The sequence below is a fragment of the Pseudomonas sp. H11T01 genome, assembly GCF_048515765.1.
GTDB lineage: Bacteria > Pseudomonadota > Gammaproteobacteria > Pseudomonadales > Pseudomonadaceae > Aquipseudomonas.
This window is the reverse complement of record NZ_JBLYED010000014.1, coordinates 1-57,320: the sequence shown is the minus strand read 5'-3', so window position 1 is coordinate 57,320 and position 57,320 is coordinate 1. Positions and strand designations below refer to the sequence as shown.

The 57,320-nt window shown below is 57.9% G+C and carries 50 protein-coding genes and 1 pseudogene (1 of these 51 running past the window's edge); 24 read left to right on the top strand and 27 right to left on the bottom strand.

Annotated features, from left to right (window positions below; genetic code table 11):
- Together ACN1C3_RS19395 and ACN1C3_RS19390 are read right to left on the bottom strand one after the other, a co-directional pair.
- Positions 1-2,133, bottom strand: the start of a protein-coding gene (locus ACN1C3_RS19395; RefSeq protein ID WP_419117376.1) for a dermonecrotic toxin domain-containing protein. The gene continues 3,222 nt to the left of window position 1, outside the view; the window shows 2,133 of its 5,355 coding nt (coding positions 1-2,133); it begins with the start codon at positions 2,131-2,133; the stop codon falls past the left edge of the window.
- Between the two features lie 123 nt (positions 2,134-2,256).
- Positions 2,257-2,577, bottom strand: coding sequence for a DUF883 family protein (locus tag ACN1C3_RS19390; protein WP_419117375.1), 321 nt, complete (start codon positions 2,575-2,577; stop codon positions 2,257-2,259).
- Positions 2,578-2,742: 165 nt separating this feature from the next.
- Here ACN1C3_RS19390 and ACN1C3_RS19385 point away from each other — a divergent pair, with 165 nt between their 5' ends.
- A complete protein-coding gene (locus tag ACN1C3_RS19385) occupies positions 2,743-2,994 on the top strand; it encodes a hypothetical protein (protein ID WP_419117374.1) in 252 nt (83 codons plus the stop codon).
- A 51-nt stretch (positions 2,995-3,045) separates the two neighbouring features.
- Here the strand turns inward: ACN1C3_RS19385 and ACN1C3_RS19380 are convergent, their stop codons facing one another.
- A complete protein-coding gene (locus ACN1C3_RS19380) occupies positions 3,046-3,954 on the bottom strand; it encodes a LysR substrate-binding domain-containing protein (RefSeq protein ID WP_419117373.1) in 909 nt (302 codons plus the stop codon).
- Between the two features lie 85 nt (positions 3,955-4,039).
- On the opposite strand from ACN1C3_RS19380, the gene ACN1C3_RS19375 reads away from it, so the two are divergent.
- Positions 4,040-4,960: a carbon-nitrogen hydrolase family protein gene (locus ACN1C3_RS19375; protein ID WP_419117372.1), complete on the top strand. Its 921-nt coding sequence runs from the start codon at positions 4,040-4,042 to the stop codon at positions 4,958-4,960.
- Here the strand turns inward: ACN1C3_RS19375 and ACN1C3_RS19370 are convergent.
- Both ACN1C3_RS19370 and ACN1C3_RS19365 read right to left on the bottom strand, forming a co-directional pair.
- The gene (locus tag ACN1C3_RS19370) at positions 4,953-5,498 is read right to left on the bottom strand and encodes a GNAT family N-acetyltransferase (protein ID WP_419117371.1); all 546 of its coding nucleotides are present in this window, start codon (positions 5,496-5,498) and stop codon (positions 4,953-4,955) included. The two genes, ACN1C3_RS19375 and ACN1C3_RS19370, sit on opposite strands and share 8 nt — an antisense overlap.
- Positions 5,499-5,551: 53 nt before the next feature.
- Entirely contained in the window at positions 5,552-6,448 is an 897-nt protein-coding gene (locus tag ACN1C3_RS19365) for a LysR family transcriptional regulator (protein WP_419117370.1), read from the bottom strand.
- 130 nt (positions 6,449-6,578) lie between these two features.
- Here ACN1C3_RS19365 and ACN1C3_RS19360 point away from each other — a divergent pair, with 130 nt between their 5' ends.
- Positions 6,579-8,102 carry an MFS transporter gene (locus ACN1C3_RS19360; RefSeq protein WP_419117369.1) on the top strand — a complete coding sequence of 508 codons (1,524 nt, stop codon included), beginning with the start codon at positions 6,579-6,581 and terminating at the stop codon, positions 8,100-8,102.
- A 6-nt stretch (positions 8,103-8,108) separates the two neighbouring features.
- On the opposite strand, the gene ACN1C3_RS19355 is transcribed toward ACN1C3_RS19360, so the two are convergent.
- Both ACN1C3_RS19355 and ACN1C3_RS19350 read right to left on the bottom strand, forming a co-directional pair.
- Positions 8,109-8,579 (bottom strand): LEA type 2 family protein, encoded by a 471-nt coding sequence (locus ACN1C3_RS19355; RefSeq protein WP_419117368.1) that lies wholly within the window; start codon positions 8,577-8,579, stop codon positions 8,109-8,111.
- 131 nt (positions 8,580-8,710) lie between these two features.
- Positions 8,711-9,610: a LysR family transcriptional regulator gene (locus tag ACN1C3_RS19350; protein ID WP_419117367.1), complete on the bottom strand. Its 900-nt coding sequence runs from the start codon at positions 9,608-9,610 to the stop codon at positions 8,711-8,713.
- 102 nt (positions 9,611-9,712) lie between these two features.
- Here ACN1C3_RS19350 and ACN1C3_RS19345 point away from each other — a divergent pair, with 102 nt between their 5' ends.
- Both ACN1C3_RS19345 and speB (ACN1C3_RS19340) read left to right on the top strand, forming a co-directional pair.
- On the top strand, positions 9,713-10,804 hold the full coding sequence (locus ACN1C3_RS19345) for a polyamine ABC transporter substrate-binding protein (RefSeq protein ID WP_419117366.1): 1,092 nt from the start codon (positions 9,713-9,715) through the stop codon (positions 10,802-10,804).
- A gap of 13 nt (positions 10,805-10,817) precedes the next feature.
- Entirely contained in the window at positions 10,818-11,777 is a 960-nt protein-coding gene (gene speB, locus ACN1C3_RS19340) for an agmatinase (protein ID WP_419117365.1), read from the top strand.
- 51 nt (positions 11,778-11,828) lie between these two features.
- Here the strand turns inward: speB (ACN1C3_RS19340) and ACN1C3_RS19335 are convergent, their stop codons facing one another.
- The gene (locus ACN1C3_RS19335; RefSeq protein WP_419117364.1) at positions 11,829-12,881 is read right to left on the bottom strand and encodes an aldo/keto reductase; all 1,053 of its coding nucleotides are present in this window, start codon (positions 12,879-12,881) and stop codon (positions 11,829-11,831) included.
- 208 nt (positions 12,882-13,089) lie between these two features.
- Here ACN1C3_RS19335 and ACN1C3_RS19330 point away from each other — a divergent pair, with 208 nt between their 5' ends.
- From ACN1C3_RS19330 to ACN1C3_RS19305, 6 genes are all read left to right on the top strand, one after another.
- Positions 13,090-13,806: a helix-turn-helix transcriptional regulator gene (locus tag ACN1C3_RS19330; protein ID WP_419117363.1), complete on the top strand. Its 717-nt coding sequence runs from the start codon at positions 13,090-13,092 to the stop codon at positions 13,804-13,806.
- A 54-nt stretch (positions 13,807-13,860) separates the two neighbouring features.
- A complete protein-coding gene (locus tag ACN1C3_RS19325) occupies positions 13,861-14,202 on the top strand; it encodes a nuclear transport factor 2 family protein (RefSeq protein ID WP_419117362.1) in 342 nt (113 codons plus the stop codon).
- Between the two features lie 87 nt (positions 14,203-14,289).
- The gene (zapE, locus tag ACN1C3_RS19320) at positions 14,290-15,411 is read left to right on the top strand and encodes a cell division protein ZapE (protein WP_419117361.1); all 1,122 of its coding nucleotides are present in this window, start codon (positions 14,290-14,292) and stop codon (positions 15,409-15,411) included.
- 20 nt (positions 15,412-15,431) lie between these two features.
- Positions 15,432-16,013 carry a DinB family protein gene (locus tag ACN1C3_RS19315; protein WP_419117360.1) on the top strand — a complete coding sequence of 194 codons (582 nt, stop codon included), beginning with the start codon at positions 15,432-15,434 and terminating at the stop codon, positions 16,011-16,013.
- Positions 16,014-16,150: 137 nt separating this feature from the next.
- Entirely contained in the window at positions 16,151-16,642 is a 492-nt protein-coding gene (locus tag ACN1C3_RS19310; RefSeq protein WP_419117359.1) for a GNAT family N-acetyltransferase, read from the top strand.
- 246 nt (positions 16,643-16,888) lie between these two features.
- Positions 16,889-21,706 (top strand): dermonecrotic toxin domain-containing protein, encoded by a 4,818-nt coding sequence (locus tag ACN1C3_RS19305; protein ID WP_419117358.1) that lies wholly within the window; start codon positions 16,889-16,891, stop codon positions 21,704-21,706.
- Positions 21,707-21,754: 48 nt separating this feature from the next.
- Here the strand turns inward: ACN1C3_RS19305 and ACN1C3_RS19300 are convergent, their stop codons facing one another.
- Positions 21,755-21,946 (bottom strand): DUF6026 family protein, encoded by a 192-nt coding sequence (locus tag ACN1C3_RS19300; RefSeq protein WP_419117357.1) that lies wholly within the window; start codon positions 21,944-21,946, stop codon positions 21,755-21,757.
- A gap of 275 nt (positions 21,947-22,221) precedes the next feature.
- Here ACN1C3_RS19300 and gnd point away from each other — a divergent pair, with 275 nt between their 5' ends.
- From gnd to ACN1C3_RS19285, 3 genes are read left to right on the top strand one after another with little or no spacing between them, the layout of a single operon-like run.
- Positions 22,222-23,202: a phosphogluconate dehydrogenase (NAD(+)-dependent, decarboxylating) gene (gene gnd / locus ACN1C3_RS19295; RefSeq protein ID WP_419117356.1), complete on the top strand. Its 981-nt coding sequence runs from the start codon at positions 22,222-22,224 to the stop codon at positions 23,200-23,202.
- A complete protein-coding gene (gene zwf / locus ACN1C3_RS19290; RefSeq protein ID WP_419117355.1) occupies positions 23,199-24,719 on the top strand; it encodes a glucose-6-phosphate dehydrogenase in 1,521 nt (506 codons plus the stop codon). Before gnd ends, zwf begins: the two co-directional genes overlap by 4 nt.
- Positions 24,716-25,540 (top strand): HAD family hydrolase, encoded by an 825-nt coding sequence (locus ACN1C3_RS19285; RefSeq protein WP_419117354.1) that lies wholly within the window; start codon positions 24,716-24,718, stop codon positions 25,538-25,540. Before zwf ends, ACN1C3_RS19285 begins: the two co-directional genes overlap by 4 nt.
- Positions 25,541-25,674: 134 nt before the next feature.
- Here the strand turns inward: ACN1C3_RS19285 and nhaB are convergent, their stop codons facing one another.
- The gene (gene nhaB / locus ACN1C3_RS19280) at positions 25,675-27,177 is read right to left on the bottom strand and encodes a sodium/proton antiporter NhaB (protein ID WP_419117353.1); all 1,503 of its coding nucleotides are present in this window, start codon (positions 27,175-27,177) and stop codon (positions 25,675-25,677) included.
- A gap of 263 nt (positions 27,178-27,440) precedes the next feature.
- Complete coding sequence (locus ACN1C3_RS19275) at positions 27,441-27,707, bottom strand: hypothetical protein (RefSeq protein WP_419117352.1); 267 nt, start codon at positions 27,705-27,707, stop codon at positions 27,441-27,443.
- Between the two features lie 345 nt (positions 27,708-28,052).
- On the opposite strand from ACN1C3_RS19275, the gene ACN1C3_RS19270 reads away from it, so the two are divergent.
- Positions 28,053-29,378 carry a sigma 54-interacting transcriptional regulator gene (locus ACN1C3_RS19270; protein ID WP_419117351.1) on the top strand — a complete coding sequence of 442 codons (1,326 nt, stop codon included), beginning with the start codon at positions 28,053-28,055 and terminating at the stop codon, positions 29,376-29,378.
- Between the two features lie 77 nt (positions 29,379-29,455).
- Here ACN1C3_RS19270 and ACN1C3_RS19265 read toward each other — a convergent pair whose 3' ends face one another.
- The 5 genes from ACN1C3_RS19265 to ACN1C3_RS19245 form a co-directional block, all read right to left on the bottom strand.
- Positions 29,456-30,730: a hypothetical protein gene (locus ACN1C3_RS19265; RefSeq protein WP_419117350.1), complete on the bottom strand. Its 1,275-nt coding sequence runs from the start codon at positions 30,728-30,730 to the stop codon at positions 29,456-29,458.
- A 47-nt stretch (positions 30,731-30,777) separates the two neighbouring features.
- Complete coding sequence (locus ACN1C3_RS19260) at positions 30,778-31,518, bottom strand: hypothetical protein (RefSeq protein WP_419117349.1); 741 nt, start codon at positions 31,516-31,518, stop codon at positions 30,778-30,780.
- A gap of 33 nt (positions 31,519-31,551) precedes the next feature.
- Positions 31,552-32,232 (bottom strand): C39 family peptidase, encoded by a 681-nt coding sequence (locus tag ACN1C3_RS19255; RefSeq protein WP_419117348.1) that lies wholly within the window; start codon positions 32,230-32,232, stop codon positions 31,552-31,554.
- Between the two features lie 71 nt (positions 32,233-32,303).
- Positions 32,304-33,587 carry a heme utilization protein gene (locus ACN1C3_RS19250; protein ID WP_419117347.1) on the bottom strand — a complete coding sequence of 428 codons (1,284 nt, stop codon included), beginning with the start codon at positions 33,585-33,587 and terminating at the stop codon, positions 32,304-32,306.
- Between the two features lie 53 nt (positions 33,588-33,640).
- Positions 33,641-34,213 carry an adhesin gene (locus ACN1C3_RS19245; RefSeq protein ID WP_419117346.1) on the bottom strand — a complete coding sequence of 191 codons (573 nt, stop codon included), beginning with the start codon at positions 34,211-34,213 and terminating at the stop codon, positions 33,641-33,643.
- A gap of 160 nt (positions 34,214-34,373) precedes the next feature.
- On the opposite strand from ACN1C3_RS19245, the gene ACN1C3_RS19240 reads away from it, so the two are divergent.
- Positions 34,374-34,448 carry a hypothetical protein gene (locus ACN1C3_RS19240; protein ID WP_419117492.1) on the top strand — a complete coding sequence of 25 codons (75 nt, stop codon included), beginning with the start codon at positions 34,374-34,376 and terminating at the stop codon, positions 34,446-34,448.
- Between the two features lie 533 nt (positions 34,449-34,981).
- On the opposite strand, the gene ACN1C3_RS19235 is transcribed toward ACN1C3_RS19240, so the two are convergent.
- From ACN1C3_RS19235 to ACN1C3_RS19215, 5 genes are all read right to left on the bottom strand, one after another.
- Positions 34,982-35,506, bottom strand: coding sequence for an AAA family ATPase (locus tag ACN1C3_RS19235; protein WP_419117345.1), 525 nt, complete (start codon positions 35,504-35,506; stop codon positions 34,982-34,984).
- Positions 35,503-36,066: a nicotinamide riboside transporter PnuC gene (gene pnuC / locus ACN1C3_RS19230; protein WP_419117344.1), complete on the bottom strand. Its 564-nt coding sequence runs from the start codon at positions 36,064-36,066 to the stop codon at positions 35,503-35,505. Before pnuC ends, ACN1C3_RS19235 begins: the two co-directional genes overlap by 4 nt.
- 54 nt (positions 36,067-36,120) lie before the next feature.
- Complete coding sequence (gene glyA / locus ACN1C3_RS19225; protein ID WP_419117343.1) at positions 36,121-37,377, bottom strand: serine hydroxymethyltransferase; 1,257 nt, start codon at positions 37,375-37,377, stop codon at positions 36,121-36,123.
- Between the two features lie 317 nt (positions 37,378-37,694).
- Positions 37,695-39,230, bottom strand: a complete 1,536-nt coding sequence (locus ACN1C3_RS19220; protein ID WP_419117342.1) for a sigma-54-dependent transcriptional regulator — start codon at positions 39,228-39,230, stop codon at positions 37,695-37,697.
- Between the two features lie 122 nt (positions 39,231-39,352).
- Positions 39,353-40,267, bottom strand: a complete 915-nt coding sequence (locus tag ACN1C3_RS19215; protein ID WP_419117341.1) for a LysR family transcriptional regulator — start codon at positions 40,265-40,267, stop codon at positions 39,353-39,355.
- Positions 40,268-40,421: 154 nt separating this feature from the next.
- Here ACN1C3_RS19215 and speB (ACN1C3_RS19210) point away from each other — a divergent pair, with 154 nt between their 5' ends.
- From speB (ACN1C3_RS19210) to betA, 4 genes are all read left to right on the top strand, one after another.
- Complete coding sequence (gene speB / locus ACN1C3_RS19210; RefSeq protein ID WP_419117340.1) at positions 40,422-41,399, top strand: agmatinase; 978 nt, start codon at positions 40,422-40,424, stop codon at positions 41,397-41,399.
- 96 nt (positions 41,400-41,495) lie between these two features.
- A complete protein-coding gene (locus ACN1C3_RS19205; RefSeq protein ID WP_419117339.1) occupies positions 41,496-43,004 on the top strand; it encodes an aldehyde dehydrogenase family protein in 1,509 nt (502 codons plus the stop codon).
- A gap of 122 nt (positions 43,005-43,126) precedes the next feature.
- On the top strand, positions 43,127-44,695 hold the full coding sequence (locus tag ACN1C3_RS19200) for a purine-cytosine permease family protein (RefSeq protein ID WP_419117338.1): 1,569 nt from the start codon (positions 43,127-43,129) through the stop codon (positions 44,693-44,695).
- 2 nt (positions 44,696-44,697) lie between these two features.
- Positions 44,698-46,386 (top strand): choline dehydrogenase, encoded by a 1,689-nt coding sequence (betA, locus tag ACN1C3_RS19195; RefSeq protein ID WP_419117337.1) that lies wholly within the window; start codon positions 44,698-44,700, stop codon positions 46,384-46,386.
- A gap of 80 nt (positions 46,387-46,466) precedes the next feature.
- Here betA and ACN1C3_RS19190 read toward each other — a convergent pair whose 3' ends face one another.
- Complete coding sequence (locus ACN1C3_RS19190; protein ID WP_419117336.1) at positions 46,467-48,101, bottom strand: methyl-accepting chemotaxis protein; 1,635 nt, start codon at positions 48,099-48,101, stop codon at positions 46,467-46,469.
- A 292-nt stretch (positions 48,102-48,393) separates the two neighbouring features.
- On the opposite strand from ACN1C3_RS19190, the gene ACN1C3_RS19185 reads away from it, so the two are divergent.
- Entirely contained in the window at positions 48,394-49,224 is an 831-nt protein-coding gene (locus ACN1C3_RS19185; RefSeq protein ID WP_419117335.1) for an undecaprenyl-diphosphate phosphatase, read from the top strand.
- Positions 49,221-49,649 (top strand): DUF1294 domain-containing protein, encoded by a 429-nt coding sequence (locus ACN1C3_RS19180; RefSeq protein ID WP_419117491.1) that lies wholly within the window; start codon positions 49,221-49,223, stop codon positions 49,647-49,649. The genes ACN1C3_RS19185 and ACN1C3_RS19180 overlap by 4 nt, the downstream gene beginning before the upstream one ends.
- Here the strand turns inward: ACN1C3_RS19180 and ACN1C3_RS19175 are convergent.
- Both ACN1C3_RS19175 and ACN1C3_RS19170 read right to left on the bottom strand, forming a co-directional pair.
- Positions 49,646-49,990, bottom strand: coding sequence for an MmcQ/YjbR family DNA-binding protein (locus ACN1C3_RS19175; protein WP_419117490.1), 345 nt, complete (start codon positions 49,988-49,990; stop codon positions 49,646-49,648). The two genes, ACN1C3_RS19180 and ACN1C3_RS19175, sit on opposite strands and share 4 nt — an antisense overlap.
- 11 nt (positions 49,991-50,001) lie before the next feature.
- Positions 50,002-50,910, bottom strand: coding sequence for a LysR substrate-binding domain-containing protein (locus tag ACN1C3_RS19170; protein WP_419117334.1), 909 nt, complete (start codon positions 50,908-50,910; stop codon positions 50,002-50,004).
- A 130-nt stretch (positions 50,911-51,040) separates the two neighbouring features.
- Between ACN1C3_RS19170 and ACN1C3_RS19165 the strand changes: the two genes are divergently transcribed.
- Entirely contained in the window at positions 51,041-51,652 is a 612-nt protein-coding gene (locus ACN1C3_RS19165) for an FMN-dependent NADH-azoreductase (protein WP_419117333.1), read from the top strand.
- A gap of 253 nt (positions 51,653-51,905) precedes the next feature.
- Positions 51,906-52,970 carry an alpha/beta hydrolase family protein gene (locus tag ACN1C3_RS19160; RefSeq protein ID WP_419117332.1) on the top strand — a complete coding sequence of 355 codons (1,065 nt, stop codon included), beginning with the start codon at positions 51,906-51,908 and terminating at the stop codon, positions 52,968-52,970.
- Here the strand turns inward: ACN1C3_RS19160 and ACN1C3_RS19155 are convergent.
- The 3 genes and pseudogenes from ACN1C3_RS19155 to ACN1C3_RS19145 form a co-directional block, all read right to left on the bottom strand.
- Complete coding sequence (locus ACN1C3_RS19155) at positions 52,947-54,131, bottom strand: MFS transporter (RefSeq protein ID WP_419117331.1); 1,185 nt, start codon at positions 54,129-54,131, stop codon at positions 52,947-52,949. The two genes, ACN1C3_RS19160 and ACN1C3_RS19155, sit on opposite strands and share 24 nt — an antisense overlap.
- 310 nt (positions 54,132-54,441) lie before the next feature.
- Positions 54,442-56,031 (bottom strand): ABC-F family ATPase, encoded by a 1,590-nt coding sequence (locus ACN1C3_RS19150; RefSeq protein WP_419117330.1) that lies wholly within the window; start codon positions 56,029-56,031, stop codon positions 54,442-54,444.
- 20 nt (positions 56,032-56,051) lie between these two features.
- Positions 56,052-56,402: pseudogene (locus tag ACN1C3_RS19145) on the bottom strand (site-specific integrase); the annotation flags it as partial.
- Positions 56,403-57,320: the final 918 nt, after the last annotated feature.

The window sequence follows — 57,320 nt, the reverse complement described above, 5'->3', positions numbered from 1 at the left end:
GATCTTGATCAATGTGTCCTTGATTGAATGCCCTTGGGTATCAGTGTGTGCGTAAAAACGCTTCAGTGCGTCGAGGTAATGTTTGAGGAAATCTGTCTTCGCCAGGTCGAGCATTTTCTGCAGGGCGGGCTGGTCAGGTTGGTTACTTGTCAACGCTTGTTGCACTCCATTGACCACTCTGAAGGCGTGGCCCGTACCGGTATAGCCTTTGGATTGTGCATAGCCGGTCAGTTGTTCTATCAGGAGGTCGGTCAGATTATTGGAGTAACTGACCAGTGAGGGTTCGGTCGCACTGATAGCGTTGGACTCAGCCTCTATATGGGTTTGAGCAGATAAAAGATCACTGTCGACGTAGGTCAGGTAACTCTGCATCCGCACTTGTGAAAACGAACGGATGGTCGGACGCCGTTCCCGTAGTTCGTTGATCCAGGTATTGAGTGCCGTGAGACTTCGAAGCGTCGCTTCAGTTGGGTTATTGTGCGGTACGGTCGATGGTTGAAAGGCCGGTGGTGCTTCGATTGGAGTGAGTATGTTCGCCTCGCTGGATACCTTGAGTTTGTCCCAGCGGGGCTGTTCTTCAAGCGTCGGTAATCGGCTGTCGAGCATGTCCCGGATGTCCAGCGCGTAGTCGATAGCATCATTGATATCGAGCTTTGGATGCTGCTTTTTGAGCAGGTTCAACAGGTAGCGGACATTGGCCAACTGTTTGCCGATGATCGAGTCCATGCGCTCGGGGAAAACTGCTTTGGTCAGCAACTGGCCCTGGAAACCGAAGCCAGCGGGACCTTGGGGGGCGAGATATTCATTCAACGAGAGGTAAGACAACAGGTTGTTGAGTGAGCCTGGACGTTCTTGTCGTGCATCCAGTTTTTCTTTCAAGAGGTGGCGGTTTTCGAATGATTCAAGCCCCTCATTCGGCACATAGAGAAAGACCCTGGAGGAGGCCGGCGGGGTATGGCTAACCAGAAAAGCCCCGGCAAAAAAAAATTCGTTTTTCTCGGGGGCGGTATAGGAAAGATGATCTATCCGCAGCGGGTCCTCTGTCGAGGAGGAAGTGTTCGAGGGTAGTTGGCAGACTTTGGCAAGCCAGGTTTTCTCTGTAGGAGAAATGTCGCCTGTATATTCGTGTGACCTTAATTCTTCGGCGAACCGCTGCGCCAGGACGTCGGCGAAATAGTCGCGGCGAGTGTGGCTGCCGATGTATGGACTTGACCAGAACTGCTCGAGTGCCTTTTCGAAAAGAGGCTGGAGTTCGGTACTGGCTCGAATGATCAGGGCTTCAAACCAGGTGACGTTATTTATAGGCGGGAAGCCTCTACGCACGAACGCCCCCTCAAGACCAACCCAGCTGCGGAACTCCCTTGTTTGTGCTGTTGGCCATGAACCCTCGCGGTAATACGTCAACACAGTTTCTGTGAGGCTGTATGAGGACATCTCGCTTTGGATGGAGTGGTTTACTCCGTGGTCGTCTTCTTCAGTCACGGTGATGAAACTGTTGACGTGAATATCGTCCGGTTCGAGTTCCCCCTCAGGGTAAATTTCATCCAGCCGGGTTTGCAGGTAATCGTTCAGTACGGAGTCGATGGAAGGCAGGCGCAGAAGCTCGCCCCCCATTCCCTGAAGATTGCTCATGACATCGTCCAACAGCCCCTGGCGCAGATCATTGAAAGCATCAACGATAACAAGATAGGGCTCGAGTTCTACCGGGAGCGTGGCGCAGATTGCATAGCGCTGATCGACCGGAACATAGCGCAGCAGTTCGTTGGTTTTAAGGGGATCCTTGAGTCGCTCGGCGAGGGCACTGAGCAGAGCGTTTTCATCGTCGTGTTTCTCCAGACCACAGGCCAGGGAATAGAGGAATACAGGAGCGTCTTTCACCGTGGGGGCGCTCAGTTTGAACGAGCCGAGCAGATCAGAAGGTGGCTTGCCCGGCAACACGAACTGGACCCTGTCGATGCGCATCGGCACGGCCTGGGCGGCGCGCGCGTTATTGTCTGGTAAAAGGGCGGTTTCCAGCCATTGTTTGTCTGTGTCGGTAATACCTCGATCGAGTACGGCGGTTGTCAGCACCGCTTGATAGCGAGCCTTTAACTTATCGATGTCGTAGTACGGAGAAAGCGGAATGTTTGCCATGCAGAGTGTGCGCTCGTCATTGACCTGCCCGGATGTAGACAGATCGTCATGGCAAGACGTTAGAGAGAGCGCGGGAGGGAGTGGCGGTACATAAATAGGCCACCCTCTCTTGGTCGTCAGTGTTTAGCTACGACGTCCTAGCAGTAGACCAATCACCAGCCCAAAGCCGGCGGAGATCGCCACCGTCTGCCAGGGATGCCCGCCGATATAGATTTCGGTGGCATCGACCACCGGCTTAGTGCGCTCGCGTACGTTCGATATGGAGTCCCGTGCCTGCTTGAGTTTCAGTGCGATTTGTTCGCGCAGACCTTCAGCGTCCTCACCGACCAGCGCGGCACTGCTGTTGAGTAATTTTTCCGACTCTTCGATCAACGCCTGCAGCTCGCTGAAGGCTTGATCCTTGATTTGTTCGTCGGCCATTTGTGCAGTATTTTTCCGGGCCATTGAGGTACTCCTTGCAGGTAAATGGGCAGTGAACAATGGAGTCGACTTCAAGTGAAAAAGTTGCAGCTATTTTGTGCCTGAGCCGTAAGCCGACCAAAAATTCAGGCTAAGACAGTTCGTCCTACGGTGTAAGATGTCGCCTATTTTATGCAGCAGGTAACTCCCATGAGCTTCAATCTGGCTAACCAGCCCCTTGCCGAGCGCGCTGCGCTTGAAGATGAAAAGTCCCGTCTGTTCGACCTTTGGCAGAGCAATCTTGGCAAGGCCAAAGGCGAGGGCGCACGTTTGTTCGGTGAACGCGCCAAGCGCAAGGGCAAATGGGCGGAATGGGTGCGCTCGGAGCTCGATACCCTGTCCCCGCCGGAATTCGCGAACATGGTGCGCAGTGAAGTCAATCGGTTGATGGCGGCGAAGTAGAAGATCAAGATCAAAAGATCGTCCGAACGCGGCCCGAACCTGCGGCAGCTCCTACGCAAAGCACGCCACTATCGCTTCACGCACTTTCAGCACCACCGGATCGAGCTGAGTGCTGGTGCGCCAGCCCAGTTCGATCGGGTAGCGTGGTAGCGTCAGAGGGCAGGGCAGCAGCGTCAGCCCGGTGAGCGCCGCAATGCTCTGCGCCGCATGGGCCGGGATAGTTGCTACGGCCTGGCTCCCCTTGAGCAGATAAGGCAACGCCGCGAAGTGGGTGGTCGAGGCGCAGACCTGTCGACTCAATCCCACGCTGGCCAGGCCCTCGTCGGTGATCCCGATAAACCCTCCCGACGACACCAATATATGTTCGCGCTGGACGAATTCGTCGAGATCAATTTCATGCTGGCCGTCAGCCAGGCTGCTTGGGTCCACAAGACACAGATAACCCCCTTCGCCAAGCACCTGGCGGCTGAGTGTGCGCTCGGCAAAACCACCGGCGGTGATTGCCAGGTCGATACTGCGCTCCATCAATGCGTGGGCAACAATCTGACTGTGGGTTTGACGAAAGATCAGCCGCAGTTTTGGCGCGCGCAGTGCAATTTCCTCGATCAGTCGGCGACCGTAGGCAATTTCGAAGTCATCCGATAAACCGACGGTGACCGAACGACCTTCGTAGTGGCTGGCATTAGGATCGACCATCGCCAGGCTTTGCCGACACTTGTTCAGCGCTTCACTGACCACCGGTTTCAGTTGGTTGGCCCGCAGCGTGGGTGCCAATCCGCGCCCCGTGCGCACAAAGAGTTGATCGCCATATAAATCCCGCAACCGCCGCAATGCCGCACTCATGGCCGATTGCGTCACCCCCAGGCGCAACGCCGCGCGACTGGCACTGGACTCGTCATGCAGCGCTTCGAAGGCTTTGAGCAAGTTGAGGTCGACGTTGGCGATATTCATTTGGTTCATATCATTCAGCAGTGAAGTGGTCTTTATTCATGATCTGTCGCGGCCGGAGAATGAGCAACACCTCATTGCTCATGGAGTTACCGCGATGCCCAAGTCCATTGTTGCTGCACTGCAAATCGGTTCATTGCCCGGCGGCAAGGGCGAGACCCTGGAACAGATCCTCTCTTATGAAGGCGCCATCCTTGAGTCCGGCGCGAGCCTGGTGGTGATGCCGGAAGCCTTGCTCGGCGGCTACCCCAAAGGCGAAGGCTTTGGTACGCAATTGGGTTATCGATTGCCGGAAGGTCGCGAAGCCTTTGCCCGGTATTTCGCCAATGCCATCGATGTCCCCGGTGTTGAAACCGAAGCCTTGGCGGGGTTGTCAGCGCGTACCGATGCCAGTCTGGTGCTGGGCGTGATCGAGCGCTCCGGCAGCACGCTGTATTGCACCGCGCTGTATTTCGAACCACAAGGCGGCCTGGTGGCCAAGCACCGCAAGCTGATGCCCACCGGTACTGAACGGTTGATCTGGGGTAAAGGCGACGGCTCGACCTTGCCGGTGATTGACGCCAAGGTCGGGCGAATCGGCGCTGCGGTGTGCTGGGAAAACATGATGCCGCTACTGCGCACCGCGATGTACGCCAAAGGGGTGGAAGTCTGGTGCGCGCCGACGGTGGATGAGCGGGAAATGTGGCAGGTCAGCATGCGTCATATCGCTCACGAAGGGCGTTGTTTTGTGGTCAGCTCCTGTCAGGTTCAGGACTCGCCGCACGCCTTGGGCCTGGACATTGCCAACTGGCCGGCCGAGCGCCCGCTGATTGCCGGCGGCAGTGTGATCGTCGGTCCCATGGGCGATATTCTCGCAGGCCCACTGTTGGGCGGCGCCGGACTGCTGACCGCTGAAATCGATACGGATCAATTGGTCCGCGCCCGCTATGACTTCGACGTCACCGGACACTACGCGCGACCGGATGTATTCGAGTTGACCGTGGACGAGCGAGCCAAACCGGGGGTTCGGTTTATCTGAGACGCCGCCACTCCTCACGGGTAATTTCCCAGATATTGCAGGGTAAGCACCCGCTGACAAAGTCGCGCTCTTCGGTGCTGATCAGGCGCATGCCGGTGCGTTCCGAGAGACGTCGTGACGCCAGGTTCGGTGAGGCCTTGGGCACTCGCATCAGCGGTCGGCCCAGGGTTTCGAACCAATAGTCGGTCACCGCCGCACTGGCTTCGCCCATCAGCCCCTGACCCTGCCATTGCGGTGCAAGCCAAAAGCCGCGGTTGTTGTCTTGCTCCGCCATCAGGCTGACGTTACCGATCAGTTGTTCAGGCGCCGATTTCAAGCGGATCGACCAATGCCACTCTTCACCCCGGGCAATCGCCGGCAGGGCCATCTCTTGCAAATAGCTGAGTGCACCGTCCGCCGGGTAAGGCCAGGGGATCATGGCATTGAGATAACGCACCACTTCCCAGAGGGGGAATTGCTGCTGAATGGCCTCGGCGTCGGCCAGTTCCAACGGGCGCAGAATCAGGCGTTCGGTGTACAGGGTGGGCGTGGTTTCCATGAGCGATGTTTCCTCCTTGGGGTGTGCAATAAACGGCTTCCAGGGCTCAGAACTCAGGGTTTTCCCAACACCAGTCGTTCGGCCAGAAAATCGACAAACACTCGCAGTTTTGGCAACAGGTGTCGACTGCTCGGCCACAGCACTGAAAATTTTCCGCTGTCGGTCTGGTAGTCATCCAGCACCGAGACCAAGGTGCCGTCAGCCAATGCATCGCGGACCACAAAGTCCGGGATAAAGGCGATCCCCAGCCCTTGCGTCGCGGCGAAGATCAGCGCCTCCAGGTTGTTGCTGGTCAGCGCGCTTCTCAGCAGCAACGGCGGCTCATCGGCTTTGCTGCGCAGTTTCCATTCCTGTAACTGGGCGGTGCCCGGAAACTTGTAGCGCAAGCAAGCGTGCTGCTCCAGTTCCCTCGGCGTCGTGGGTGTGCCATGGCGAGCAAAGTAGTGGGGAGCGCTGATCAGCACGAAGCGGAATGGTCCCAGCGTGCGTGACTTGAGCTGCGAATCCATCAACTCGCCGCTGCGAATCACTGCATCGACACCTTCAGCGATGACGTCGATCAGCCGGTCATTGAAGTCCAGATCCAACTCGATGTCCGGGTAGCGCTCGGAGAATTCGGGGAGGATCGGCAGCAGCATGCGATAGCCGATGGCGGGCAGGCTGACACGCAACTTGCCCCTGGGCTTGTCAGTGATTCGCGCGAGTTCTGCTTCGGCATCCTCGACTTCGCTGACGATGCGTTGGCAGCGCTCGAAAAACAACGTGCCCTCGTCGGTCAGGCTAATACGTCGGGTGCTGCGGTTGAGCAGTCGAACGCCGAGTTTTTCTTCAAGCCGAGCCACGCTTTTTCCGACCGCCGAAGCGGAAATCCCCAATCGTTCTCCAGCGGCGACAAAGCTGCGCATTTGCGCGGCGCGGACGAAGGCCAGCAAGCCATTCAAGTTGTCCATGATTAACCCCGATTCGAGCGTTTGAGTCCTTTAAGTCAGGACTTTTGCCCTGTTTCTCGCGGATTGAAGCGAATCTACCATCGAATCGACTTGAGTGCCGCGCTGGCGGCCATAGACACCTGAGGTACACATGAGCCGCGAAGTCGATATGTCCAACACGGTAGATTTCCCGTCCAGCACCCGCGATCCCTACGGGGTGTTGGCGGCGGTGTGTCTGGCGGCGTTGATATTGCCGCTGACGTTTGTCGGGGTCGCCGTCGCCACGCCGGCAATTGGTCGTGAACTGGGCGGCAGTGCCATGGCCCTGAGTTGGATGACCAATGCCTTCATGCTGAGTTTCGGCAGCGCGCTGATGGCCGCCGGGACGCTGGCTGATGAATACGGTCGCAAGCGTGTGTTTGGTATCGGCATCGCGTTGTTCGCCGTGACCTCCCTGGCGCTGGCGTTTGCACCCTCGGTGCTTTGGCTCGATGTCCTGAGGGCCGTCCAGGGACTTGCCGGAGCGGCCGCGCTGGCGGGTGGTTCGGCAGCGCTGGCCCAAGAGTTCGACGGTGTGGCGCGGACCCGGGCCTTCAGTCTGCTGGGCACGACGTTTGGCGTCGGCCTGGCCTTCGGCCCGATTTTGGCGGGGGTGTTGATCGAGCACTTCGGTTGGCGCGCTATCTTTTTGTCCGCGATGCTCATCGGCGCGGTGTCCTTGTTGTTTGGCGTGCCGCGGATGCACGAGTCTCGCGACCCTGACGCCACCGGCGTCGATTGGCCGGGCACCTTAAGTTTTACTGCGGCGCTGGTGCTGTTTACCTGGGGGATTTTGCAGGCGGCGCAAAGTGGTTGGGGCAGTGGATGGGTGTGGAGTCTGCTGCTGGGCGCGTTGGTGTCGTTGCTGGGTTTCATTGCCGTGGAGTTGCGAGTCTCACGGCCGATGCTCGATTTGTCGTTGTTTCGCTATCCGCGTTTTGTCGGCGTTCAGGTACTCCCGATTGCCACCTGCTACTGCTTTGTGGTGCTGTTGATTCTGCTGCCGATTCGCTTTATCGGTGTCGAAGGCTACAGCGAAGTCGACGCTGGTTTGATGATGATCGCTTTGTCTGCGCCTATGGTCGTGGTGCCGTTTCTTGCGGCGCTGCTCACCCGTTGGATCAGCGCTGGGGTAGTTTCAGGGGTCGGGTTGCTGATCGCTGCGGCCGGGTTGTATGGGCTCAGTCGCATCGCGCCAGGCCAGCTACCGGCGGACTATGTGCTGCCAATGATGTTGATCGGTCTGGGGGCGGGCATGCCTTGGGGTCTGATGGACGGATTGTCGGTGAGCGTGGTGCCCAAGGAACGCGCTGGCATGGCCACCGGGATTTTCAGTACCACCCGGGTCGCCGGGGAGGGCATTGCGCTGGCGCTGGTGATCGCCGTATTGGCCGGGTTGCTCCAGGTCTCGATCAGCGACGCCGCTGCGGGTTCAGCGCAGATCCCCCAAGCCGCGCAACAACTGGCCAACGGCAACCTGCAAGCCAGTGCAGCACTGTTGCCGCACCTCAGTCGTGAGACGTTGTTGCTGTTATATGCCGAGGCCTTCAGCCAACTGCTGCATCTGCTGATCGGGATTACTGTCGTCTCGGCGTTGGTGGTGTTTGTCGTTTTACATGAGCCGCGCAAAGTGTGATGCGACTTACCAGGTGGCAGCCGAGCCTGGCAGGCTGAGATTGCCCTGGTCAACGAAACGCATGGTGCCGAACACACCGCCCGCGAGTTTTCCGTGCAGCACGTAAGGCAGGTTGTTGAGGCTTTGGGTCTGGCTGAGGCCAAGGGTCTGACGCAACACTGAGAATGCCGAGATGCTCACCGGCACCGTCAGGATCGCTTCGGAGAAACGCGGGATTGACCCCTGTTGATCGCTCACGCCACTGGCCAGTGGCCGCCCGTTGACCTCAAGATTCAGGGCCACACCGTTGTAGTCGATCGGCGTTTCGTTGGGGTTTTGCAGACGAAGTTTCACCGCGAACCGCACTTCCAGACCCTGACTCTGCAGCGGTTCGATGCCCACCACGTTGATGTTCAGCGGGTCACGGTTGGGGAACAGTGCGCAGGCGCTCAAGGTGAGCAAGAGCAGGGAGAGGGATAAACCGAGGAATCTGCGCATGGACATGCTCTCGAAAAGAAAAGGGCCGAACCGCAAGCGACTCGGCCCTCGAGTATCTCTAACGGTTCAACTGTGCGACCACATCCAGCGTGCGTGGTTCGCATTGTGGTGTGAGTTCCGGGTTCTGCATGCTAGGTCAAGGAAAACGCCCTCAGCAAATCTTCCTCGAATGCCCTTTGCGCATCCCCCGGCACTTGCGCCCGATGCCGGGCCAGATGAAAGGCTACTTCAAAGCTCAAGTCTGGCCGAGGCACGGCTCTGAGCAGGCCTTTTTCCTCCCAGGAGCGTGCAAAGTGGCTGGGCAAATAGCCGACATGTTTACCGGAGAGGATGAAGGCGAGGGTGCCTTCGACCTGTTCCGAGCGCGCCGAACAGAGCTTGCCCTGGAAGGGCTCGTCGCTGCGCAGAAAGCGATAGGGGTGGTCGACCCGGTCGGTGCTGTGCAGCGCCTCATCGTCAGGTGCGTCGTTGGTAAACAGCGGATGACCCTTCGCGCAATACAGGTGCTGGTTTTCCGTGAACAGTTGGCGGTAATCGAAGGCGCTTTGTACCTGTGAGAAATAGCCGATCGCCAGGTCCAGCCGCTGTTGCAGCAACAGTCTTTCCATTTCGCCGGGCATGGCGCTGATCAGCTCGATGCGCACCGATTCGTCCCGTTCGCGAAAGCGCCGAATCGCTTCGGCGACCCGTACCAGCACGGACTGATCGAGGGCTTCGGACAAACCCAGGCGCACCTCACCGAGCAATCGACCGGCCACACCGTTGGACTGGTGACGGAACGCCTCAATGTATTGGAACAGCTCGCGAGTCGAACTGAGCAGTTGCTCGCCCTTGGGCGTTAGTTTGAAACCGCCTTTACCGCGACTGCACACCCGGTAGCCGAGACGGGTTTCGAGCTTGGCCATCTGCTGGCTGATGCTCGACTGGCTCAGGCCCAGTTCACCTTGGGCGGCACTGAAGCCGCCGCACTCCACGACGCTGACAAACAGGCGCAGCAGGTGCAGGTCCAGATCGTGAATTTGTCCGAGCATCAAACATTACTCCGGGCGAAAGTCAGGATAATAAACTTAATATTTTTACAATGTATCCCCTGGCGCATGCTGCAGGCACTCAATCCCTGCAGGTATTTCGTCATGGGTTCGCTTCTCAGGTTCTGTTGTCCCGCTCTGGTTTTTGTCATGGCCCTACCGGCGGTGGCCGAAGACAACGTGATCAATCTCTACAGTTGGGCCGATTACGTGGCGCCCGAGGCGTTGCAGCGTTTTGAACAGGAAACCGGCATCCATGTGCGTTATGACACGTTCGATACCTCGGAAGTCCTGGAAACCAAACTGCTCACGGGCGGCAGCGGTTACGACGTGGTGGTGCCATCATCCAGCGTATTGGCACGTGGTCTGGCCGCCGGCGCCTTGAAGGAAATTCCCCACGACAGCCTTAAAGGTTACGCCAACCTTGATCCGGATTTGCTGAAAAAGCTTGCCACTGTCGATCCGGGTAACCGTTACGGCGTGCCCTACACCTGGGGCACGCTGGGCCTGGGCATCAACGTCGAAGCGGTGCAGAAGCGCTTACCCGGCATCCCTCTGAATAGCCTGGACCTGCTGTTCAAACCTGAATACGCCAGCAAGTTGAAGGACTGTGGCATCGCCATTCTCGATTCGCCTCAGGAAGTGATCGGTCTGGCGCTGCATTACCTCGGTAAAGATCCCTACAGCACCGACAAGAATGATCTGGCGGCCGCCGAAGCCTTATTGCATCAGTTGCAGCCTTCGGTGCTGTACGTGGCCACCGGGCGACAGATCAGTGATTTGGCCAATGGCAGTGTGTGCCTGGCGCTGACCTACAACGGTGACGCCAGCGTGGCTGCCGATCAGGCACGCAAAGCTAACAAGCCGTTTGAAGTGGCCTACCGAATTCCCAAGGAAGGCACGTTGGTGTGGCAGGACAACCTGGCGATCCCCAAGGACGCACCACACCCGGAAGCCGCACGGGTCTTTATCGAGTTCATGCTGCGCCCGGAATCGGTGGCAGGGTTGACCAACACGCTGTTTTTCGCCACCGCCAACCAGGCCGCGACACCCTTGGTGGATGCCGCCGTGCGTGATGACGCCGACATTTTTCCGCCCGCCGATGTACGGGATCGCCTGTACGCCGACCGCAGCATGAGCCTCAAGGACATGCGTCAGCGCACTCGCGTGTGGACCACTTTCCGTAGCCGCCAATAATAAGGACCTCTTCATGGATATCGCCGATTTGAACGACCAGGCCATGACCCGCGACAGCCTCTACGGGACTGCCGCTGAAAGCACCTACGCGGGCATCACCAGTTTTATGCGCCGCCGCTATAGCCGCGACTTGCGCGGTGTGGACGTGGTAGTCAGCGGGGTGCCGTTCGACACCGCTACCAGTAATCGCCCGGGGGCACGTTTCGGGCCGCGGGGGATTCGCAATGCTTCGACCGGAATCGCCTGGGAACGGCATTGGCCGTGGACCTTCGACCCGTTCGACCATTTGGCGGTGATCGATTACGGCGATTGCAACTTCGATTACGGCACGCCGCAATCGATACCGGAAAGCATCGAGGCCCATGCCGAGAAAATCCTTGCGGCCGGTTGTGCGATGTTGACCTTCGGAGGCGACCACTTCATCAGCTATCCGCTGCTCAAGGCCCATGCCAAAAAGCATGGACCGTTGTCGCTGATTCATTTCGACGCCCACAGCGACACCTGGCCCGATGAAGAGGGTAAACGCGTCGACCACGGCACGATGTTCTGGCATGCGGCGAAGGAAGGTCTGGTGGATCCATCCCGCTCAGTGCAGATCGGTTTGCGCACCACCAATAATGATCATCAGGGGTTTCAGGTGCTGGACGCGCGGCAGGTGCATCGGCGTGGCTGCGACGCGATCATCGAATCGATCCGCGAGCGGGTTGGCGATAATCCGGTGTACCTGACGTTTGATATCGATTGCCTCGACCCGGCATTTGCACCGGGGACCGGTACGCCAGTGTGTGGCGGCTTGAGCACCGTGCAGGCGCTGGAGATCATCGGCGGCTTGCGCGGGATCAACCTGGTGGGCATGGATGTGGTGGAAGTCGCCCCAGCCTATGACAGCGCGGACATTACCTCATTGGCGGCAGCGACTCTGGCGATGGAGATGCTGTGTTTGTATGCGGCCAAACATAAGGTGGATCGATAGGGTGGATTGAACCCTGTGGCGAGGGAGCAAGCTCCCTCGCCACAAAGATACTCAAACCACTGGAATCACTGGCAGATCAAGCGCCTCAGTGCCTCTGAAACGGGGCACCGATCCTGCAATCATTTCATGAGGCACCCCCAGCGTCACAGCACTGACTTCATCAAGACGGGTCAGTTGTTCGGCGCTGAGTTGCACATTCAATGCCCCTAGCGTTGCATCCAGTTGTTCACGAGTCCGTGAACCAAGAATCGGAATCAGTGCGGTGGTTGAACGCTTGGCCTTTTCCCGCAGCCAGGCGATGGCGACGTGTGTCGGGGTAGCGTCCAGTTCGATGGCGACCGCCAGCAAGGTGTCGAGAAGGGTGGTTTCACGGGCGCCTTTTTCGGCATGAATCAGCATGCCGAGTTTGGTCGCGCGGGTGTCGTCGCTGCTGTTGCGGTATTTACCGGTAAGAAAGCCCCCACCTAATGGCGACCACAGCGTCGCGGCCAGCCCCAACGCTTCGGCCATCGGCAGCAACTCACGATCGGCCGTCCGTTCGGCCAGGCTGTACTCGACCTGGATTGCCGTAATCGGTGCAAAACCGCGCACTTCGGCCAGCAATTCACCACGGGCGATGCGCCACGCCGGAAAGTTGGACAGTCCGGCGTAGAGAATCTTGCCGGAGCGCACCAGATCATCGAAGCCGCGCAGGATCTCTTCCATCGGCGTCAGGCCGTCGCTGATATGCGCCCAGTACAGGTCAATGCGATCGGTGTTGAGCCGTTTCAGGCTTTCCTCGACCGAGCGGATCATGTTCTTGCGGTTGTTGCCGGTGTGGGAAATGCCAGCAGCAGGTGTGGTACCCATGGTGTATTTGGTGGCGATAACCAGCCGATCACGCTCAGCGGCAATGAACTCACCGAGCATCGTTTCCGATTGCCCGGCCTGATAGCCGTTGGCCGTGTCGATAAAGTTGCCGCCGGCTTCCAGGTAGCCGTCGAAAATCCGCTTCGCCTCATCCCGCTCGGCGCCATGACCCCAGCCGGTGCCAAAGTTACCGCCCCCCAAGGCCAGTTCCGAAACGCGTAAGCCGGTGCGACGACCAAAGACTTTGTAGTGCATGGGATAACTCCTGAGGAAGATGGGGCAGGGCGCTGACAATTTAGATTTCGCTCAACATGTATTTAATATGATTTGCGTAATATTTCGCGTCAAGCAACTTTTTGAACGCATTGCTGAGTGGTCGCTTAAGCCGGATTTCGCTGCTGACAGTTTCTGACAGGACGCTCTGCTAAGCTCCGTCAACCTTTCGAACAAGAGCGTGATCAGCGTGTCGCGTACCACCCGTTTATTAACCTTGCTGCAAGTGCTGCGCGGTAAAAGCCGCCCGGTGACAGCGGCGGCGCTGGCCAGCGAGCTGGAGATTTCCGAACGCACGCTGTACCGCGACGTCGCCGAACTGACCGCCCTCGGCGCGCCGATATATGGCGAGGCGGGCATTGGTTATGTGCTGCGCAGCGGTCTGTTTCTGCCGCCACTGATGCTTAACGCCGACGAAACTGAAGCCATCGTGCTGGGTTTGCGTTATGTCGATCAGCGCGGTGATGAGGTGCTGAGCAAAGCCGCGGCCGATGCCTTGGCGAAGATCGCTGCGGTGTTGGCGCCCGCCGCACAAGATGCATTGCGCAATCCGACGGTGCTGCCCGGACCGCCGGGTTACGGTTATCCGCAGAATGCCGTGGAGTTGAATGTCTTTCGCCAGGCCATTCGCGCTCAGGCCAAGTTGCACATCGATTACGCAGACGTGAATAAAGTCCCGAGTCAGCGATTGATCTGGCCATTGGCGTTGGGATTTTTCAATGAGGTGCGGGTGATCGTCGCCTGGTGTGAACTGCGTGAGGCTTATCGGACGTTTCGCACCGACCGGATTGCCGCTGCCAGTGAGCAGGGCGAGCGCTATCCAGGGCGTCGCAGCGACCTGCTGAGGGCCTGGCGCAAGCTGATGCAACTGGATGAAGCCGGGCGTTTCACTCCTGACAAGAATTGACACACGGCTGTTTTAGAATGGCTCCAGAATCAACAAACAAGGAGCCGTATCAACATGTCGAATCCAGCCTCTTCACTCGCGCCCGCCATCGCCGCGTACATTGCAGCCGCCAATGCCCGTGATAGCTCGGCGGTCGCCAGTTTCTTCGCCGAGGATGCCAACGTTTTCGATGAGGGCGAACATCGGGTCGGCACCATCGCCATCGCCCAATGGATGGAAGATGCCGCTCAACGTTACCAGCCGCGGGTCGAAGTCCTTGATGTGCAACAACGCACTGGCAAGGTGTTGGTCAACAACCTGATCTCCGGCAGCTTCCCCGGCAGCCCGCTGGAGTTGCGCTATGTGTTCCGGCTCGATGAGCAAGGCAAGATCGTTCGGCTGGATATTTCGTTGTAGCCCTAAGGGTGACGCGGTCCGTGTGTAGCAGCTGGCGAAGCCTGCTGCTACATTGCGTAGCTTCAGCCCTGGACCCCATTTGCCTGTATGACTTTCGATTCCCCCCTCAGCGCCTATCAACATGCCGTCGAGCAAAAAGGCTTCGTCCAGGATGATGCGCAATGCAAGGCGGTGCAGGCACTTGAACAGTGTCACCACGCCTTGCATCAGGGCCGCACGCACGTCACCGGCGTCTACCTCTGGGGCCCCGTCGGGCGCGGCAAGACCTGGTTGATGGATCAGTTCCACCAAAGCTTGCGTATCCCGGCCCGGCGTCAGCACTTTCACCATTTCATGGGCTGGGTGCATCAACGCTCCTTTCAGTTGACCGGCACCGCCGACCCGCTAAAGGCCTTGGCCCGGGAGCTGAGCGCCCAGGTGCGGGTGCTGTGTTTCGACGAGCTGTTCGTCAACGACATTGGCGACGCGATCATTCTCGGGCGATTGTTTCAAGTGATGTTCGAGGAGGGCGTGGTCATCGTTTCCACCTCCAATCAGCCGCCGGAGCAGCTCTATGCCGATGGCTTCAATCGTGACCGGTTTCTCCCGGCGATTGCCGCGATCAAAAGCCATATGCAGAGGGTGGCGGTGGATGGCGGTGAAGACCATCGCTTGCATCCAGGCCGCGGGATTCAGCGTTATTGGGTCATTGCGCCCGACCAGCCAAAAGCCATGAGTGAGGCGTTCAAGGGATTGACTGTCGGGCAAACGGTTTCCCACGAACCGGTCAGCGTCGGTTACCGCTCCATTACTGCCGTGCAGTCCAGCGATACCGTGCTCTGGTGCCGTTATGCGGACCTGTGCGAGCAACCCTTTGCGGCGATGGACTTCATGGCGTTGTGCGACAGGTTCAGCGCTATTCTATTGAGCGAAGTACCGAACCTCAGCGCACACCAGCGCCCCGGACGCATTGCCCGCGGTACCGAAGACGGGGTCGAACGAGTCGACGCCGGAGACCGGGAGTTGCCGCAGTTATCGGTGCATGACGACAGCGTGCGGCGCTTCATCGCGTTGGTCGATGAGTGTTACGACCGCAAGGTCCCGCTGTACATCGAGGCCCAGGTGTCGATGGAGTCGTTGTACACCGAGGGTTACCTGGAATTTGCGTTTCGCCGCACGCTCAGTCGCTTGCGGGAAATGCAATTGCAGCGGTTTTGCCAGGGGCTTTGAACTTCATAGGAGGTGCAACCATGAACCAGCCTCTGTCCCACCATTTGTTGACCATGGCTTACCAGAACGGCTGGGCCAATCACCGTTTGGCCAAGGCTTGCGGGCAGTTGAGTCAGGCTGAATTTGTTTTGCTGCGTGTCAGCTTCTTTCCGAGCATCAAGGCCACCCTCAATCACATCCTGACCTGCGACTGGTTTTATGTGGATGCGCTGGAGCGAGAGCTGCGCGGTGAGGCCCCTCATCCCGATTGTTATGTGTTCTTCCAGGAAGACGAACCGTTCGACACCTGCGCAGAACTCAAGCGCGAACAAGCCTTGGTGGACCGTCGCCTGATCGCTTACTGCGAGCAACTGCAGGACGTGGACCTGGGCCGTATCGTGACCATCGCCCGTGATCGTGCACAGCATGACAGCCGGTTACGCATGCTCTCTCATCTGTTCGAACACCAACTCCATCACCGTGGCCAGGTCCACGCCATGCTCAGCGGCACTTCGGTCAAACCTCCGCAGCTGGATGAATTCTTCTGTGCCGGTGAAGCCGCGTTGCGCGCCGAAGACTTTGCCGAGCTGGGTTGGACCGAAGAGCAGATTTGGGGGACGTAAGGCACGATCACCAATACTGAAGGAAAAATGCAAAGGTATTGTAGGAATGGGGCTGGCCGCGATAATGTCCGTTGACCTTTTCAGCCGTCTGGAGACGTACTGGGGAAGGGAAAACCACTATGCGATCGAGGATGGAAATGGAATCCGCAGAAATTCTGGTACTACAAGCCAGCTACACCAACCCGGTGCATGCCGAAGCTATCAGTTTTGTCTTGAACAACTACGCTGAAGATCCCATGGGCGGTGGTCAGCCGCTGTCGGCCGATGTGTTGCAGAATCTGCCCCGCGAACTGGCCAAACGTCCTCATGCCTTCAGTGTTTTGGCGTTCGTCGGTGGTGAGCCGGCCGGGTTGGTGAACTGTTTCGAAGGGTTTTCAACGTTTGCCTGTCGTCCATTGGTCAATGTGCATGACGTCTCGGTGGTGAAGAAATTCCGTGGGCTTGGCCTGAGTCAGAAAATGCTGCAAAAGGTCGAGGATATCGCTCGCCGCCGTGGTTGCTGCAAAATCACCCTGGAAGTCCTCGAAGGCAATGACGTGGCTCAGGCGTCCTACGGTAAATTCGGTTTCAACCCTGGGATGTTCGATCCGGCCCACGGTCGCATGTTGTTTTGGACTAAAGCCTTGTAAGTGCGGCAGGCGACTCTTGTGCTCAGGGTCGCCGCCACCATTCAGTTCGCTGTACCGCCGACGGTCAGGGCGCGCCAGTTGCCAGGCAGACGATAGGCCGTCGACACGCGCAACATGTTCAGGGGATATATCCCGATACCGCACAGTGGGTTTTGCAATGGCATTAGATCGTGTTGATGCAGCCGTCAGGTCTGCGTGTTTCAGCGGCAAGTCCGCTGTTCATTCCCCAATCAACAGGATGTTGAAATGCCAAATAATCCAGGACTGGAAGCCCAGGTCCCCTTCGATACGCTAGCGCAAGCGGTTTCAACGCAGTTTCAATACAGACCCACCGTTTTAGTGGTGGCTCTGGAGCAGTTCAGCAAAGCGCTGCAAGGTAAATACCCCGGTATTCATATCGATGTGCCCGGCATTACCCTCAACTCACCGAACTGGGTGATAGAAAATTCAGTCCCGCGCCTTGACGGCTATCGGCGTACGCCGTTGCTGGAGGTAGTGATCGAGAGCATTACCGGCAACGCCGTTTTGGACTACACCGACGAACACTTTCTAAGCATTCGCATTGCTCATCGTCTAAACGTGGATATGCGAGAGGTCGAAGATCTGCTGCGAGGGTTGCCTGGAGCAATGATCCCGGCATTGCAGCAGGCATTGGTGAGTGACTGGAATGAGTCAGTTTCCGGGGGCGGCAGCCGATGGCAATGGCTCAGTGATGCCTTCAGGACCGCGTTGCTCACTCGCCTGGGATCGCCTGAGGGTGCGGCCTCTCTGGATGTCGAGGAACATGACACGTTGCTCCAGGTCATCAGTTGTCCGCAGAAGGCGCCGCGCCTCAAAGCCTATGGTCCAGATTGTGCGCAAGCCTTTCTCGTGGACTACAAGGCGAGATTCGCAGGGATGACATTCTCGTCCCTGGGCACCAGCGTTTTGGTCAAGCGCAAGGTTCTCGATCGTGAGGTTGTCCTGCTGTATTCGCTATCGGGTGTGATCGAAACATTTACCTCGTTACGCGAGTATTCGGATTCACAAGGGCGCCGATTGGGCCGTGAGCTGCAAATCGACGAGCTTGAACTGCAGCCTTACGAGTCATTGGGAAACGTCTTCGTCACCCAGACCCAGGCGCTTCTCAATGAACAGCTTGAGGGGCTGAAGCTGATCGGTCCTTTCATTGGGCAGACTCTGGAAGCGCTTGAGCTGCGTAATGCACAACTGACCGATGTGGCGGCGAGTCTTTTGCGCCCGGCCTCTAGTGCCGCCGAACAGGCTCGTTTCATTGAAGTCAGGAAGCTACTGCCGAATTGGCTGCAGCAGGCGCACGTGAATGATGTGTGGGAATACAGCCGTTATATGTCCGGCCTCGCAACGTTGCAGATGGCAGCAGCTGGCAAATCCTACAAAGATGGGATTCCCACACTTGAAGTGTTCACCAGGCAGACCCTTGAGGCGCAGATGCGCACGCGTTATCCGGACGCCACCACCCTCAATCCGGACATGATTGAAATCACCCAATACCTGTATTCCGGTGGATCGCTGGGTGGCACGGCCATAGGCGGAGCAGAGGTCGTAAAAGAGTCCCTGACTCATCGGGCCCTGAACAATCTGGTCGCCGGGCTGCCGCATGCCAACACCACGATCAAGTATCAGGACGGATCATCGATTCCCTACTGGATGACCGCTGATTATTTGAGGCAGTTGATCAGGCAGGTTGATATTGGTCGGACCTACCCTGAGTTGATCCGTACCACGTTGCTGGGCAACGAGCGCATTGCTCGAGAGACACTCTTCATTGACCAGTTGCGGACCCAACTGCCGATGCTCGCACTTGAGAACAAGAGCAAGAGCACTTCGGGCATTACAGAAGAAGGTTACCGCTACGTCGCCGCATTGATGCTGATCGATAGCGAAGCGCGGCGCGTGGACGGCAAGGAGATAAGGATCAGGCCCCTGGCGTTCGAGTACGAGCGTTCGAAGCAGCCCGACGTGGTCATCAACATGTTTGTGATCGACAACGACAGTGAATTCGGTCCGAGCATTCTCTATCGGCCCATGCACCTGCAAGAGCCCTTGCGCCAGTTCGAATCGCGTAGCGACTTGATGAAGGCCATTCTGGAGGACACAGCACTGCAAGAAAGCATTTTGTCCTGGTTCAGCCGCTCAGCCTGGGCGATCTATGCAAACGGTGGATTCCTCGACACACCTCAATATCAAAACCCGACGGATGATTTTCCCGTCCCGATCAGACCCAAAGCGGCGAGGCTTGCCGGGCAGACGTTCAACGGTGACCCCTTGCCCTGGTTGTATGAAGCGAATGCCAATGCCATGGCGCACCTGGCGAATGACCAGACGGTGTCGAATGCGGAAAACGATCAAGGGGTACGCACGGCTTTGGGTTGGGCAGTTTTCAACTCATTGCTTGACCTTACATTGCCACTGCTCAATGGCTCTGCGGCAGTCGTCGGCTGGCTGGGACAAATGGCGGTCAGTTTCAAACAAGCCATCGATGCAGAGCAGGGTGGTGACCGCGAACCCGAGAAGGAGTTGATGACCAGCCTCCTGGTCAATCTGGCTTTAGTGTTGCTCGTTCATAAATTCACGACCAGGTCGACCCTACCGATCAGGCCAAAAAATGAACCCTCGCTGCCAGGTCTTTTGCCAAGAACCGGGACCGGTACGCAGGCGCCTTCCGAGATCTCTGTTCAGCTCAAAGAGCTGGCTGGCCCGGCCGGCTTTTTGGCCAAGCCTGAAACGGTATTGAATTTTTCTTCACCCGTTTCCGCCAATTCCCGTGCGCTGTTGGAGCGGTTCATCATCAACAACCCGGACGGGCTCGGGCCTGTGATCCGGGATGAGCCGCTAAAAGGCATGCAGGTGCGCGATGGTCGCTGGTACGCGCGCGTGCCTGGCCGGATTCGCGGGAGCGGGTGGGCCAGAGTGACTCCTGCCGGTGACGACGCGGTCTGCGTGCTCGACAACCATGGAAAACCGATTCAATGGTTGCAACTGAAAAATAACGGCCAGGACCTTTGGGAGATAGCCCCCGAATTCCGCGTACAGGGCGGTGGAGTGGATTGGTCTGCCTTGGGCAGGCATCCGTTGATCAATGCAGAGCGGGCCGCAAGATCCGCACGGATTGGCGCCTGCCAGGTGCGATTAAAAGAGTTGGAGAAAAGTGCAGGAATCACTTACCAACGCTCAAAGGGTGAATACGAAAAGTTTGCCGTGGCGGCCGGCAAATTCAGGGCTCGCAAAGCGCAGCTCGAGGGGCTGGACGAGGAGACTCTGGCCAGGGACCCGAGCTTGATCGAGCTTAAAAAGCAGATGTTCGCTGCTGAAGACAAATCCATGAAGGCTAGCCAGGGTTACGCACAGTCGCAGCAAAACTATGTGGCTGAACTCGATACCGTTCGAACCATCCTTTTGGAAGATAAAGAGTATGAGCGCAACGCTTTATTCAAAAACCTGCATGAAAGGCTGCATCGATATCTGGATATTGAAAGTGCGCTGGCAATCCTGACCGGGATTTGGCAGGAAACCGGTCTGACCTTGCAGGACGTCTTTCCATTGGCCTATGACCGGGTAACTTCTTCCGGACGGATTCCCTACAGCGTGCTGTTAAAGGTGCGTAAAAGAGTGCTGAGTCACTTGCCTGAGCGTATCGAGATGAACCAAAAGATCGAGTCGATGGCAGCCGAATTGTTCGAATGGGACGAGCGCCTCTCCAAGGGAGCGCAAACCACTGAAGTCAAAGGCCGGGTGGCGGCTCGGCGTGGGACTGCCGATCAGTTGATCGTTCAAGAGCTGGTCTTGATGAGAGGCGCGCTTGCCGGCGACCCGGAATATGCGCGGACCGATATCGAGTTGGCAGCCTTGCAAGGGCTCAGCCGGGCACGGGTGGCGACAGTTACCGAATACGTGCTGGAAATTCGCGGGAGTGAGGGATATACGCCCAACGAGCGGATTCTCGTGCTTAAAGATGCGATCGCTCGCTATGTGAATGCCGAGACGCTGGGGCACTATCTGGAAGCTCCCTGGCATAAAGAGGGCGCCGTCCCTCAGGACCACCTGAAGAGTTTTCTCGACAAGTTGGCCGGTCTACGCATCAGCGCAGAAGAAGAGCTGGCCACGCTGACTCGAGAGACCGTATTGGGGGAGCCCGGACCGCAAACGCCTGAGCAGACGACAAACACACCGAATAAAAAACGAATCAGAAAAAAATCCAAGCGGGTGATTGAGACGATTGATGGCGTCCAAATGGGTGATGTTCGTGTGCCAGGAACCAGCGAGCCGGACGAAACGTTGGTTGTACATGATCCGGATACCGAGCTGGACACTACTTTTTACAAGCACGGGGACGACACTGATTGGCAACAACGGGTCGTTCAGCCAGTGCCCGTACCCCGAGTCGCTCGAGGGTTGAACAACCTCAGCGCAGATGGCACTCGCCTATTGGCGCAAGTGGAGGGGTTCATTGCCAGGGTCAGGAGTTATTCAAATCGATCGCAGGAGCCTAAAAGCCTGGAAGATATCCTGCACATTCAGGCTGCAAAGCTCGATGATCTGGCCAGCGAGATCAGCCGAGGTATGGCAGGCTTTGGTGAACGCGATACTGAAACAGCCACTCAGATGAGCAACAACTTGCGCACCAATAGCGCGAGTTTGAAAGCAGAGGGGCGTCGTTTGCGTATTGAGGGTGTCAGGCAGCTGCCACCGAGTGCCGGAAATTTCGAATATCTACTGGGGCAGGGAGAAATCAGCAACGGAAATGCGGTTTGGACGGATAAAACCACCGCCAAAGGTCCGGATTTTTTGCTGGAGTACCCAATACTCGATGAAAAAAACCTTGATAAGAGCGGTCGCAAAAAGGTTTTTTGGTACGCCCATTTTCACTGCGCTACCCAAAAAACGGAGTCCATGCGCAAGGGGCACTTGAAGCTCGCGACGCTCAGGTTCAAGACCTATGAAGATCAGCTCAGAGAGGCGAACAACAGCCAGATCGGCGTGATTGAAAGTGGTGATATCAGTGTGCGGTTGGCCAGGAAACTGTTTTTCAAGACTGGCAGCTGACAATACGCCCTGTTTCCCTTGATTTGGGGAGGCAGGGCGTTAAAAAAATCAGTGACTTAATGCTCGCGGCATGGGGGAGGTGCTGGCAATTTCCTGGTTTTGCGCCTGCTGCAACAGCTGGCGCAGTTGCGCAACCTGATTGAGCAGCTGCTCGCGCTCGTCTTTGAGCTGGCGCAATTCATCACGACGAATAGTGACGTAAAGGGTTTGTGCAGGACGTGCGGAAAGTACGGTACCCATTGCTCACCTCGCAAATGGCATGTCACAACTGCGGCCCCGCCGCTCGAGTCTGAGGGTCGGGCCACCATCGGAGCCGATTCTGATTTCTTTTTCAGGTAAAGGGAACTTTTTTCTTTTTTATTGTCCTTGTGTCTTGGTCGTGATTTCTGACGTGATCCGGCGCATTGGTCTGCTTGACGGGAAACTATGTCCAGCTGGTCTGGACTAACCCTCATTAGCCTCATTGCGCTATAACCTTTTGACACGTCTTTATTTGTAGTAAGGAGCATCAGCACATGCAACTCGGGATTATTGGACTGGGCCGTATGGGCGGCAATATTGCACGACGCTTGATGCTCAATGGGCATACCACCGTGGTCTACGACCGCAATGCCGCGTTTGTCACTGCCTTGAACGAAGAGGGTGCAACTGGCGTTTCCGACTTGCCGGCGCTGGTCGCGGGTCTGGAAAAACCACGCGCGGTCTGGGTGATGCTGCCGGCCGGCGCACCGACCGAAGACACTATCGAAACCTTGAGCCAACTGCTCGAAGCCGGCGATGTGATCATCGACGGCGGCAACACCTTCTATAAGGACGACATCCGCCGCGCCAAGGCGCTGTCGGAAAAAGGCCTGCACTACATTGACGTCGGCACCTCCGGCGGCGTGTGGGGGCTGGAGCGCGGTTACTGCATGATGATCGGCGGCGATAGCGAAGTGGTTAACCGTCTCGACCCGCTGTTCGACAGCCTGGCGCCGGGCCTGGGCAGCATCCCGCGCACCAAGGACCGTGTCGCCGAGGATGATCGGGCCGAACGCGGTTACATTCACGCCGGGCCAGCGGGTTCCGGGCACTTCGTGAAGATGATCCACAACGGCATCGAATACGGAATGATGCAGGCCTTTGCCGAAGGTTTCGATATTCTCAAAACCAAAGCCTCCGAGAACCTGCCGGAAGATCAGCGCTTTGACCTGAACGTGGCAGACATTGCTGAAGTCTGGCGTCGTGGCAGCGTGGTTTCGTCCTGGCTGCTGGACCTGACGGCTGACGCCCTGGCCAGCGATCCGAAACTCGACGGGTATTCCGGTGCGGTGGCGGACAGCGGCGAAGGGCGCTGGACCATCGAGGCGGCCATGGAGCAATCGGTGCCTGTGCCGGTGTTGTCCAACTCGTTGTTTGCCCGCTTCCGCTCCCGCCAGCAAAGCACCTATGGCGACAAACTCCTGTCAGCCATGCGCTTCGGCTTTGGCGGCCATGTCGAGACCCCAAAAAAATGACCTCGCGCCGGAAAAAATCCAAGGCAGAACCCGCACCGCCGACCACGCTGTTCCTGTTCGGCGCCCATGGTGATCTGGTCAAGCGTCTGCTGATGCCGGCGCTGTACAACCTCAGCCGTGACGGATTACTGAGCGATGGCCTGCGTATCGTTGGCGTTGATCACAACGCCATCAGCGACGTGGACTTCGCGAAAAAGCTCGAAGACTTTATTCGTACCGAGGCGGCCAGCAAGGTCGGCAAAGGCGAGGATGCCCTGGAGCCGGCGTCGTGGTCCAAGCTGGCCAGCGGTATCAGCTATGTTCAGGGTGACTTCCTGGACGACAGCACTTATGAAGCACTGGCGGCGAAAATCACCGCCAGTGGCACCGGTAACGTGGTGTTTTATCTGGCGACCGCGCCGCGCTTTTTCAGCGAAGTGGTGCGTCGCCTTGGAGCATCCGGTCTGCTCGTAGAAACCCCGGAAGCCTTTCGCCGGGTGGTGATCGAAAAACCTTTCGGCTCCGACCTGCAAACCGCCGAAGCACTGAACGCTTGCTTGCTCAAGGTCATGACGGAGAAGCAGATCTACCGGATCGACCATTACCTGGGCAAGGAAACGGTCCAGAACATCCTCGTCAGCCGGTTTTCCAACAGCCTGTTCGAGGCTTTCTGGAGCAACCATTACATCGACCATGTGCAGATAACCGCGGCGGAAACCGTCGGGGTCGAAACGCGGGGTAGCTTCTACGAAAATACCGGCGCGCTGCGGGACATGGTGCCCAATCACCTGTTTCAGCTACTGGCGATGGTCGCGATGGAGCCGCCGGCAGCTTTTGGCGCTGATGCGGTACGTGGGGAGAAAGCCAAGGTGATCGGTGCTATCCGCCCTTGGTCCACCGAGGAAGCGCGGGCTAATTCGGTGCGCGGCCAGTACGCGGCGGGCGAGCAGGGTGGCAAACCATTAGCCGGTTACCGCGAAGAGCCGAATGTGGCACCTGACAGCAGCGTTGAAACCTATGTCGCGCTAAAAGTCATGATCGACAACTGGCGCTGGGTTGGCGTGCCGTTCTACCTGCGCACCGGCAAGCGCATGAGCGTGCGCGACACGGAAATCGCCATCTGTTTCAAACCCGCGCCGTACGCGCAGTTCCGCGATACCGAAGTCGATGAGCTGCAACCGACCTATCTGCGGATCCAGATCCAGCCCAACGAAGGCATGTGGTTCGACTTGCTGGCCAAGCGTCCTGGGCCGGCGCTGGCCATGGCCAACATCGAGCTGGGATTCGCTTACAAGGATTTCTTCGAAATGCAGCCGTCCACTGGCTACGAAACCCTGATCTACGATTGCCTGACCGGTGACCAGACGCTGTTCCAGCGTGCTGACAATATCGAGAATGGCTGGCGCGCCGTGCAGCCTTTCCTGGATGCCTGGAAGGAGGACTCTACGATTCAGACCTATGCGGCAGGCGAAAACGGCCCGGCGTCAGCAGAAGAACTGCTGGCCCGTGACGGACGCGTCTGGCACAGCCTCGGATGAGTGGCGTAAAGGCTCATCCTATCCAGTTTGTGCTGAGTGATATGGACGGCACCTTATTGCGTCCTGACCACAGCCTCAGTCAGCGTACGATCGAGGCCGTGCGGGCGCTGCGTGAGGCCGGGGTTTTCTTCAGTCTGGCGACCGGCAGGCCGCCCAAGGCCATGTTGCAGCAGATCGAGGCCTTGGGTGTCGATCTGCCGACGGCGGCATTCAATGGCGGAACCATCGTTCATCCGGACGGCAGCTTTCTGGTCGCCCATTACCTGCCACGGGAGGCAGCCATCGCGACGCTTGCGTTGTTCGGCGGGCAAGCGGAGGTGGAAGTCTGGGTGTTTTCCGGTGGTGACTGGCTGCTGCACGATCCTCATGGGCCCATGGTGCCCCGAGAGCAGCACGGCCTGGGCTATCCGCCGGTGGTGGTCGAAAGCTTCGAACCGTATCTGGATTGCATCGACAAGATCGTCGCCGCCAGTAACAACGCACCGTTGCTGGTTGAGCTGGAGGCGCAGCTGCAACTCAAAGTCGACGGCCAGGCGCAGGTCTCGCGTTCACAGCCGGTTTATCTGGACGTGACCGCGATGCAGGCGAACAAGGGCGAGGCTTTGGCGACATTGGCCGAATTCCTGGGCGTGCCGCTTGAACACACAGCAGCCATCGGCGACGGCGGCAACGACCCGGCGATGTTTCATCGTGCCGGGCTGTCGATTGCCATGGGACAAGCGCAAGAGGAGGTGAAGCGTCAGGCTGACGTGGTCACCGGCAGCAATGTCGAAGAGGGGGCGGCGGAGGCCATTGAACGGTTTATTCTGGGCGCGGGCTAGCCTGAGGCACCGAGTTGCCTGAATCGCAGACAAGCCAGCTCCCACACTGGACCGAGCATGGGCATCAATTTTCGGCCCGCTGCAGATCCAATGTGGGAGCGTGACTTGCCCGCGAAGAGGCCGGTGCATTCACCTCAAAGCCAATAACTCACCGCATACCACCCCAACACACCCATCACCACGGTGTATGGCAGCGCCATCCACACCATCCTTCCGTACGACAAGCGAATCAATGGCGCAATTGCCGAGGTCAGCAAAAACAGAAACGCTGCTTGCCCATTTGGGGTCGCCACACTCGGCAGGTTGGTGCCGGTATTGATGGCGATGGCCAGGGTCTCGAAGTGCTCGCGGCTCATATGACCGGAAATGAATGCCTGCTTCACTTCAGTGATGTAAATCGTCGCCACGAACACGTTATCGCTGATCGCCGATAACAGGCCGTTGGCGATAAAGAGCATGCCCGGCTGTTGCTCCGGCGGCAGGGCCAGCACCCACTGAATCAATGGCGTGAACAGCTGTTGGTCATGAATCACCGCCACCACGGCGAAAAACACTACCAACAATGCAGTAAACGGCATGGCGTCCTTGAAAGCGTTGCCGATGCGGTGTTCTTCGGTGATACCGGTGAATGAGGTGATCAGCACGATCACCATCAAACCGATCAGGCCGACTTCGGCAATATGAAACGCCAGCCCGCCAATTAGAATCAGCGCCGCCAAACCCTGGACCAGCAGCGCCGCGCGCTGGCGGGAGGTGCGCTCGGCGTTGTCTTCAGCGGCGTAGTTGGCCAGTACGGCGCGCACGTTGTCCGGCAGCAAGGTGCCGTAGCCGAACCAGCACAGCTTCTCCAGCAGCACACAGGTCACCAGGCCTGCCACCAACACTGGCAGCGATACCGGGGCGATTTTCAGGAAGAACTCGGAGAAGTGCCAGCCCATCTCATGGCCGATCAGCAGGTTCTGCGGTTCACCCACCAGTGTACAGACACCACCCAACGCGGTGCCCACCGCGCCGTGCATCAGCAGGCTGCGCAGGAAAGAGCGGAATTGTTCGAGGTCTTCGTGGTGCAGCTTGGGCAGGAGTTGGTCGTCGCTGAATTCACTGTCCTGACGCGGGTCATTGCCAGAGGCTACACGGTGATAAACCGAGTAAAAACCCACCGCAGCGCTGATGATCACCGCCGTCACCGTCAAGGCATCGAGAAACGCCGACAGAAACGCTGAAAGGAAACAGAACATCAGCCCCAGCAACGCCTTGGAGCGAACCCCCAACAGCAAGCGCGAGAACAGGAACAGCAACAGGTCCTTCATGAAATAGATGCCCGCCACCATGAACATCAGCAGCAGGATCACCGGGAAGTTATGCAGTAGCTCGTCATACAGCGCTTCAGGCGTGGTCATGCGCAGCAGCAAGGCTTCGACCAGCAACAACCCGCCGGGCAGCAACGGATAGCACCTGAGCGCCATGGCCAGGGCGAAAATGAACTCCGCCACCAGCAGCCATCCGGCAGCCATCGGGCCGATGGTCCAGAGCACCAAGGGGTTGAGGATCAGGAACGCGACAATGCTCGCCTTATACCAGCGTGGCGAATGCCCGAGAAAATTGTGCGCGAACGCCTGGGCCATTGAACCGGACATCGGCAACTCCTTGTATTAAGAAGCGCGCAAGTTGCCGTAAGCGGAAGGGAAGATCAAGTGTGGAGCAGCATTGCCCAGTCCGCAGGTGAAGCAGGACACTTCAGTTAGTGAAGAAGAACGCAACAGGGAGGAAACAGGGGGGCAAGAAGCTGATACACCGCCACGTCGCTTTCAAACGTTAAAAAACGAACGTGACGAAGGCGGTATATCCGGATTTGGATTGGAGTATTACGCGGACCACCGGTTGCGATCCGCGAGAATGCTTACTCTGGCATTGTCCAGGATTGCAGCTTGTAGCCTTCCTGGCTCAACTCGGCGCGCACTTCTTCCAGCAGGCTTTCCAGCTGAGCGGGATCGGAATAGGTACTGCTTGGAATCTGTTTGCGGCCAATACGAGTGCTGGTCCGGTCGACGACGGTCAGGCTCAGTTCGCCATTACCATCTTGTGGAGCCCAAGCGACGCATTGAAAAGGCTCGAATGCGTGGCCGGCAATCAAAAGTGCTTCATTAATGCGTAGCGGGGCGTCCATGGGGATTCTTCTCTCGTTGTGCCAATCAAGTGATGTGCCGTCGGTTTGGCTTACCGTTCGGCTGGTTACTAGTACTGATGCGCAAAGGGGTGGGGCAGGTCACACGTAATAATAAGTTTTTTTAAACTTTCTTTCATTGACACAAATTAACCCGTGATTGTGAAAGCTGAATGAAAGGTACTCATTCATTAGGCAACTAACAAAGTCCGTTCTTATAACTAACTTTGAATGGTCCTATAATCAAACGATACAAGGCGCTGTCAAGTTCTTGCTAATGTTACAACCAGGGTCTGCCAAATGACTGTTTCTAATAACATTTCTTTATTTTGGCGCCAAGGAACAGTCATGATTGAAGCGCCTGCCTTACGACGATTACTGGTGGTCGACCCTTGTGACGATTGTCACCGCCTGCTACCCGGTTTACGCACGGTTGGTTGGGACGTCGACAGCTGTACGTTGGAGTCCGCCGCCGACCGCTCTTGCGATGTCGGCCTGCTGCGGTTGCAGCCATTTCACCTGGAGCGACCGGAGGCGGTCAAGGAACTGATCAGCCACAGCGGGACTGAATGGATCGCCGTGCTTAGCCCGGACGTTCTGCGTTTGCAGAATGTCGGTGATTTTGTCTGCGAATGGTTTTTTGATTTCCATACCTTGCCGTTCGATGTGTCGCGGGTTCAGGTGACCTTGGGGCGGGCATTCGGCATGGCGCGGTTGCGCGGTCGAGGTTCGATTCATGTCGATCAACCGGAGCATGAGTTGCTCGGGGATAGCCGGCCTATTCGCGAATTGCGCAAACTCTTGAGCAAACTGGCGCCTACCGAGTCGCCGGTATTGATTCGCGGCGAGAGCGGCACCGGCAAGGAGTTGGTGGCAAGAACCCTGCATCGGCAGTCTCAGCGCCACAGCAAGCCGTTCGTGGCAATCAATTGCGGTGCTATCCCCGAACACCTGATTCAGTCCGAACTCTTTGGGCATGAAAAGGGCGCTTTTACCGGCGCTCATCAGCGCAAGGTGGGACGTATCGAAGCCGCCCACGGCGGTACATTGTTTCTCGATGAAATCGGCGACTTGCCGCTGGAGTTGCAAGCCAATTTGCTGCGATTTTTACAGGAAAAGCACATTGAGCGAGTAGGTGGCAGTCAGCCGATTCCGGTAGACGTGCGAGTACTGGCAGCCACCCACGTCGACCTTGAAGCCGCCATCGAGAAAAAGCGTTTCCGGGAAGACCTGTATTACCGATTGAACGTTTTACAAGTCGCCACCGCGCCCTTACGTGAGCGCCATGGTGACCTGTCGATGCTGGCCAACCATTTCTCCCATTTTTATAGCCAGGAAACTGGCCGGCGTCCGCGCAGCTTCAGTGAAGATGCGCTGATTGCCATGGGCAAGCATGACTGGCCGGGTAATGTGCGTGAGCTGGCCAATCGTGTTCGCCGTGGGTTGGTACTGGCCGAGGGGCGACAAATCGAAGCGCGGGACCTGGGGCTGCTCAGTCACCAATCCATCGCCGCGCCGATGGGAACCCTCGAGGACTACAAGCACCGGGCCGAGCGCCAGGCGCTGTGCGATGTGTTGAATCGGCACAGCGATAATCTGAGTATCGCGGCAAGAGTGCTCGGTATTTCGCGGCCTACCTTCTACCGCTTGTTGCACAAGCACCAGATACGCTGACGTTCAAGCTTCAAGCTTCAAGCTTCAAGCCTCAAACGACAAAGCCCGCCGAAGCGGGCTTTGTTGTTTGAGTGGCGTTAGAAGTAGTACGGGAATTTCAGGCTGAAGGAGAAGGCCGGTGCGTCCTGGGTTAAGCCGATGGCGAGGTTGGGGACTATCGTCAGTTTATCGGTTGCCGCCAGGGTCAGGCCGACGTTGAAGTTGGCAGCGTTGTAGTCGCTGTCCGGGATTGTTGACCAGCCCTGGCCGTCCGGTCTGACTTTGCTTTTGTGGGCGAATTGGTCGGAAAACGAAAACGACATACTCATCTTCTCGTTCAAGGCAAACGCAATGCCGGCGCCGATCTGCCAGGAATCGCCCAGTTTCACGTCTCCCGGGACCTTGGTATTTATAGTGGGGCTGATATCGCTGAATGAATCCTGCTTGTTGTAGGTATAGGCCAGGCTGCCGAAGAGCACGGCAGGGTCATAGGTCTTGACCAGCGAGATACCCGGGGTAATCGACCAGATACCGTTGCCGGTTGGGAGTGACTGAGGTACCGACAAATTGTCGTTGTTCGGGTCATTGACCAACTTGATTCCGTACGGATCATTACCCGTCGGCGCCTTGACTCGCAGAGTGACGACCGCGTCGGGCAGGTTGACCGATTCATCCAGGAACTTGTAGGCAATACCAAAGTTGACATCGCCTATGGTCGGATCGCGGGTAACGCTGGCCTCGGATGAGATCGGGGCTGCGCCTCCTGCACCACCAGAGGAGTACGTCGATTCTCGATAGACGACCGGGACGTTGATGTCGAATTGCCAGCGTTGCGCCAGGTTGTAGCGGCCTGTCAGGTCCAGGGTCCAGTTGTCGGCCTTGATGCGGTCAATGTTGATGTTGCCGAGAAAAATCGAGTCAAGAGCCAGAAAGCCATTGAGCACCAATGCGCGGGTATCATAGTGGGTATAGGTCAGGCCCGTTTCGAGACTGAACTTGCCGCCACCGAAGAAGCCGCTGGCTTCGTCATACAGGTTGGACACGCTTTGCGCCGGTTCCGAGTCCCCCTTGAGCGACTGCCCATACGAACTGGTCCCGGGGGCACCCGTGGCCACGACCTTGCCGTCTTTGGTCGGTTCGGCGGGGGAGCGGCTCAGGCGCTTGGGAACAGGCGTTGCAGGTGTTTCTTCGACTTGTTTAACGCGCTGTTCAAGTACCATCAGCGCGTTCTGTTGAGCTTCGTAGCGTTGTTTCAACTCCGTGAGTTCTTGTTTTAGGGCTTCTACCTGGGGGTCCGGTGCTGCTTGCAGCAATGTGGCCGGGACCAGAGTACTCAAGCAAACGACTGCTTTTAACGTAAACGATCGGTACATGGGTTAGCCGTCCCTTTTGACTACATTTTCATGAGACTGAGCGTAGATCAGTATCCGAGAGTGCGTAGGCCTTTTAGTTGGTCCAGACTGCAGTCCAGCGCCCCGACGGTCGGCTGGTTGTTGCGCAGGACGACATTGAGGGAAGTCAGGTTGTTCACCTGGTTTTTTCCGCCGAGCAAGGTCGCGTTCTGCATCAGGCCGCCCTGGGCAAGGCGTTGCACGGTATTGCCCTGATTGTTGTTGGCCTGGATGCTCAACTGCACGCCAGCGCTACTCGACGACATACTGAAGGTCCCGGCACCGTTGGAGGCGGACAGGGTCGTGCCGGCGGTCAATGGCTGGCCCTGAGTATCCATTTGTGGTGCCTGGTTGGCTTCTTTGACGTTGATGTCGACATTGTTGTACGCGCTGTTGTAATCGCCGGCGGCGCGCACGACCTGGGTTACACCCTGGGTGCTGCTGAGGCCGCCGCCGCCGCTGACATTGCCGGAACCCTGGGAGACCGGCGAACCATCACCTTTCTTGTCGATTATCGACACATAGAACTGTGGCTTGATGGTCGATTCTTGAATCTGCATCGAGGAGGTTGCCCCGATCACGTCACCGCTGGCATTTTGCCAGGTACTGGTCATGACAATCCCGAAGCTGATGATCCGGCCCGGCATGACATACCGGCCGCGCAGGGTCGCCAGCTCCTGATCCTTGAGTTCAATCGGTTTGAACGTTAATGCCTGTGTTGGCAGGCTGGCGGCCAGGCAAACGACGGCCAGCCAGTATGGAGTCTTCATTGGATGCTCCCGGAGCTTCATGCTCCCTTGTCATTAGAAGAAGTCGCTTTGGATGAATCCGAAATCCATCAACTCTGCGTCTTGCACCGGGCTGAAAGTGTTGATGCGATTCTTGGCGGTCAGTGGCATAGGTGGGTCGAGCAAGGCATTGGTCTTGTCGTAGCCCTGGCCTATGACGGCGAAGATGATGCCGTTCCAGCCTTTGACAAATTCGTCGAACTTGAAGCGCTTGTGACCGAGTACCGGATCCCCGATATACACCCAGTCTTTTTGCGCCTTTTGCATGACCACGAAGTGCTTGTAGCCACGGATGTCCATCAGCACGATGACCGGAATGGACACACTGGTCAGCCCTTCCGGCGATACCCGGTAACCACGGGCCCGCATGCCGATACTTTCCACGTAACGCTTCATGTCGAGCATGGAGAAGCCCTGGACGCGGACCAGGTCCTGATCGGAATGAGCCAGCATGCCTTCGATGATTTGTGCTTCGGTTACGTCCAGCCAATAGGCCTGGCGCAATACGGTCGCCAGGGACGCTGCACCGCAACTGAAGTCGGTTTTCTGTTGGACCAGGTCGGCAAATTTGCGCTCACGCACGCTCTGTATCGGTTTGAAAACGACCGCGCCACCTGGCAAGACGGAGAGCGGCATTTGTCCTGCTTCGCTCAGGCTAGCCAGACAAAGCATCAATACTAGGGCGAAAATGCGCATGGGTCGGACGCCTTTGTGTACGAGTGAAAAAAAGCCCCCCGAAGGGGGCCCTCCAGACCCTGGAGCTTAGCTTACAGGCAGGTTTTGCAACCGGCTGCAATGGCCAGCGAGTTGCTTTGTTGGTTGCCAACACCGGCAGCCACGTTGACGCCCAGATTGCCACTGCCGCCATTAACCGAACCGCTCAGGTTAGCAGTGTTGGTCACAGGGTTTGCCCAGCCAGTCGGGGTCAGCACTTGCCAAGTCACTGTGTTGCTCAAATCAAAAGAACTGGACTCGCTGAAACTACGCGATTTGTCGCGCGATTTGCTGCCAGATGCGTCGAACGATGCGCTGGCCGATTTGTCGGCAGATGCGCTGCTAGATGCGCTGCTCGATGCGCTGTTCGATGCACTGTTCGATGCGCTGTGCGATTTGTCGATCGATGCGCTGAGCGATGCGTCGATATCTGCGTCGAAATTCGCACTGCTGCGGCTGTGGTGATAGCCATTATTCCTGGAAGCGCTAAGGTCCACGTCCACGTTCACATCCAAATTAGCTTTCACAGCAGCGTGCGAAGCAGCGGCGCTGGCAGATTGCGAAGCTGAGGCGCTGGCAGATTGCGAAGCAGATTTCATAGCAGAGTGTGAAGCAAAGGCCGCAGCGGCGTGCTTAGTAAAGTCCGAAGCAGAGTGCGATGCGGATGCCTTACTGAAAGATTCATGACCGCTGATTGTTTTGGTAGACGACAGCGTATCCAGGCGGTACGTCCGATCGGCGTTGTTATAGACATTCAGGCCTGGGCCTGTTTGATCGGCGCTTGCGGATGCGGTAGCGTGCTTGCCGCCAGACACAGCGATCGCCATGGTGTTTTTCTGTTGGTTAAGGTCGCCTGCAGCCATGTTGATGCCCATGTTGCCGCTGCCGCCGTTGGCCGAACCGCTCATACTGGCGCTGTTTGTGGTGGACCAGTTGTCGACCGAGTTACCGCCGCTGGTTTGCGTGACCGAAGCGGTTGCCGATGCAGAACCAAAGACAAACGAACCATCACCGGTGGCAATAGCGGCAGCGTTGTCTTGTTGGTTGCCGTCGCCTGCTGCAACGTTGACACCCACGTTGCCGGACGCGCCTGTGGCCGAGTTGGTCATGTTGGCGTTGTTTTTAGTCCCTTGATTGAGGACGTAGTTGCCAGTGCTGGATTGAGTATCTGTGGCGTTGGCAGTGGCGCCAGCATCGGTGGTGTCTTTTGGATTGACTACTGGTTTTGGGTGGTGGTGATGGTGATGGTCGTTATCACTCTGGCCAGCTTGCACAGCAACAGCCATTATCGCAGCGATTGCGAAAACCAGAGGCTTGATTGTCATTGACGCTTTCATGCTGATTCTCCGTACTTTATTTTTAGGTTAAGTGTTGTTTTTTACCTTTTGGGTCAATCCGCGACCCGTACGCTCAGGGTGTTGGCCGTTCGGTTTCCCACCCCGGCGCTCTGATTCAACTGGATCACCCCACGGCTACCGGTGAAGGCCTGGTCGCTGGTAGCGACCTGGCGATGGCCAGGAGTAAGATCCGTTGAATCGGAGTTGTTGAGCAGCGCCACGTTCTGTTGCATGAGGACGCTGTCGTCGATACTTTGCGGCGTAGCACTGATGCTTATCCGCAGGGCGTTGGCTTGCTGGTTGCTCGCGCCCGAGCTCTGGTTGACCCCCAGTACGCCATTGCCGTTACTGAAGGAGTTGCCTTTAATGGTTGACTGGGCATCGATCCTGGGATCGACATGAGTACGCAACCGTTGGCGAATCTGCGTGGTGGCGCTGGCGTCGGTGTTAATGGCGATGGCTCGGGCGTTGGCCTGTTGTTGCTGATCGCCGGCAGCCTGGTTGACCGAGAAGTTGCCCTGGTACTGCCTGCCGGAGTTGTCGATGGTGGCAGTGTCGATGACAGGAGGTTGGGCAAAGGTCGGCGCGCTGCAAAACATGGCGAGAATCAGCAGAGTGCGATTCATTTCAACGGTCTCCCGATATCATTTTCAGACCGCCCAGGCCTTGCTGGATGGATCCGTTGATCCTATTGGCAATACCGTTGCCGGAGACTGCGGAATGTCCAGCGGAACCGCCGGGCAGCTGTGACTGATCGTTGATGTTGCCGCGCAGCGTGCCGGTGCCTTGAGCGATCATTCCGGTGATGCTTGCACCGCTGCTGATGCTGGCAAAGTCGCCGTCCGTCAATTCGTTCGTTGAACTGATGACTTGCCTGGACGGGTTGGCATTGACGGTCAGAGGGTTAGGGTCGGGAACCAGGGGGGGGCGAGTCGCGGAACGCGGTTGGACCTCCCGCATCAGGACGATGACCCCATCGCCGGCCTGGACAGGCAGACTGATACTCGAACCCAATGCACATCCGATCAGCAGGAGACGAAAAATGCCTTTGTCAATTTTCCCCACGACGGCAACTCCTTCTTAAAGTGCGCGGGCCCTTATCAGCGTTGCGAGGAAGAGAGCAGAAGGTGTGCCGATTTTGATTTTTATAGTTAAAACAGTGGGTTGTGATTTTTTGTGGCAGGAGTCAAAAATTTGTTGTAACGACGCTGAGACAGATGGCCGGGCATTGCGCCGTTTATCTGTCCGCCATTGCTCATCATGGACTGTGTGGATCGACTGTTTCAGTTGATTAACACTTTTCTCAGGCGAGGCTTGAGTCGCTTCATTTGGCGGGTTTGTGGGGAGGAGGGTGTTTCAGGAATGGACATTTTGCCGGGCGGGGCGTGCTGAAGTCAGGCGCCCAGCAGCCGATTAACCGCCTCGAATGCATCGCGCCTGCGCTGTGCCCAGTCGCCACGCAGCACCTGGTAAGTCTGCTGGTGCCGGTCAAGCCAATCGCGACTGGCCTGGAAAAATGCCTGGCGATCGGCAAGATCTGGCTGACAACGTTGCCCGTCGTCAGTCCAGACGACCGCCTCCGGGCTGAGCAGCAGGTGCAGATGGTAGTGCCGCGCCAGCAGGGCTTCTTCGATCCAGGCCGGGCAGTCACCGAACAAAGCATGGCTCCAGAGCATGTTGCTCAGCAGGTGCGTGTCGAGGATCAACAGTGACGGTTGTCTGACGCGAGCCCTGTCCTCCCACCGTAGCTGGCCAAGTGCAATCACCGAAATATCCTCGTAGCAGGTTTCGCGGGCCTCCTTTTCGATAAAGCGCCGTACATATTCACCCACCAGCAGCCCACCGAAACGGGCTTGCAACTCAGTCGCCAGCCAACTCTTGCCGCTGGACTCCGGGCCGCTCAAGACCAGCACTTTCATGTGCGCAACGCCGGATCAACGCGCCATTCCCGCCAGCCTTGCACAGCCAGCAGGGTAAACAGGCCATAGAGGGCGGCGGTCAGGTACAAGCCCTTGTAGACAAACAGACCGACGAAAATCACATCGAGCGCAATCCACAGCGGCCAGCACTGCACGCGCTTGTGTGCCATCCACCACTGCGCGACCAGGCTGAAGCCGGTCAGCGCGGCGTCCAGCCATGGCTGAGCGGCATCCGTCCAGTGGGCCATCGCGGCCCCCAGCAGCAGACTGACGACGGCCCCCACGGCAAGACCCAGCAGCATGGGTTGAGTGCCCAGTTGACTGACTGGCCGTCCACGCTGCGTCTCGCCCGCGCGAGTCCATTGCCACCAACCATAGAGTTGCAGCGCGGCATAGATCACCTGCAACAGCATGTCGGAATACAACTTCACCTCAAAGAAGATCCAGCTGTAGAGCAACACCATGACCAGACCGATTGGCCAGCACCAGGGGTTTTGTTTGACTGTCAGCCAGACGGCGATCACACCGAGTGCGGCGGCAAACAGTTCAAGCCCGGACATGCGGATTCCTTGGGGTAGTCGAAGAGGGGGCGATTGTAACCATAGCCCGCCGTTTTAGTCGCGGTAGACCGGGAAGTCCGCGCACAACGCCGCCGCTTGCCCGGCGACCCGAGCCTCGACAGCGGCGTCACCGAGGTGATCAAGGATGTCGCAGATCCAGCCCGTGAGCTCGATGCACTGGGCTTCCTTGAAACCGCGAGTGGTGACCGCCGGGGTGCCGATACGCAGGCCCGAGGTCACGAACGGCGACTGTGGATCATTCGGCACGGCGTTCTTGTTCACGGTGATACCGGCGCGACCCAAGGCGGCATCGGCGTCTTTACCGGTGAGGCCCTGACGAATCAGGCTGACCAGAAACAGGTGGTTGTCGGTGCCCCCGGAGACGACGTCGTAACCTCGCTCGATAAAGACCTTGGCCATCGCCTGGGCGTTTCGGATCACTTGGGCCTGATACACCTTGAAGCCGGGCTCCAGGGCTTCTTTGAAGCACACGGCCTTGGCGGCGATGACGTGCATCAGCGGGCCGCCCTGACCACCTGGGAATACTGCGGACTGGAGCTTTTTCTCAAGGTCCGGGTTGGCCTTGGCCAGGATCAGACCACCACGCGGACCGCGCAGGGTTTTGTGCGTCGTGGTGGTGACCACGTCAGCGTACGGCAGCGGGTTCGGGTACAGGCCAGCAGCGACCAGACCGGCGACGTGGGCCATGTCGACAAACAGGTAGGCGCCGACTTTGTCCGCGATCTGACGGAAGCGTGGGAAATCCAGAGTCTTGGAGTAGGCCGAGAAACCGGCGATGATCATTTTCGGCGTGTGCTCGACCGCCAGGCGCTCGACTTCGTCGTAATCGATCAGCCCGGTGGCGGTGTCGATGCCGTACTGCACCGCGTTATAGAGTTTGCCGGAGAAGCTGACCTTGGCGCCGTGGGTCAAGTGACCGCCGTGGGCCAGGCTCATGCCCAGCACAGTGTCGCCGGCCTGCAACAGGGCGAGGAACACCGCTGCGTTGGCCTGGCTGCCGGAGTGCGGCTGAACGTTGGCGTAATCGGCACCGAACAGCTGCTTGGCGCGTTCGATGGCCAGGGATTCGACCTTGTCGACGTGCTCGCAACCGCCGTAGTAGCGCTTGCCCGGGTAGCCTTCGGCGTATTTATTGGTCAGGCCACTGCCTTGCGCTTCCATGACGCGTTTGCTGGTGTAGTTCTCCGAGGCGATCAGCTCAATGTGATGCTCTTGCCGACTTTCCTCGGCGTTGATCGCTGCCAGTAATAGGTCGTCGTAGCCTTTGATTTGGTCGTGTTTGCTGAACATGGCGCATTCCTCTGGATTTTTGTGAGTGACCGCTATCGGCGGCGAATGACGACTGACAGGCTCGTGCGAGCACGAGCCTGACTGAGCGGGTTCTATAGCAAGTCAGGTGCCACTTATATTTAGTTGTTTAATATCAGTGGGTTGTCGTTTGTTTTGAATGAACGACATGAATGCTCGCGTAGCGAATTCAATACAGGCCTTTTGTTCAAAGAGGCGTTAACGAGGGGAAGGAAGGAGGAGAGGGGCGTCATGGTGCCTGTCTTGAATTCCATACGCTGTCGCGATTTCGCTACACGCACGCGACACCCCGTCGGAGATCAGGTTTTGCCGGGAATCCCGTATTTGCGCAGCCGCTGAGCGATGGCGCTGTGGGAGGTCTGCAGCCGTGCGGCCAATTGACGACAGGAGGGATGATTGCCATAGAGCTGTTGCAGCAGGTTTTTTTCGAAACCTTCGACGGCTTCCTCCAGGCTGCCGATCTCACTGTCCTGGTGCCATGCCACGGCGGTGCCGGCGATATCCAGGTCGTCGATACCCACCAGCGGGTTTTCACACATCGCCGCTGCGCGAAAAATGATGTTCTGCAACTGACGCACATTGCCTGGCCAGCGGTTGCCCAGCAGCGCGGGGTAAGTTGCGGGCGCCAATCGACAGAGGGGCCGCTGAATCTGGGTGCAGGCTTGTTCCAGGAAGTGTCGGGCCAACAACAGGATGTCATGGCCGCGCTCGCGAAGCGGTGGCACTTGCAGATTGAGCACATTAAGCCGGTAGAACAGGTCTTCACGAAAACTGCCTTCGCTGACCATTTTTTCCAGATCGCGGTGAGTGGCGCTGAGGATGCGCACGTTGACCTTCACTTCGCGATCACCGCCGACCCGACGGAAACAACCATCGCTTAAAAATCGCAGCAATTTGGCTTGCAAGTAGGGCGACATCTCACCAATTTCGTCGAGAAACACCGTGCCGTTATTCGCCAGTTCCAGCAGTCCGAGTTTGCCGCTGCGTTGGGCGCCGGTGAAGGCGCCTGGGGCATAACCGAACAGCTCGCTCTCGGCCAGGCTCTCCGGCATCGCCGCGCAGTTAAGGGCCAGGAACGGTGAGTCACGTCGCGCGCTGCCAGCGTGGCAGGCGCGGGCCACCAGTTCTTTGCCGGTGCCGGTTTCGCCCTGGATCAACAAAGGAGCGTCGAGCGCGGCCACCCGCTGGGCACGGGTTTTCAAGGCTTGTACGGGCAGTGATTCGCCCAGTAGCGCATCGAAGCCTTCAGCGTGGTCGTGATGCAGCGCTGCGAGGCGCTCGCCGATACGGTTTGGCAAGTACAGCGTCAGCAGGCCACCCGCGAGCGGTTGAGTGTTCGGGTCACCGGTTTCGCTGATTGGCATGGCATCGAGCAGCAAGTTCTGGCCATTGATAGTCACTTCACGCATCGGCAGGCGATAGCCGTGTTCGGCCAGGGTGCTTTGCAGGGTGTGATCGTCGAACAGTGCTGCCAGCGGTTCACCGGTCGGATCGCGGCCGCACAGGGCGATCAAGGCGGGATTGGCCAGCAGTACATGGCCGCCGCCATCCACCGCCAATACCGGGTCGGCCAGGGCCGCCAACAAGGCGTCCAGTTGCAGGCGTCGGCGTTGGCCGGGGAGGATGTCGACCACCGTCACGCTTTGCACACCCTGCACCCGCAAAAAAGCCTCGCGCAGCTCTTCCAGTACATCGGCGTCGAGGGTCGGGGCGTCGATATACACGTTCGGCGGCACCATTTCGACCGCATCCAGATTGAGCTCGCGTGCGCCGAGCAGAGCGAGCACTTCCTGGGTGATGCCGACGCGGTCGATGAACGTGACGTGAATGCGCATAGGGAACCTGAAAGAGGTGATCACTGAGGCCAATGAGTATGCCGGGCTCCGTTCGATTATGGCGAGGGGGTTGTCACCGGCTGGCTGATGCCTGGCTGCCAGAGTCGCTGATTCTCAGGCATTCAAGCATGGGTTTCGCTGCGTGCGGTGGCCGCCAGGTCTTCAAGGAACACCCGCAAAATCGGCGGTGGGGCGACGCCGCGACGAGTGACGACATCGAACGGTGACATCAGTCTCAGGCTCTGCGGCGCCAGTTGCTGCATGTCGCCGGTTTTGACCCACTGGGCGGCGAAGTGCATGGGCAGAAAGCCGAGATAAGCCCCCGAGATGATGAGAATGGCCAGCGCCTCGATGTTGTCCACGGTGGCTGCGGCTTTGCTGACCCCCAAATTCTCAAGGTCGTATTGCTGCATGAACCCACGGGCGACGATACGGCTCTCACCGATCTCCTTGAGTAACTCGTCACTCTCGGCTTTGCAGCCAAACAGTGGATGGCGCCGACCGCAGTAAAGTCCCAGGGCCTCTTGGTAAAGCGATAAGTACTCCAGACCGGGAACGTGGATTGGAAAGTGCCCGATGGCCAGATGCAGACGGCCGTCGAGTACCCGTTCCTCCAGTTCCGCAGGGGTGCCGACATACACGTTGAGGTGCACGTCGTGCCCTCTGGAGACAAAGCGCTGGGTGGTTCTTGGCAGCGGTGAGTCAGGGTCGGTGATGGTCGAATCGATGATGCCCAGATTGAGCTGGCCGGTGATGTGCTGCTTGAGCACATCGGTATCCAGGCAGAAATTGTCCACGGCCGCCAACAGGCGTTGACTCGATTCGTAAACCGCCACGCCTTGCTCGGTCAGGCGAAAGCCACTGCGCCCACGCTGGCAGAGCTTCACGCCGAGCCGGGTTTCCAGCTGGCTCATCTGTTCGCTGATGGTCGACTGGCCGACATTCAACGCCGCCTGAGCGGCGGAAAAGCCGCCGCATTTGACGATGGCGGCAAACACCCTGAGCAATTTCAAGTCCACGTCGTGCAACTGATTCAACCCCAACCTCCTGCGTGTCGATGCATCGCCGATGCCGATGTGAGTATCGGATAGTTAGCATTTTTTCTCTGAAATCCGGCGCTCATAGTCACTCCAACGGCGGTGACTTACCAGCTCCGCCCTCGCCAAACAACAAGAACGGAGATGCATCGACATGTCTAAGAACGGTTATGAATCCGGCCGCTTGAACCTTCCATTCGTAGGCCACTGCACGTTTGCCAAGTCCCCGATCTGCACCGATTGGGAGGCACTGGATGCCGACGTTGCCATCCTTGGCGCGCCCAACGACATGGGTACCCAGTGGCGTTCCGGCGCTCGCTTTGGCCCGCGCGGGATTCGTGAAGCGTCGACCTTGTTCTCGTTCGGCCATGCCGGTGCTTACGACCATGAAGACGACGTGCTCTACCTGACCCGAGATGACGTGCGAATGGTCGATGTGGGTGATGCCGATATCGTGCATACCGACATGCAGACCAGTAACGACAACATCGAGTTTGCCGTGCGCAAGATTCTCCAGGCCGGTGCCATGCCGGTGGTCCTGGGCGGCGACCACTCGGTCCACGCGCCGGTCATCAAGGCGTTCGAGGGCAAGGGACCGATTCATATCGTGCATTTCGACGCCCACCTGGATTTCGTCGATGAGCGTCATGGCGTTCGCTACGGGCATGGCAACCCGCTGCGGCGCGCTTCGGAAATGGATCACATCGTCGGCATGACCCAGATGGGCATCCGCAACGTGTCGTCGTCCAACCGCGATGATTATGAAGCGGCCCATGCCGCCGGTTCGAAGATCCTGTCGGTCCGCGACGTCCGTCGGCTTGGCACCGAGGGCGTGCTGGAGCTGATTCCACAAGGCGTCAACTACTACATCACCATCGACATCGACGGTTTCGATCCGTCCATTGCACCGGGCACCGGTACGCCCAGCCATGGCGGCTTCTTGTATTACGAAGTGCTGGAGATCATCCAGGCTTTGGCCAAACGCAGCAAAGGCAACATCATCGGCATGGATCTGGTGGAGGTCGCGCCCGTCTATGACCCTGCCGGCGTCACCTCTATTCTCGCCGCGCAACTGCTGCTCAACAGCATCGGCTTTATCTACCACGAACGGGCTAAAGCTCGGGTTATGTGACTGACGAAACACCCCGGCTCAGTGCGAGACCGGGGCGATCATTGAACCACCACAGTGGCCAGGCGCGAATGTAATCGCCGGCCAAAGAGAATAATAATGGACACGATCGTTAAGCAGTATCTGCAGAAATTCGGTGTATCCGAAGCCACTCAAGCCTTCCTCGGCAAGGCCCAGAAAATGTTCATCGGTGGCGCATGGGTCGAGGCCAGTGATGGACAGACCTCCGATGTCATCGAGCCGTCGACTGAGGGCTTGCTCACCCGTATTCCCATGGGCACCACCGACGATCTGGATCGCGCTGTGCAAGCCGCCCGTGCCCAGTTTGACGGCGGCACCTGGCGCCAGGCCAAACCGCTGGAACGCGAACGGATGATGCATCGCCTGGCTGATCTGATCGAAACCCATGCCGTGGAACTGGCTGAAATCGAATCCATTGACATGGGTAAGTCAGCCGCCCAAGCGCGGGATGTCGATATCCAGGGCACGGTCGATACGCTTCGCTATTTCGCCGGTTGGGCGACCAAGCTTCACGGGCGCACCGTCGAACCATCCTTGCCGGGCAACTATCTGGCCTATACCCGCAAGGAACCGGTGGGTGTGGTCGGCGCCATTGTGCCGTGGAATTTCCCGCTGCAAACCATGGCCTGGAAACTCGGTGCCGCACTGGCCACCGGTTGTACAGTCGTCGTCAAACCCGCTGAACTGACGTCGTTGTCGGCCTTGCGCTTCGCTGAATTGGTGCAGGAAGCGGGCATCCCGGACGGGGTGATCAACATCGTGACCGGGCGCGGTAGTGTGGTTGGCGCTGCGATGGCGACCCACCCCGGTATCGACAAACTGACCTTCACCGGATCGACCCCTGTGGGTCGCACTGTCGGGCGAGCAGCGCTGGACGAAATGAAGCGACTAACCCTTGAACTCGGAGGAAAATCACCGGTTATCGTACTGGCCGATGCTGATGTGCCGGCCGCGGCCCGGGCGATCGCCAACGGGGTGTTCTTCAACTCGGGTCAGGTCTGCGACGCCGGTACCCGCGCCTACATCCATCGCAGCATTTACGATGAGTTCTTGCGCGAGCTGATCGACTACACCCGTACGTTGAAGATGGCCCCGGGGCTGGACCCCGACTGTTTCATCAGTCCATTGGTGTCGGCCTTGCAGAAGGAGCGAGTGACGGAGTACATCGCCATCGGCAAGCGTGAAGGTGCCGAACTGGTCTACGGCGGCCAACCGGTCGATGGCCCCGGTTACTTCGTCGAACCGACTATCTTCGCCCATTGCCGCAATGACATGCGGATCGTCCAGGAGGAGATTTTTGGCCCCGTGCTGGTCACCGCACCCTTCGACGATGAAGAGGAGGCCCTGGTGCTGGCCAACGACTCGCCTTATGGGCTGGCTGCTGCGCTCTATTCCAACGATCTGGGCCGTGTACACGGTCTTATTCCACGGCTGCGGGCGGGTACGGTATACGTCAATGCCCACAGCACTATCGACCCTTCGATGCCGTTCGGTGGTTACAAACAGTCCGGGTTCGGCAAGGACCTGGGGGCTGAGCAACTCGATTACTTGCTGGAGACCAAGGCGGTCTGGATAACCCTGCCCTGATCATCGGTTCACGCGTATTCACGCCTGACGCATGACGCGCCGCTGAAGGCGGGAACGGACGCCGTTCACCCGAAAGATTGCAGTTATCTCGTCATGATTTTCAATAATTATAAGAGTACGTCATGCACATTAATCCTGATCTCACCGTCACAGCGCCTGCCCGCGACGACAAGTTGGCCGTCGAAGGGCATTCGATCGATTTCATTCCCGAAAACGAACGCACTGACAAACTAAAAAGCCAGGGACCGTTCTGGTTCCTGGGCAATTTCACTTTCTTTACCATGACCATCGGCTTCGTCGGCCCCAGTGTCGGCTTGAGCGCCTTATGGACCACTCTGGCCGGCACGCTGGGCATCATGTTCGGCACGCTGTTCATGGCGTTCCACGGTTCCCAGGGCCCCCATCTGGGGCTGCCGCAAATGATCCAGTCGCGGGCGCAGTTCGGTTATCGCGGGGTGATTCTGGTCCTGCTGGCGACGCTGTTTGTCTTCGCCGGTTTCAACATCGTCAACCTGGTGTTGATGATGCAGGGGCTGAAAACACTCTTCGGTTTCAACCCGATAGTGGTGGCACTAGCGGTGACGGTGCCGGCGACGGTACTGGCGATTCTTGGGCACGACTGGATGCACCGCAGCTTCAAGTGGGCGCTGTACCTGTCGCTTCCGCTTTACGGTCTGGTGACGTTGGCGGTGCTGATGCACTGGGTGCCCGATGCACCGATGCCGCTGCTCGCCGCCGGAGAGATTGCTCCGGCGCCGTTAGGCTTCAACTGGACAGGCTTTATCACTCAATTCGCCGCCGCCGCGAGTTACAACATCGCTTACGCGCCCTATGTTTCCGACTATTCGCGCTACCTGCCGAAGAACACCCCAAGCGGCAAGTTGATCGCGGTGGTCTTTCTCGGCGCCTCACTGTCCGGTGCCTGGATGATCGCCGTGGGTGGCTGGTTGGCCGATCACCTGCATGCAACTGACGTACTGGTTGCGTTGGGGCAAGTGGGCAATACGGTGTCGCCAATCGTTGGCACCGCTGTGGTGGTCGTGACAATCCTGGCGTTCCTGCCGGTCATCGCCATGAACATCTACAGCGCGAAGCTGACCACGCTGACCTGTGTCGACTCGATCAAACACATCGAACCGACACGCAAGGCGCGCATCCTCGCCATTGGTTTCGTGATCCTGCTACAGCTGGGCGTGGCACTGAGTATTCAAGGTTCGGACACAGGCCTGTCGGTGCTGGGGATTTACCTAGTGGTGATGTTGTACTTCCTGGTGCCCTGGACCGCGGTCAACCTGACTGACTACTTCTTCGTGCGCAGGGGCCGCTACGCCATCCCGCACTTTTTCACGCCGCACAACACCCTCTATGGCAGCTGGGGCCTGCGCGGTATCGCCTCGTATGCGATTGGCTTCGTCGCGATGATCCCGTTCTTCTACATCTTCGACGGCGTGGCGCAGAAGGAAGTCTATGTCGGCCCGCTCGCCAAAGCACTCGGCAACATCGACGTCGCCTGGCTTGTAGGGTTGATCGTGTCGGGGCTGGCGTACTACTGGCTCAGTCGGTCGATTGACTTGAAACACGAAGAAGCAGTGATCCAGAGCATCGAGAAGACCTGCCCGCATTACACCACCGGGGACAAGAAGCCTTCACGTCCTGCGCCGCTGCTCAGCGAAAAGACTTTTGGGAGATAACCATGACCACCCAACACTATGACTACATCATCATCGGCGCGGGCTCTGCCGGCTGCGTGCTGGCCAACCGTTTGACTGAAGATCCCGACACCCGCGTGCTGGTGCTGGAGTACGGTGGCAGCGATCGCAGCGTGGTGATCCAGATGCCGAGTGCTTTTTCGATTCCGATGAACACCACGAAGTACAACTGGCGCTACGAGACCGAGCCGGAACCGTACCTCAACGGACGGCGAATTCACTGTCCGCGAGGTAAGGTGTTGGGTGGCTCTTCGTCCATCAATGGCCTGGTGTACATCCGTGGCCATGCGCTGGACTTTGACGAGTGGGAGTCCCTTGGCGCAATCGGTTGGGGCTATCGTAATTGCCTGCCGTATTTCAAACGCGCCGAGAGCTGCGAAGCCGGTGGCGACGAATACCGGGGCGGTTCCGGGCCCTTGCACACCACCAGCGGCAACCACATGAAAAACCCGCTGTACGGGGCCTGGGTTGATGCGGGAGCCGAGGCGGGCTACATCAAGACCGACGATTGCAATGGTTTTATGCAGGAAGGTTTCGGCGCCATGCACATGACGGTGAAAAACGGCGTGCGCTGTTCCACCGCCAACGCCTATCTGCGACCCGCCATGCAGCGAGCCAATCTGACCGTGGTCACCAAGGCGATGACCCGTCAGGTCATCCTCGACGGCAAGCGCGCGGTGGGGATTATCTACGATCGCGAAGGCCAGACTCATACGGTCCATTGCAAGCGGGAAGTATTGATCTGTGCCGGACCGATCGGCGCCCCTCATTTGTTGCAACGCTCCGGTATCGGGCCGGCCGAGGTACTGAAAAAAGCCGGTGTGGAAGTCAAACATCACCTCCCTGGCGTCGGTGAAAACCTGCAGGATCACGCCGAGATTTACATCCAGTTCGGCTGCAAGGAACCGGTGACGCTCAACAGCAAAATGGACCCGCTGAGCAAATTGTTGATTGGCCTGCGCTGGTTGCTGCGCAAGGACGGGCTCGGTGCGACGAATCACTTTGAGGCGGGGGGCTTCATTCGGTCTGAACAGGGGCTGCGCTGGCCCGATATCCAGTTTCACTTCCTGCCCGCTGCCATGCGTTACGACGGCAACAAACCGATCAAGGGGCACGGCTTCATGGTGCTCACCGGGCCGAACAAACCCAAAAGCCGAGGCCATGTGCGGATTCGCTCGGCAGACCCATACGAGCATCCCGAAATTCTCTTCAACTACCTGCAACGTGAAGAGGATCGCGAGGGGTTCCGACGTTGCGTGCGTCTGACCCGGGAAATTATCGGTCAGCCGGCGATGGATCGCTTCCGTGATGGCGAAATTGCGCCCGGCCCGCTGGTCAACACTGACGAAGAGATCGATGCGTTCGTCCGCGAAAATCTGGAGAGCACCTACCATCCCTGTGGTTCATGCCGCATGGGTGAGGACGACATGGCGGTGGTTGACTCGCAACTGCGCGTACGGGGGATTGAAGGATTACGGGTGATCGACTCGTCGGTGTTTCCGAGCGAGCCGAACGGTAATCTCAACGCTCCGACCATCATGCTTGCCGAGCGGGCCGCCGATCTGGTTCGCGGACGCAAGATGCTGCCCGCGTCCGATGCGCTCGTCGGTCTGGCCCAGGCGTGGGAAACCCGCCAGCGCACATCAGCGCCGGTACGTAAGGTCCGCTGCTGATTCGACGGGTTTGTCGCTGTAAGAGAGCGTGCTGCCCGCAATGGGCAGCAACGTGGGTGTCGTCCAGTTATCCAGATAGATCAGACCCGAAACTGCTTGAGCAGGCTGTTCAACTGCCCACTGAGCTCTTTGAGATGCAGGCTGGCGACGCTGGATTGCTCGGCGGCCAGGGCAGTGCTGTGGGACAGGCCGGCAGCCTGGGTGACGTTTTGGTTGATGTCCTCGACCACATGCGCCTGTTGCAACGTCGCACTGGCGATCGACGCATTCAGGCCATTGAGATTACGCAGCGCCTGGCCGATGGCGTTCAGACTGACGCTGGCCAGGCCTGCTTGCTCGATGGTCAGTTGCGATGCCCGACTGCTGTCGCTGATGACGTTGACGGCTGCTTCGGAATGTTTTTGCAGGCGTTCAATCATCGACTGAATCTCGGCCGTGGACTTCTGCGTGCGTTGGGCCAGCAGCCGGACTTCATCGGCGACCACCGCAAAACCGCGACCTTGCTCACCGGCTCGGGCCGCTTCAATCGCCGCGTTGAGCGCCAGCAGGTTGGTTTGTTCGGCGATGGAGCGGATCACCTCGAGTACGCTGCCGATCTGCGTGCTTTCTGCCGCCAGCGTGCGGATGACCTCGACCGCTTGATCAATGGTGGTCGACAGCTGATCGATCTGCTGCAAGCTGCCGTCGATATTCACCTGGCCTTGTTGGGCCTGTGCCTCGGCATCACGCATTTCGCTGGCCGCCTGCTTGGCGTTTTTCGCCACGTCCTGTACGCCGTAGGTCACTTCATTGATCGCCGTGGCCACCCGTTCCATTTGCTGGGATTGCTGCTGACTACGTTCCTGAGCCTGCGTGGCGTTGCTGCCCAGATCGGCAGAGGACTGACCCAAGGCGCTGGCAGATACTTGTAACTGAGTGATGACCTGACGCAGTTTGGCAGTGAAGCTGTTGAAGTGCCGGGCCAGTTGAGTGACTTCATCCTGCCCGTGGGTATCGAGGCTGCGGGTCAAATCGCTTTCGCCGCTGGCGATATTGGCCATGGCCTGAACTGTTTCCTGCAGCGGACGCACAATGCTGCGGGCGATCAAAATCACCAGCAGCGCCATGATCAGCGCGATGGCGAGGCCAATGAACGACGCCTCCCATACCTGGCCGTAGAACTCAGCCTGCATATCATCGATGTACACGCCGGAGCCGATAACCCAGCCCCAGGGTTCGAACAGCTGCACATAGGAGGTTTTCTGGACCGGTGCACTGGCGCCTGGTTTTGGCCAGCGGTAGTCGAGCATGCCGGCGCCTTTGGCCTTGGCGATGCTCACCATCGCGTTGAACAGTGCAAGGCCGTCAGGATCCTTGATCCCTGAGAGGTCCTGGCCTTCGAGTTTTGGATTGGCCGGATGCATGATCATCACCGGCTTCAGATCGTTGATCCAGAAGTAGTCGTTCTGGTCGTAACGTAAACCGCGAACCACGCTCAGTGCCTGTTTCTGCGCAGCGTCACGGCTCAAGGTGCCGGCGGTTTCGAGGCCGTGGTAATAAGCCAGCACCCCATTGGCCGTCTGCACGACGTGCTGGGTTTTCTGCGCCTTGGCCTGATACAGGTCATCGTGAATCTGCTTGAGCATCAACAGGCCCAAGGTCAATAGCATCAGCACAGCCACTATCAGGATGAGCCACAACCGACGACTGATGGACACACTGCGCAAGCTATTCATAACCCGTCACTCCAGATTCTTTTTATTGTCATTAAATATCTGTCGGCATTCAGGCACGGTACTGGGTGTTAGCCAATCTGACCCAAGCCTACTAACGCGACAGCGTTAATCGGGTATGTCTGATAGGATTTCGGCCGCGCATGGAAAAACCTGAATTCGGCCTGACTTTTCACGGAGTTTTTACGGTTTTTTATGGATCTTATGCGCGCAGAAATTCAGCTGCGCCAGCGCAGTTGACGCTTTAAAAAATATTAACGAGGCGTGCCTGGAGGCATTGCTTCATGGGGGATTGATGGATCTTTGGACCGCCGTTCAGGCATTGATTTTAGGGGTTGTAGAGGGGCTGACGGAGTTTTTACCGATTTCCAGTACCGGACACCAGATTATTGTCGCGGACTTGCTGAATTTTGGTGGTGAAAGGGCCATGGCCTTCAACATCATCATCCAGCTCGGGGCGATTCTGGCGGTAGTGTGGGAATTTCGCCGCAAAATCCTCGATGTTGTCGTTGGATTGCCGACACAGCGCAACGCCCAGCGATTCACGATCAATCTGCTGATCGCGTTCATGCCGGCCGTGGTGTTGGGGGTGATTTTCGCCGACCTGATTCACAAATACCTGTTTAACCCGATTACCGTCGCCACAGCCTTGGTGGTAGGCGGCATCATCATGCTCTGGGCCGAGCGCCGCCAACACGAAGTGCATGCTGAAAGCGTCGATGAAATCACCTGGAAAGACGCACTGAAAGTCGGCTTTGCCCAATGCCTGGCGATGATTCCCGGTACTTCGCGTTCCGGCTCGACCATCATCGGGGGCTTGCTGTTCGGCTTGTCGCGCAAAACCGCCACGGAGTTTTCGTTCTTCCTGGCGATGCCGACCATGGTCGGTGCAGCGATGTACTCGGGCTTTAAATACCGTCATTTGTTCCAGCCTGCAGACTTTCCAGTGTTCGCCGTTGGCTTCGTCACCGCGTTCATCTTCGCGATGATTGCGGTCAAAGGGCTGCTCAAGTTCATCGCCAGCCACAGCTACGCGGCGTTTGCCTGGTATCGGATTGCCTTCGGCCTGCTGATCCTCGCCACCTGGCAGTTCGGTTGGGTCGACTGGTCGGCCGCCAAAGCGTGATCGAGCCACGGTCACGCACCAACTCCGGGCAACAGCCCGGGGTTGCTGTTCAGAACCCGCGATTCAAAGGGTTGGTTTTTCTGGCGTTGTGCACATTGCCAGGTTTCGGTTCGGCAATGTTGTGGCTTCGTGGGATTTCCATTATTCCCTTGGCGGCCTACGGGATCGTCAGCCTGCTGGCGTTCTTCCTGTACTGGAACGACAAGCGCAAGGCCCGCGCCGACAGTTGGCGTACGCCGGAAAACGTTCTGCATGCCGTGGAACTGGCCGGTGGCTGGCCGGGCGCGTTGTTGGCCCAGCAGCTATTCCGGCACAAGACGCGAAAAATCTCGTATCAACTGGTGCTCTGGATCATCGTCCTGTTGCACCAGGCCTTCTGGATTGACCAGCTGTTCCTCGGTGCCACTCTGTTTTCCCTGTTCTAAAGCTGTAACCCGACCTGCACGCGCTTGGGCAACTTGCTGACCACCAATTGATGGGAGCGTTGCAGCAAGCCTTGCAGTTCATCGGTGGCCAGCGGGTAGGGCGTTTCCATGATGATCCACTGCGCCCGCGCCAGATAAGGCGCGGGGTGAATGCCTGGGCGATCGACATGGCCGAGAAACAAGTCTTTGTCGACCTTGAAGGCCAGCGATGCACCCCGCAGGTTCTGCAGTGCAAACATCTTGTTCCCGGCAATCGAGAACACCCGCACGCCACCCCATTTGTAATCCTCTCTGGCACCGGGCAGCGCCAGGCAGAAGTTCGCCACGTCCTCTTCGGTCATGGGTTTACCTTTCATAACAGTCGATCTCCGCAGCTTTTGAACGATTCGGTCAAATGGTCAATCCAGGCGCGCACCGCTGGCAGCACCCCGCGCCGATGAGGGTAGACCGCTTGCAGCCAGCCGCCAGGCAGCGACCACTCGGGCAATAGCTGAACCAGCTGGCCGTTTTCCAGCTCCTGTTCGCAATACATCATCGGCAGGATAGTGAAGCCCAGACCTGCCAGTGTGCAGGCTTTGCGGACAATGAAATCGTCGACGCCCAAGCGTGCTTCAAGCGCCAGCTCACAGGCGTTTCCCTGTGCATCGAGCATACGCAGGTGGACCAGACGATCAGCTTCCAGAGCACCCAATACCGGAATACTCTTCAAATCCTCGGGGGTGTTGATCTGCCGTTCGCGGACAAAGGCCGGGGAGGCAACCATGATTGTCTGGGCTTGGCGCAGGCGTCGGGTGACCAGTAAGGGGTCTTCATCACCCAGTTCCCTGACTCGCAAGGCCACGTCGATGCCTTCGTTCACCAGGTCGACACGCCGATTTAGCAACATCATCTCAAGCTGGACTTGCGGATATTTCTCAAGGAAGGTGCTGGTCACCGACGGCCAGAACTCATGGGCCAGACCCACAGGGCACGACACTCGCAAGCGTCCGCGGGGCTCACTGGACATGCTGGCAACCGCTTCGTCAGCCATTTCCGCCTCCAGCAGCATGGCCTGGCAGTGCCGAAGGTAACGCTCGCCGACGGCCGTCAGTTTCAATTGGCGGGTAGTGCGCTGTAGCAGTCGGGCATTGAGCCGTTCCTCCAGCTCGGCAATGCGCCGGGATAGACGCGATTTTGGAATGCCCAGCATGCGCCCGGCGGCGGCGAAACCTCCGGCTTCGACGACCTTGGCGAAATAGTAGAGATCATTGAGGTCTTGCATCGTCAATACTCGACTGTTCTATCAGTGAGACGAACTATCGCATTAATGCCGGCTAATCAGCCATTGGTTTCATCTGTAGGATTGTTCTCACTTGATCGCCCGGTGGCGATCCTCACTTGGAGAATCCCACATGAAACTGTTGCATATCGATTCGAGCATTCTGGGCGACAACTCGGCTTCCCGTCAGCTCAGCCGCAGCGTCGTTCAAGCCTGGCAAGCCGCTGAGCCGGCAGCCGTGGTGACTTACCGCGACCTGGCAAGCGATGCCATCAGCCACTTTTCCGCCACCACTCTGGTTGCTGCCGGCACGACTGCTGAACTGCGCAACGCCGCGCAACAGCACGAAGCTGAGCTGAGCGCTTCGACCCTGGCTGAATTCCTCGCCGCTGACGCCGTGGTCATCGCAGCGCCGATGTACAACTTCACCATTCCAACCCAGCTCAAAGCCTGGATCGACCGTATCGCGGTTGCCGGCCAGACCTTCCGTTACACCGAAGCCGGCCCTGAAGGCCTGTGCGGTAACAAGAAAGTCGTGGTGGTGTCGACTTCCGGTGGTTTGCATGTCGGTCAAGCGACTGGCGTCGCCCACGAAGAGTACTTGAAGGTCCTGTTTGGTTTCATCGGTATCACTGACATCGAGTTCGTCCGTGCCCATGGCCTGGCCTACGGTGACGAAGTTCGCGTTAAAGCCATGAGCGATGCTCAGGTGCAGATCAGCGAACAATTGTTCGCTGCAGCGTAAAACTTGTGTAAAGACTGACTAAATAGCTCAGGCAACACTCACTAAACTCTGTATTCTGACCGCCAGTAGATGGTCAGAGTACGGAGTTTTTTGTGTCTGACGTTTCAGGATTTGGCCCAGGTTATGCAGTCATGGGTAATCGACCCCGTACTGTGTACGCCTCAGAAGCGGCCAAGACTGGCACAAAGCCTTGGTTGTAAGGGATGGCAGCAAAAAACGGGCTTTCTTGTTACGCAGCGAAGGTGGGCATCCGATGATGCGTCTTTGTGCAGTGTTACTGATCTGCCTGTTCAGCAGCCTGATTTCAGTGCAAGCCGCGCCTGCGCCGCATCCTCATTGGAGCGTCGGCTTCCATGAGATGAGCTTTCTCGATCCGCTGGATTTGCAGCCGATGCGAGCCATCGCCTTTTACCCGTCGACCGGCATAGAGCATTCAAGCAAGGTCGAGGGTTATCTGATCGAAGCCACCAAAGACGCCAAAGTCGCGATTGGTCGGTTTCCGATGCTGATGCTGTCCCACGGTAACACCGGAACGCCGCTAGCCCTGCATGACCTGGCGACCTCGCTGGCACGTAAAGGCTTTGTGGTGGTCGCGGTGATTCACCCCGGCGACAATTACAAGGATCACAGTCGCCTTGGCACCTTGAGCAACCTGTATGGCCGGCCGCTGCAGATTTCCGAAGCGATTACCGCGACACTGGGGGATCCGATGCTGTCGCCGTTCGTCAATGCTGAACAGGTCGGGGTGATTGGCTATTCGGCCGGCGGCGAAACCGCATTGATCCTGTCCGGTGCCACGCCGGATCTGGATCGGCTGCGCCGATATTGCCAGGAGCGCCCTGACGACAACGACGCCTGTAACACCCAAGGCGAATTGATCGTCGATCGTGATGACTTGCAGCCTGTCGCCGACCCGCGGGTTCACGCTTTGCTGCTGATGGCGCCGCTGAGTCTCAAGTTTGGTCGTCATACCCTGGCTGATGTGCATGTGCCGGTGCTGCTTTACAGCGGAGATGGCGACAAACTGGTGGCTTTCGACAAAAACGCCGCTGCGCTGGCGCGCAAGCTGCCGACAGCCCCGGACTTCAAGTTATTGGCCGGTGCCGGGCATTTTGTCTTCTTGGCGCCCTGTACCGAGGAGCAGCAGGCGGCCATGCCGGCGTTGTGCACCGATGCTGACGGCGTCGATCGCAAAGACATTCACCGCAACATGATCTCTGAAGCCGGGCGTTTCTTTTCCGATGCGCTGGGCAAGCCAAGCAGGGCAGGGTTGCAGACTGCCGATCAGTCGCTTCTACAGGGCCCGGCGCTTCAATAACAGGGTCAAACCTAATCCGGTTACAGACAACAGAGCCGCGCAGAAGAAGATCCACGAGTAACCCAGATTCAGCGCCACGGCGCCCATCAATGGCCCGGCAATCGCCAGCGCCAGATCGAAAAACACCGCATAAGCACTCAGGCCCGCGCCACGGCTGGTGCTCGGTACTTGTTTGATCGCTTCGACACCGAGGGCTGGGTAAACCAGCGACAAACCGAAACCGGTCATCCCGGCGCCCAGCAGGGCATAGCCGGTTGAGGGTGCAAGCCAGAGCAATACCAGGCCCACGGTTTCAATACACATACAGGCGATCGCTGCCGTGAAGCCCCCGAACCGGCTGATGCTGGAAATAAAGAGCAGCCGCGCGAGAATAAAACACAGCCCGAATACCGTCAGGCAGTACGCGGCACCAGTCCAGCCGCGACTGACATAGAAGAGTGTAATAAAGGTGGTTAAGGTGCCGTAGCCGATCGACGCCAGGCTTAGGCTGGCGCCATACGGGGCAATGCGCCCGAACACCGCCCAAAATGGCAGGCGTTCGCCACGAATTACCGGCACCGAGGGTTTGTTGCGGATCAGCAGTAGCGCCGCCGCTGCCAGCAGCGACAGGGCGATGCCGAGGCTGGCAAAGCCCAACTCACCGACCATCACCACGCCCAGCGGCGCGCCAATGGCGATGGCGCCATAAGAGGCGATGCCATTCCAGGAAATCGAGCGGGCCGTATGCTCCACGCCGACCTGGCCCATGCACCAACTGATGGTGCCGACCCCGATCAAGCCTTGGGCGATACCCAGCAACAAGCGGCCGCCGATCAGAATCAGCAAACTCAGTAACGGCAGGCTTTGCAGCAGTGTGGAAATCAGCGTCAGCCCACCGCTCAAGACAATCCCGATCAAGCCGTAAATGATCGCGCGCTTGGTACCGATGCTGTCCGACATGCGCCCGGCCATGGGGCGGCTGAGCAGGGTCGCGAGGTACTGTGAGCCGATGGTCAGCCCGGCAATCACCGCGCTGAAACCCAGTTGTTCGTGGACATAACCGGGCAGCACGGCAATCGGCAGGCCGATGCAGAGAAATGCAATAAAGGTGTAGAACACGATGGAGACGATCTGCAGGGTGATCGCCATGGAGCTGAGAGGAGGCGTTTGCTGCGCAGACATGAGGGCTCGTTCGCGGGTGGGCGGTTGGAGAACTGCATCATGGCGTGAGTGTGAAATAAAAGGAAGCAGGCTAACTATTTGTTTAGTCATCGTAAGCTGCGGTGCCTGTCAGACCGCCATCGCGAGCAGGCTCGCTCCCACACTTGATCGATGGCGTGTCCACCATTTGTGGCACAACACCAATCTAATAACGTGGGAGCGAGCCTGCTCGCGATATGGTCCTGAGACCACTGAAAATCCCAGCCCTAAAACACAAAAGCCCCATCACAAGGACAGGGCTTTGGTTTGACGCTGCAGCGTTGGTGCTAAATCAGAACACCACACCCTGGCTACGCAGGTAGTCGTCATAGGTGCCGCTGAAGTCCATCACACCGCTCGGGCTCAGCTCGATGATACGGGTCGCCAGGGACGACACGAACTCCCGGTCGTGGCTGACGAAGATCAGCGTGCCCGGGTAGTTTTCCAGCGCCAGGTTCAGCGCCTCGATGGATTCCATGTCCAAGTGGTTGGTCGGTTCGTCCATGATCAGCACGTTCGGCTTTTGCAGAATCAATTTGCCGAACAGCATGCGACCTTGTTCACCACCGGAGATGACCTTGACCGACTTGAGGATCTCGTCGTTGGAGAACAGCATCCGGCCCAGGGTGCCGCGAACCACTTGCTCGCCTTCCTTGGTCCAGCGACCCATCCAGTCAAACAGATTGGACTCGTCTTCGAAGTCAGACGCGTGATCCTGTGCGTAATAGCCCAGTTCCGCGGCTTCGGTCCATTTCACTGTACCGGCATCCGGGCTCAGCTCGTTGACCAGCGTGCGCAAGAGGGTGGTCTTGCCGATACCGTTCGGACCGATGATCGCCACGCGCTCGCCGGCTTCGACGGTGAAGCTGAAGTCCTTGAACAGCGTCTTGCCATCGAAGCCCTTAGCCATACGCTCGACGATGACCGCCTGGCGATGGATCTTCTTGGTCTGGTCGAAGCGGATGAACGGGCTGACCCGGCTCGACGGCTTGACTTCGGCCAGCTGGATCTTGTCGATCTGCTTGGCGCGGGAAGTGGCTTGCTTGGCTTTCGAGGCGTTGGCCGAGAAGCGGCTGACGAAGGATTGCAGTTCAGAGATCTGCGCCTTCTTCTTGGCGTTGTCCGAGAGCAGTTGTTCGCGCGACTGGGTGGCCACGGTCATGTACTCGTCATAGTTGCCCGGGAACAGGCGCAGTTCGCCATAGTCCAGGTCAGCCATGTGAGTGCAGACACTGTTCAGGAAGTGTCTATCGTGGGAGATGATGATCATCAGGCTGTTGCGCTGGGTCAGAATGTTTTCCAGCCAGCGGATGGTGTTGATGTCCAGGTGGTTGGTCGGTTCATCGAGCAACAGCACTTCTGGATCGGAGAACAACGCCTGGGCCAGCAACACTCGCAGTTTCCAGCCCGGCGATACTTCGCTCATCGGGCCATTGTGCTGCTCGATGCCGATACCCAGACCCAACAGCAGCTCACCGGCACGGGATTCGGCGGTGTAGCCGTCCATCTCGGCGAACTCGGTTTCCAGCTCGGCCACGGCCATGCCATCTTCTTCGGTCATTTCCGGCAGCGAGTAGATGCGATCGCGCTCGGCCTTGACCTTCCACAGCTCTTCGTGACCCATGATCACGGTGTCGAGCACGGTGAATTCTTCGTAGGCGAACTGGTCCTGGCGCAGCTTACCCAGACGTACGTTCGGCTCCAGCATCACCTGGCCACCGGAAGACTCCAGGTCGCCACCGAGGATTTTCATGAAGGTCGACTTGCCGCAACCGTTAGCGCCGATCAGGCCATAACGGTTACCGGCGCCAAATTTGACCGAAACGTTCTCGAATAACGGCTTGGCGCCGAACTGCATCGTGATGTTAGCTGTGGAGATCAATTACCTTACCTATCAATGGTTTAGAGCTGGCCGTTTTGTACTGATACCGATTTGATACCAATCTGGAGCTTTTCCAGTTCGGTCCAGTCTGAGCTTGAGCTGAGCCAGCGGGCATAAGTCGACAGCAACATTTGGACGCTGTGGCCAAGTTGCTGAGCAATAAATGCGGGATTCATATTGGACATTAAGCATATTGTCGCATATGTGTGACGGCAGTTGTACGGCGGCCGGTAACGGATTTTTAGCTCTTCGAGCGCCGGTCCCCATTGTTTATGCAGGTCTGAGGTCTGTTTCACGTACTCACTGTGCTTGGACGGAGGGAACACATAGGGAAATTCCTTGATTCTTCCGGAACCTTTTTTACGACGCTCGACGCTCAGAGGCTGGGTGATTTGGTTTTCTGTGGGCATGAGGATGTCTCTCGGTGGTCATGGAAAAAGTTGGCTAAGCTCAGACGGTCAAATTCTCAGGGGTTACAGCCATGACGAGAAAACTCATCTGCCAGAAATGCAAACAAGATACGTCCGTAGAGCTTTGCTTTGACGAGGACATCGACGGCCAGGTCTTCAATTGCGAGCACTGTGGCGGGAGGCATGTTGAGGTTGAGACCAGCAAGCTGCCGGGATCCCCTGTTTTGAGCAGGTTCCGATTAGATGACGATGAGTGATCGTGCCGTCGACCCGGCATCAGGGGGCGTGCTTTTTTTCGTCTGGAGAAAACCATCACCGCTATTGATAAAGACCGAGACAGCCTTGCGCGCGCTGTGGGGGGGCGCGCCTTGAGTCAGTGCGCAGGGGGCGCGAATGGGAGGGATTTATCCAGCTATGCTTCGAGTGCTGCGAGGATATCGACCGGATGGCGCTAAGCCCTGTTGCAGCGGTGATCTATCAGATGAAGGAGGCTGCATGAAAGAAAGAATATTGTGCGCTCTATCTCAGTCAGCGCTCGAGGGTAAGAAAGTGACTCAGCTACAGATATGGTCGCGGCAGGCTACGGATGCGATCACGTCGAGTGCTGATTTTTTCAGAGGGACTTTCCAGGGAGTTCCAGTCGTTTTTTTAGGCAGGGGCGAGTCCCTTTCCGCTGAAGATTTTGTTTTGATTTATAAGGATTGACTTCCCGCTCGGCTGACGGCCTATTTCAAAGAAAACCCGACGCAGTGCAGACTGTGTGAAAACACAGCCGGCCAAGGCCAAAAAACAAATGCCCCGACTTGTCGGGGCATTTGTTTTTCTGAGGTGCTCAGGAAAAAAGGGCCTTTCAGCCCATCAATGCCATCAATTGACGCG

Coding starts and splice junctions, on each gene's coding strand:
- ACN1C3_RS19385 (WP_419117374.1), top strand. CDS start 2,743: ATGAGCTTCAATCTGGCTAACCAGCCCCTTGCCGAGCGCGCTGCGCTT.
- ACN1C3_RS19285 (WP_419117354.1), top strand. CDS start 24,716: ATGAGTGGCGTAAAGGCTCATCCTATCCAGTTTGTGCTGAGTGATATG.
- ACN1C3_RS19350 (WP_419117367.1), bottom strand. CDS start 9,610: ATGCTCGGACAAATTCACGATCTGGACCTGCACCTGCTGCGCCTGTTT.
- ACN1C3_RS19155 (WP_419117331.1), bottom strand. CDS start 54,131: ATGTCTGCGCAGCAAACGCCTCCTCTCAGCTCCATGGCGATCACCCTG.
- ACN1C3_RS19380 (WP_419117373.1), bottom strand. CDS start 3,954: ATGAACCAAATGAATATCGCCAACGTCGACCTCAACTTGCTCAAAGCC.
- ACN1C3_RS19315 (WP_419117360.1), top strand. CDS start 15,432: ATGAACCAGCCTCTGTCCCACCATTTGTTGACCATGGCTTACCAGAAC.
- zwf (WP_419117355.1), top strand. CDS start 23,199: ATGACCTCGCGCCGGAAAAAATCCAAGGCAGAACCCGCACCGCCGACC.
- zapE (WP_419117361.1), top strand. CDS start 14,290: ATGACTTTCGATTCCCCCCTCAGCGCCTATCAACATGCCGTCGAGCAA.
- ACN1C3_RS19345 (WP_419117366.1), top strand. CDS start 9,713: ATGGGTTCGCTTCTCAGGTTCTGTTGTCCCGCTCTGGTTTTTGTCATG.
- ACN1C3_RS19190 (WP_419117336.1), bottom strand. CDS start 48,101: ATGAATAGCTTGCGCAGTGTGTCCATCAGTCGTCGGTTGTGGCTCATC.
- ACN1C3_RS19255 (WP_419117348.1), bottom strand. CDS start 32,232: ATGCGCATTTTCGCCCTAGTATTGATGCTTTGTCTGGCTAGCCTGAGC.
- ACN1C3_RS19245 (WP_419117346.1), bottom strand. CDS start 34,213: ATGAATCGCACTCTGCTGATTCTCGCCATGTTTTGCAGCGCGCCGACC.
- ACN1C3_RS19360 (WP_419117369.1), top strand. CDS start 6,579: ATGAGCCGCGAAGTCGATATGTCCAACACGGTAGATTTCCCGTCCAGC.
- ACN1C3_RS19310 (WP_419117359.1), top strand. CDS start 16,151: ATGGAATCCGCAGAAATTCTGGTACTACAAGCCAGCTACACCAACCCG.
- ACN1C3_RS19235 (WP_419117345.1), bottom strand. CDS start 35,506: ATGAAAGTGCTGGTCTTGAGCGGCCCGGAGTCCAGCGGCAAGAGTTGG.
- ACN1C3_RS19200 (WP_419117338.1), top strand. CDS start 43,127: ATGCACATTAATCCTGATCTCACCGTCACAGCGCCTGCCCGCGACGAC.
- ACN1C3_RS19185 (WP_419117335.1), top strand. CDS start 48,394: ATGGATCTTTGGACCGCCGTTCAGGCATTGATTTTAGGGGTTGTAGAG.
- pnuC (WP_419117344.1), bottom strand. CDS start 36,066: ATGTCCGGGCTTGAACTGTTTGCCGCCGCACTCGGTGTGATCGCCGTC.
- ACN1C3_RS19205 (WP_419117339.1), top strand. CDS start 41,496: ATGGACACGATCGTTAAGCAGTATCTGCAGAAATTCGGTGTATCCGAA.
- ACN1C3_RS19160 (WP_419117332.1), top strand. CDS start 51,906: ATGATGCGTCTTTGTGCAGTGTTACTGATCTGCCTGTTCAGCAGCCTG.
- ACN1C3_RS19370 (WP_419117371.1), bottom strand. CDS start 5,498: ATGGAAACCACGCCCACCCTGTACACCGAACGCCTGATTCTGCGCCCG.
- ACN1C3_RS19275 (WP_419117352.1), bottom strand. CDS start 27,707: ATGGACGCCCCGCTACGCATTAATGAAGCACTTTTGATTGCCGGCCAC.
- ACN1C3_RS19325 (WP_419117362.1), top strand. CDS start 13,861: ATGTCGAATCCAGCCTCTTCACTCGCGCCCGCCATCGCCGCGTACATT.
- ACN1C3_RS19270 (WP_419117351.1), top strand. CDS start 28,053: ATGATTGAAGCGCCTGCCTTACGACGATTACTGGTGGTCGACCCTTGT.
- betA (WP_419117337.1), top strand. CDS start 44,698: ATGACCACCCAACACTATGACTACATCATCATCGGCGCGGGCTCTGCC.
- ACN1C3_RS19220 (WP_419117342.1), bottom strand. CDS start 39,230: ATGCGCATTCACGTCACGTTCATCGACCGCGTCGGCATCACCCAGGAA.
- ACN1C3_RS19170 (WP_419117334.1), bottom strand. CDS start 50,910: ATGCAAGACCTCAATGATCTCTACTATTTCGCCAAGGTCGTCGAAGCC.
- ACN1C3_RS19390 (WP_419117375.1), bottom strand. CDS start 2,577: ATGGCCCGGAAAAATACTGCACAAATGGCCGACGAACAAATCAAGGAT.
- ACN1C3_RS19265 (WP_419117350.1), bottom strand. CDS start 30,730: ATGTACCGATCGTTTACGTTAAAAGCAGTCGTTTGCTTGAGTACTCTG.
- ACN1C3_RS19375 (WP_419117372.1), top strand. CDS start 4,040: ATGCCCAAGTCCATTGTTGCTGCACTGCAAATCGGTTCATTGCCCGGC.
- ACN1C3_RS19355 (WP_419117368.1), bottom strand. CDS start 8,579: ATGCGCAGATTCCTCGGTTTATCCCTCTCCCTGCTCTTGCTCACCTTG.
- ACN1C3_RS19365 (WP_419117370.1), bottom strand. CDS start 6,448: ATGGACAACTTGAATGGCTTGCTGGCCTTCGTCCGCGCCGCGCAAATG.
- gnd (WP_419117356.1), top strand. CDS start 22,222: ATGCAACTCGGGATTATTGGACTGGGCCGTATGGGCGGCAATATTGCA.
- ACN1C3_RS19335 (WP_419117364.1), bottom strand. CDS start 12,881: ATGCACTACAAAGTCTTTGGTCGTCGCACCGGCTTACGCGTTTCGGAA.
- ACN1C3_RS19175 (WP_419117490.1), bottom strand. CDS start 49,990: ATGACCGAAGAGGACGTGGCGAACTTCTGCCTGGCGCTGCCCGGTGCC.
- ACN1C3_RS19260 (WP_419117349.1), bottom strand. CDS start 31,518: ATGAAGACTCCATACTGGCTGGCCGTCGTTTGCCTGGCCGCCAGCCTG.
- nhaB (WP_419117353.1), bottom strand. CDS start 27,177: ATGTCCGGTTCAATGGCCCAGGCGTTCGCGCACAATTTTCTCGGGCAT.
- ACN1C3_RS19305 (WP_419117358.1), top strand. CDS start 16,889: ATGCCAAATAATCCAGGACTGGAAGCCCAGGTCCCCTTCGATACGCTA.
- speB (WP_419117340.1), top strand. CDS start 40,422: ATGTCTAAGAACGGTTATGAATCCGGCCGCTTGAACCTTCCATTCGTA.
- speB (WP_419117365.1), top strand. CDS start 10,818: ATGGATATCGCCGATTTGAACGACCAGGCCATGACCCGCGACAGCCTC.
- ACN1C3_RS19300 (WP_419117357.1), bottom strand. CDS start 21,946: ATGGGTACCGTACTTTCCGCACGTCCTGCACAAACCCTTTACGTCACT.
- ACN1C3_RS19165 (WP_419117333.1), top strand. CDS start 51,041: ATGAAACTGTTGCATATCGATTCGAGCATTCTGGGCGACAACTCGGCT.
- ACN1C3_RS19250 (WP_419117347.1), bottom strand. CDS start 33,587: ATGAAAGCGTCAATGACAATCAAGCCTCTGGTTTTCGCAATCGCTGCG.
- glyA (WP_419117343.1), bottom strand. CDS start 37,377: ATGTTCAGCAAACACGACCAAATCAAAGGCTACGACGACCTATTACTG.